Origin of the sequence: Embleya sp. AB8, from assembly GCF_049739465.1 — a bacterium.
GTDB lineage: Bacteria > Actinomycetota > Actinomycetes > Streptomycetales > Streptomycetaceae > Embleya.
Genome location: NZ_JBMHHY010000014.1, coordinates 1 through 54,839, shown reverse-complemented (window position 1 = coordinate 54,839; position 54,839 = coordinate 1). Strand labels below are relative to the sequence as shown.

Genomic DNA, 54,839 nt, shown 5'->3' with positions numbered 1-54,839 from the left:
CAAGCCCGAAACCGCGTCCGCCCGGGAAACCTGTCGCGAATCGTCGGGTATCCGGTTCAGGATCCTGCTCGCGAGCCCCAACGCGACACCGAACAGCACCCCGAGGAGCACCACCATGGCAAACATCGTTCTCGTCCCCGGCTACTGGCTCGGCGCCTGGGCCTGGGACCGGGTCGCCGAGCCGCTGCGCGCCGCCGGCCACGAGGTCCTCGCGATCACCCCGCTCGGCCTGGAGCCCGACCGCACCGACGTCACCGGGATCGATCTGGCCGCGCAGACCCGGGCGCTGATCGGCGAGATCACCACCCGCGAACTCACCGAGGTGGTCCTGGTCTGCCATTCGGGCGGCGCGTTCATCGCCTACGAGACGCTGGACCAAATCCCGGACCGGATCGCCCGGATCGTCTACGTGGACGCCGGCCCGTTGGCCGACGGGATCTCCCTCCTGGACGTCTCGGACCCGGCCGAGCGGGCCCGGATCGAGGCCGAGGTGGCCACGCGCGGCGACGGCCGGTACACCAGGGACTGGGACCCGGCCACCGACCCGAAGATGCTCGACGGGCTCTCCCCCGCCGACCTGGCCCTGCTGCGCGAGCGTGCGGTGCCCCAGCCCTACGCGGTCGCCGCGAGCCCCCAGCACGTCACCGACCCGGCCCGCCTCGGCGTACCCGCGCACATGATCACCTGCATGTTCCCGGCCGAGCAGATCGAGGCCATGCGCGCCGCCGGCCACCCGTTCCTGGCCGAGTTGGTGGCGGCCGAGCACAGCACGGTGCACGAATTGCCCACCGGCCACTGGCCGATGTTCTCCCGACCGGCGGAACTGGCCGTACTGCTTGCGACCATCGCCGGCTGACCCGGGTGCCGGGGTGGGCCTGGACCCACCCCGGCTCGGGGTGCCACCCCAGTGCCCTGCACACTCTTCGCCCGGGACACTGATGCCACCGGCATCGCACGCACATCCACGGGAGGACACCCATGAGCACGCTCACGCCGCACCGCGCCGATCCACCGGCGACCGGGTGGCGGCTCGGTCGGGCCCTGTTGTCCGCCTGGCGCGGCTTCGCTCTGGTGTTCCTGTCGGTGCCCACCCTCGCGTTGTTCATCTGCTGCGTCGTCTTTCTGTGCCTGGTGCCGCTGGGTGTCGGCCTGGCCTTCTTCTTCCCGCTGATGTTGCTGCTGCGCGCCACCGCCAACCTGACCCGGAACGCGATGCACTCGTGGGCCGGCGTGCCGATCGCCGTCCCGTACCTGCCCCTGCCGCGGGGCAAGGGCGTCACCGGACTGTGGCAGCGCACCGCGCGGATGGTCACCGAGGCGGCCAGTTGGCGGGACCTGCTGTGGGCGCTGCTCTATCTGCCGTCCAGCCTGCTGCTGGCCTGCTTCCCGATGTTGCTGATCGTCGACGGCCTGCACGGCGTGCTGATGCCCTTCCTGTGGGAGATCGCCTACCGCCACCTCTCCGACGGGCAGTGGTACACGTTCATCAAGGTGGACAGCTCGCAGCGGGCCAACCTCGCGGTGCCGTGGGGCCTGGTCCAGATCGTCGCGGGCGTCGCCGTGGCGCCGTGGTTCGAGCGGGTCAACGCGCTGTGGAACCGGTCCCTGCTCGCCCCCACCAAGCAGGCCGAGCTGGCCCTGCGGGTGCAGCACCTGACCGAGAGCCGGACCGACGCGGTGGACGCCTCCGCGGCCGAGCTGCGCCGGATCGAGCGCGACCTGCACGACGGCGCGCAGGCCCGCCTGGTCGCGATGGGGATGAACCTGGGCGCCGCGGAGGCACTGCTCAACACCGATCCGGAGGCGGCCCGCGTGCTGCTCGCCGAGACCCGGGCGGCCTCCGCGAAGGCCCTGCACGAACTGCGCGACCTGGTCCGCGGGATCCACCCGCCGGTGCTCTCCGACCGGGGCCTGGCCGACGCGGTGCGCGCGATCGCACTGGAGAGCCCGCTCGACGTCGCCGTCACCGTCGACCTGCCCGCGCGCCCCGAGCTGCCGCTGGAGTCGGCCGCCTACTTCGCGGTCACCGAGGTGCTCACCAACGCGGCCAAGCACTCGGGCGGACAGCACGTGGAGATCGATCTGACCTACGCCGACGGCAGGTTGCGGATCACCGTCACCGACGACGGCACGGGCGGTGCCGATCTGATGAACGGCACGGGCCTGCGCGGGATCCAGCGCCGACTCGATACATTCGACGGAACGCTCGCCCTGAACTCCCCCGTGGGCGGCCCGACGACTGTGATCATGGAGTTGCCGTGCGACTTGTCCTCGCGGAAGACCTCGCCCTCCTGAGGGACGGGCTCGTCCGCCTGCTCCAAGCCCACGGCTTCGACATCGTCGCGGCCGTCGACAACGGCCCCGAACTGCTCAGGGCCCTGGTCGAGCATCGCCCCGACGTCGCGGTCGTCGACGTGCGACTGCCGCCGACCTTCACCGACGAGGGCCTCCAGGCCGCCCTGGAGGCCCGTCGGCAGGTCCCGGGGCTGCCCATCCTGGTGCTGTCGCAATACGTCGAGCAGCTCTACGCCCGCGAGTTGCTCGCGGACGGCACCGGCGCGGTCGGCTATCTGCTCAAGGACCGGGTGTTCAACACGGACGAATTCGTGGACGCGGTCCGCCGGGTGGCGTCGGGGGGCACCGCGATGGACCCGGAGGTGATCTCCAAGCTGCTGGCCCGCAACGTGCGGGACAAGCCGCTGGCCCAGTTGACCGCGCGCGAGCGCGAGGTCCTGGAGCTGATGGCGGAGGGCTGCTCGAACGCGGCGATCGCGGGCCGGCTGTTCGTCTCCGAGGGCGCGGTGAGCAAACACACCACGAACATCTTCGCCAAGCTGTCGATCGACACGTCGGACGAGACGAATCGACGGGTGCTGGCGGTACTGGCCTATCTCAACGGCAACAGCTGAGCGGTACCACCGCAGCGCGACACCCCGGGGTTCACGAACCGGTGGTCAGCCGCAACAGCCGGTCCCGTTCCTCCTCCACGATGCGCTGGGCCCGAAGCACGACCGCTTCGGGCACCCCGTCCGGCAGTTCGCCAAAGTCGCGGAAGCGGCGGAGGTCGCGTGGACGAACACCCGTGATGTCGTAGGCCTTCAACGCGGCGAGCGACACGGCGTAGTCGTCGAGTGTGCGAGGCATGGTCTCCTTCTCGCGCGCTGAGAGGTCCGATCCGGGCACCTCGGGCGAGCCGGCATCGGCCGGATCAGGGCTGCTGTCGTACACGCTGCCCCCGTCTGATGTTGTCAACGTCATTGCGGCGGTGCGGGTTCCCGGTACCAATCTTCCGGACGGAAAGGCGCGGGTCGCTCCCCCGTACGGATGAACTTCGCGACACCTGTGGCAGGAGACGCCGTCGTTCGCTACTTCCCTCGCCGCAGTACGGGAGTCTCCGCACCCGACGAGCCTGATCACCTCACGGTGTTCGAGGACGCACAGATTGTCATGACGCGGGGTGGAAAGCCAAGCATCTTTGGATACCGGTTCGAATCCGACCCCCTTCGTCCGCTTCCGTGCCCGGGCCGGCGGGAACAACCGCGCGCGATGATACGTTCGTCCCGGTAAGTGTTTTGCCCCCGATTTACCTTGTGAGCAAGGAGCGTGCGTGTCCGCCCAAGAGACGGACCCCCCTAGTACCGGTCCCTCCCGAGACGGTGATCGAAGCCGCGACGTCCGGGAGGCGGTCTCATGACCGCGGCCCTGGGCATAGCCGCGATCGTCGTGCTGACCCTGGGAACCGGATTCTTCGTCGCCCAGGAGTTCGCCTACGTGGCGGCCGATCGCAGCCTGTTGCGCCGCCGTGCCGAATCCGGCGACAAGGCCGCGACCCGGGCACTGGTCGTCACCGGTCGATTGTCGTTCATGTTGTCCGGTGCCCAGCTGGGCATCACCGTCACCGCGCTGCTGGTCGGCTTCATCGCCGAACCCGCGCTCGCCGCGGTGATCTCCCCCCTCCTGCACCTGATCGCGGTTCCTTCCGGCGCGGTCCCGGTGATCTCGCTGATCCTCGGCTTCGCGGTGGCCACCGCGATCCAGATGGTGCTCGGCGAGCTGGTCCCCAAGAACTGGGGCATCGCCGAACCCGAGCGGGTGGCGATCCTGCTCGGCGGCCCGACGCTGGTCTACCTGAAGGTGGCCGGCCCGCTGATCCGCCTGTTCGACACCCTGGCCAACCGCATCGTGCGCGCGATCGGCATCGAACCGGTCGAGGAATTGCACGGCGGCGCCACCACCGAGGAACTCGCGCACATCGTCGACGAGGCCGGCCGGGACGGCGACCTCGATCCCGGCCTGTCCGGGATCCTGCGCCGCGCGATCGCGTTCGGCGACCTGACCGTGGACCAGGTGATGGTGCCGCGTCCGGACGTGGTCCGGGTGCGGGCCGAGACCACCGCCGCCGAACTGATCGAGCTGGTCGCCGAGTGCGGCCACTCGCACTACCCGGTGGTCGGCGAGCGGGTCGACGACGTACTGGGCGTGGTCGGCGTGGCCTGCCTCCTCGAGGTGGCGCCCGAGGACGCCGAGTCGGTTACCGCCGGCTCGATCGCGCGCCCCGCGCTGCTCATCCCGGACACCGCGGGCCTGGCCTCGCTGCTCGAGCAACTGCGGGCCGCACACGAGGAGTTCGCGGTCGTCCTGGACGAACACGGCGGCCTGGCCGGCATCGTCACCTACGAGGACGTGGCCGAGGAACTGGTCGGCGAGATCGCCGACGAGAGCGACGACGAGGAGCCCGTGGACACCGAGCCGGAGGATGGCTGGTGGCGGCTGGACGCCGGACTGCGGGTGGACGAGACCGAGCGGATCGTCGGCGCCGAACTGCCCGACGGCCCCTATGACACCCTCGGCGGCCTGGTCATCGCGCATCTGGGCCGACTGCCCGAGGTGGGCGACCGGATCCGGGTGCCCGACCCGGACGAGGTACACGCCGGCCGGGCCGTCGACGAGGACGACGAGCCGATCCGCTACACCGAGATCGAGGTGCTCGAGGTCGAGCGGCACGTACCGGCCCTGGTTCGGGTTCGGGTGCTGACCTCGATCCCGCCGTTCTCCCGCGACACCGCGGAATCTTCCGAATGGGGCGCCGACCGGCGCTCCCGGCGCCACACAGAGGTGACCGCATGACCCCGTCCCTGGCCGCCGGCGGCGGCCTGGGCTCGCTGGAGCTGGGCCTGTGGCCCGCGCTCGCCGTCACGATCGCGCTGCTCGTGGGCAACGCGTTCTTCGTGGCCGCCGAATTCGCGATGGTGGCCGCCCGCCGGCATCGTCTGGAGGCCCTGGTCGCCGAGCGCAAGCGCGGCGCGAAGTCGGCCCTGGCCGGCGTCCGCGAACTGTCCCTGATGCTGGCCGGCGCCCAACTGGGCATCACCATGTGCTCACTGGGCCTGGGCATCGTCTCCGAACCGGCCATCGCGACCATGCTCGATCCGCTGTTCGACGCGGTCGGCATGCCGGTCACCGCCGGACACGCGGTGGCCTTCGCGATCGCGCTGGTGGTCGTGGTGATCCTGCACATGGTGCTGGGCGAGATGGCGCCCAAGTCGTGGGCGATCGCCGGCCCCGAGAAGGTCGCGCTCGTCCTCGCCCCGTCGTTTCGCAGTTACACCCGGGTGGTCCGGCCGCTGCTGCGCGCGATGAACTCGATCAGCAACGCGATCCTGCGCCTGGCCCGGATCGACCCCAAGGACGAGTTGTCCCACCCCAAGGACGCCGAGGGGCTGCGCCGCCTGGTCGGCGAGTCGCGTCGGCTCGGCCTGATCGACAGTTCGTCGCACGACGTGCTCTCCGGCACGCTGCGCACGCACACCGAGCCGCTGGCCCGGTTGGTGGTGCCGGCCGCCGAGATCGACTCGGTGCCGGCCGGCGCGGGTCCGGACGAGATCGCCGCGGTCGCCCGCCGCAACGGCCGCAACCGGCTGCTGGTGCACAGCGAGGACGGCACCCTGTTCGGCGTCGTGCACATCCGCAAGGTGCTCACGTCCCGGACCCGGACCTCGGGCAACACCGCCGGCGAACTGGCCACCTCGGTGCTCACCCTCGGCGTGGACACCCCGATCCAGCGCGCGGTGGCCGCCCTGCAGGAGCGCCGCGCGTCCCTGGCCCTGGTACACGCGGCCGACGGCACGCTGGTCGGTCTGGTCGGCCTGGACGACCTGCTCGGCAGCGTCCTGGGCGCCCGGGCGGCCTGAGGCGTGCTGCGGGCCGCGTCGCGACGCGGCCCGCAGCACGCTCAGCGCACCAACCGGAAGAAGCGCCGAACCTCCGCCACGAAGGTCTCGGGCTGCTCGAAGGCGGCGAAGTGGCCGCCGCGGTCCGGCTCGTTCCAGTAGCGCAGATCGGTGAAGCGCTTCGCCGCCCAGCGCCGCGAACTACGGATGATCTCGTGCGGGAAGATCGAGCACCCGGTCGGCACCCCCACCTCGGACAGGTCCGGGCTGCGAAAGCTCTCCCAGTAGAGCCGGGCCGAGGACGCGGCGGTGTCGGTGAGCCAGTACAGCGTCACGTTGTCCAGTATGTGGTCGCGGGAGAGCGCGTTCTCCGGGTGCCCGTCGCAATCCGTCCACTGCTGGAACTTCTCCACGATCCAGGCGAGTTGCCCCACCGGCGAGTCGGCCAGGCCGTAGCCCAGGGTCTGCGGCCGGGTGGACTGGATCTTGCTGTACCCGGCGCCCCACTCGGAGTGGGTGCCCAGATCGGCGAGTGCCCGCTGCTCGGCCGGCGTCGGATCCCGCATCGCCTCGGCGTCCGGCATCGCCACCGGCATGTTCAGGTGGATCCCCACCACGTGTTCCGGGTCCTGCCGGCCGAGCGACGCGGTGACCATCGAGCCCCAGTCGCCGCCCTGCGCGCCGTAGCGCGCATAGCCCAGATCGGCCATCAGTCGGGCCCAGGCCCGGGCGATCCGGTCGACCCCCCACCCGGTCTCGGCCGGCCGGTCGCTGAAGCCGTAGCCGGGCAACGAGGGCAACACCACGTGGAACGCGTCGGCGGCATCCCCGCCGTGCGCGGTCGGATCGGTCAACGGCCCGATCACGTCCAGGAATTCGATGATCGAACCGGGCCAGCCGTGGGTCAGAATCAGCGGCAGCGCGTCCCGGTGCGGCGATCGCGCGTGCAGGAAGTGCAGGCCCAGGCCGTCCAGTTCGGCCCGGAAGTGCGCGTGTGCGTTGAGCCGGGCCTCGGTCTTGCGCCAGTCGTGGGTGGTCCGCCAATACTCGGCCAACTCCCGGGTGTACGCCAGCGGGATCCCCTGCGACCAGTCGGCCACCGGTTCGGCCTCCGGCCATCGGGTACGCGCCAGCCGCTCGCGCAGGTCGACCAGTTCGACCTCGGGTATCTCGATCCGGAACGGCGTGATGTGCGACGGGGTGGACATCGGTCGGCAACTCCATCCGCGGTGGGGAGCAGTGCGTCGGTGCGTACTCAACCCGAACCCGCGAGCGTTGACCAGAGCGGCCCGGGCCCGGCACGCACGAGTTCGACCCCGCTCCACCGAGTGAGTCCGCGGTCCTTCGTATGGGTGAAGTCCGGGTCCGACCCGCCCCGGCGGCCGGCGCCGGGGCGGCTCGGCCGCCAGGTTGGTGATTTCGTCCCGCCTCCGGAAGGCCCTGATGAAGCACGTCCACGTGCACCCGGACACCTTCCCCGCCGTGATGTTTCGGGACAACAGGGTCCGGATCAAGCCGCCGACCTCGGACGACTTCCCGATGTGCCTTCAGGGTCACGGGCGTTCACGACAGTATGGGGTGGGTGTGGGGCCGTCACGACGAGACAGGGGTTGCCGCCATGACCGATCTGGAAACCGCGGCCCCGGCCTTCATCGCGATGGCGCATTCGATCGTGTGGGCCTCGATCGCCACCGTGGACCGCGCGGGTCGACCCCGGACCCGGATCCTGCATCCCTACTGGGTGTGGGAGGACGGCCGGTTGACCGGTTGGGTGGCCACCGTGCCCACCGCCACGAAGCGCGCGCACATCGCCCGCAATCCGTTCGTGTCCTGCAACTACTGGTCGCCCTCGCACGACACGTGCGCCGCCGAGTGCCGGGCGGATCTGCTCTTCGACGCGGAGGTCCGCGAGCGGGTGTGGCATCTGTTCCGGGACACCCCGGAGCCGCTGGGCTACGACCCGGCCGGGATCGGGGTGGCCGGCTGGGACAAGCCCTCGTCGCCGGACTTCGCGGTGATGCGGCTGTCCCCGTGGCGGTTGCGGGTCTTCCCCGGCGCGGCACTCAAGGCGGGCCACGGCGACGCGGTACTCAACTGGCAGGAGCCCCGCCCCGAGCTGACACCGCAAAGTGCCGGCTGACCCCGCCCCCCACTGAGTCTTCCATGTAATTCCTGAGACAAGATTGTCTCATCTGGGCTAGAGTCGATCCATGCCCACCGACCACGAGCACGTGCTGCGCGCCGCCGTCACCCTGCTGCTGCGGCGCCCCGCCTCGTCCATGGACGAGATCGCCCGCGCGGCCGGGATCAGCCGGGCCACGCTGCACCGGATGTTCCCCGGCCGCCCGGCGCTGATCACCGCGCTCGGCGTGGAGGCCTCGGCCCGGATCGCCCGCGCCATCGACACGGCCGATCTGGACGCCGAGGACGTACCCGAGGCGCTGCGCGGCCTGGTCGGGCAGTTGATGCCCTGTGCCGAGTATCTGGCGTTCCTGTACGGCGAGAGCTCGCTGGTCGGCGATCCGGACCTGGAACAGGCCTGGAGCGCGATGGACGAGCAGGTGGCCGCGGTGATCCGGCGCGGCCAGGAGAACGGCTCGATGCGCGTCGACCTGACCGCGCAGTGGGTCTCCGAGGCACTGTTCGCGTTCGTCGCCGCCGCCGGCTGGGCGGTGCACGAGGGCCGACTGGCGGGGCGCGACGCGGCCCGCTCGGTGACGGAGCTCCTGCTCGGCGGCGCCAAGCGACACGGCTGATTTTCCCCACCTTGATCCAACTCTTTATTTGGACTTTCGATCATGGCCACTTCCACCTCTTCAACCCCCGTTCATACCGGCACCGGCGGCTCCGAAAAGGGCGCGCCGGGCCGTTGGATCGCCCTGGGTGTGCTCACCCTGTCGGTGCTGCTCGTGGCGATCGACGCCACCGTGCTCGGCCTGGCGATCCCGTTCCTCAGCGCGGACCTCGAACCGTCCGGCACCCAGTTGTTGTGGATCGGTGACGTCTACTCGTTCGTGATCGCCGGTCTGCTGGTCACCGCCGGCACCCTCGGCGACCGGATCGGCCGCAAGAAGTTGCTGCTGTACGGCTCGGCGGCGTTCGGCGCGCTGTCCGTGGTGGCCGCCTACGCGCCCAGCGCCGAGGCGCTGATCGCGGCCCGCGTGGCGATGGGCGTCGCGGGCGCGTCGCTGATGCCCTCCACGCTCGCCCTGGTCCGCAACATCTTCCCCGACGCCCGCGAGCGCAGCTTCGCGATCGGCATCTGGGGCGCGATGTCGATGGCCGGCGCCGCGTTCGGCCCGGTGATCGGCGGCTTCCTGCTCGAACACTTCTGGTGGGGCTCGGTCTTTTTGATCAACCTGCCGGTGATGGCCGTACTGATCGCGGTCGGCGTCAAGATGTTGCCGGAGTCGCGCAACCCGAATCCGGGTCCGTGGGACATGCGCAGCGCGGTGTTGTCCCTGGTCGGCATGATCGCGACGGTCTACGCGGTCAAGGAGGCCGCGGCGCACGGTGTGCTGCGCTGGGACGTGTGGGCGGCCCTGGTGGTCGGGGTGAGCGCGCTGGCCTGGTTCGGCCGCCGGCAGTTGTCGTTGCCGGTGCCGCTGTTGGACATGCGGCTGTTCCGCAATCGGGCGTTCTCCGGTTCGGTACTGGCCGACCTGCTCACCGTGCTCGGCATGTCCGGTTTCATCTTCTTCCTGTCCCAGTACCTGCAACTGGTCCAGGGCCGCAGCCCGTTGCAGGCGGGCCTGGCCGAACTGCCGGCCACGGTCGGCGCGATCGTGTCGGGCCTGCTCGCCGGCCTGGCCGCCCGCCGACTGACCCCCCGGGTCGTGGTCACCGGCGGGCTGACCGCGATCGGCCTGGCGTTGGGCGCGTTGACGGTGCTGTCCCCGGACACCCCGTACCTGTACCTGGGCGGCGTGTTGCTCCTGGTCGGCGTCGGCGCGGGCTTCTCCTTCACGGTCACCGCGGACCTGATCCTGGGCAGTGCGCCGAAGGAGAACGCGGGCGCGGCCTCGGCGGTCTCGGAGACCGCGTACGAACTGGGTGCGGCGCTGGGCATCGCGCTGCTCGGCTCGGTGGTCACCGGGGTCTACCGGAGCCGGGTCACGGTGCCCGAGGGGATCTCCTCGGCCGCCGCCTCGGACGCGCGCGAATCGCTCGCGGGAGCCGCCCAGGCGGCCGACACGGCGCCCGGGCAGTTCGCCGCCGACCTCACCCACTCGGCGAACGACGCGTTCCTGGAGGGCCTGCGGATCGCGGCCGGCGCGAGTGCGGCGGTGCTGCTCGCGGCGGCGGTCGCGGCGTGGTTCATGTTGCGCGGCGCCCGGACGGCCTGGTCGGACGTGGCGCACTGACGGGTGGGCCGGCGGCGAGGGTGACCTCGCCGCCGGCCTCGGCCTTACCCCTTCGCCTGGGCGCGGCTTCGGGTCAGAGCGCCTTCGCGAAGCACATGCTGCTCTCGTAGTCCTTGTAGTGGCCGAACCCGGGTATGGGTTCGTATCCGGACGACCGATACAGCGCGATCGCCTCGGGCTGCTTGTCGCCGGTCTCCAAGACCAGGCGCAGCCGACCCGCCGCGCGGGCGCTCTGCTCGAGGTGCGCGAGCATCATCCGGGAGAGGCCGCGCCCGCGCGCGTGCGGCACCACATACATGCGCTTGAGTTCGGCGTCACCCGCACGCAGGCTCGGGTCGTCGTCGACCGCGCCGCGAGCCCGCCAGCCGCCGCCGGCCACCGGAACGCCGTCCCGGTAGGCCACGCAGAACAGGCCCTCCGGCGGGCGGAAGTCGGCCGGGTCGACCGCCGACTCGTCGGGGTCGCCGTAGCGCACCACGTATTCCTGCTGCACGTCCGCGACCAGCTTGCGGACGTCGGGGTGGTCGTACCCCAGCGTCCTGATCTCCAGATTCTCGATTTCCACGCGAAAACGCTAACCCCCGCGGCCGGCGAGGGCCGAGCCCGGGTCGGGCTCGGCGTGCTCACACCCGTGGGCGATACGTACCGAAGCTCCACAGGTTCCCCTCCGGGTCCCGGACCGTGTAGCCGCGACCGCCGTAGTCCTCGTCCTTCGGGGCCAGCACCACGCTCGCGCCCGCCGCCACCGCGCGCTCGCAGTGCGCGTCCACGTCGCCGTCGAGCATGGCGTAGATCGAGGACCCGCCGACCGGCCAACGCAGTTGGTCGCCGCAGCCCTCCGGCAGGTTGGTGCCCAGCATGACCATGCTGTTGCCGAAGGTCAGTTCGGCGTGATGGACGATGTCCCCGTCACCGGGCACCACGAGGACCGCGGTCATCCCGAACGCGTCCTGCAGAAACTTGATCGCCGCCGGCGCGTCGTTGTAGCGCAGCGTCGGCACGAGGTCGGAAACCAGGGCTTGGTCACTCATCACGCACTCCTCGTTCTGCGGCCGGATGGGCTCCGGCCGATCGACTCCAGCTTCCGGCCGGTGACCCCACGCGGTATTGGATAAACGGGAACGATCGGCTGAGCCGGCGCCGGCTCAGGCGGTGAAACCGCCGCCGGCGGGCAGCCGGGTGCCCAGGTAGGCGCGGGGAGTGCAGCCCGCGAGCGCCTTGAAGTCGCGGTTGAAGTGCGCCTGGTCGTAGTAGCCCGCCTCGGCCGCGAGTTGCGCCCACGACCGCGGCGGGCCGTCGAGCAGCGTGATCGCGTGTTGGAAGCGCAACACCCGGGCCACCGTCTTGGGCGGCAGCCCGAGCGTCTCGCGAAAGCGCGCGCCGAGGTGGCGTCGGCTCCAGCCGGTCTCCCGGGCGAGCGCGGTGACCTCGATCCGGCCGGCGCTCGCCGCGATCAGATCCCAGCAGTGCACCACCTCGGGCAGCGGTTCGGGGCCCTGCTCGCGGCGGCGCAGCAGGACTTCGTCGAGGCAGGCGAAGCGCGCGGGCCAGTCGGGCGCGGATTCGAGCCGGTCGACGAGCGGGCCGGCCGCCCAGCCGGGCAGGTCGTCGAGGTGCACCACACGGTCGGCGATCTCGCTCAGCGGCAGGCCGAGCAGCGTGTACGCACCGAGCGGGGTCACATCGAGTTGGATGCCGGCCTGGAAGCCCTGATGCTCGACGATCGCCGGGCCGTCGTGCAGGCCGGCCACGAACGAACCGGCGGTCACCGGCGCGTATCGGGCGTCGTGTGGGGAGCACACCCGGATCGGGGTGAACCCGATGATGATGGTGATCGAGCCGGTCGCCACCTCACGCCGGCGCAGCGGCGCGAGGGTGTGTTCGGTGTAGCCGACATAGGTGTCGACCAGCGGCGCGAGGGCCGGATGCGGGGGTCCGGAGACCGTCTCCATCGACCCGAGCGCGGAGGTGTGTCGGGTCACGTGCAGAGTGTCCGTGGGGACCATGCTTTCCAGTCTCACACCCGGTACCGACAAAGCACCGACCAAGGAGTGTCCGATGCGCATCGCGATCTCGGCCGATTCGATCAAGGGCTGCGGCCTGTACCTCGCCGACGAACTGCGCAAGCGCGGTCATGAGGTATTTCCGTACGGCGCGTTCGACCCCGCGCACCAGCCGAAGTTCGCCGACGACTGGGCGCCGGTGAGCGCCGCCGCCGCCCGCGAGGTGGCGGCGGGGCGGGCCGATCAGGCGATCGTGTGCTGCTGGACGGGTACCGGCGCCGCGATCGCGGCGAACAAGGTGGACGGGGTCCGGGCCGCGCTGTGCTCGGACCCGGAGACGGCGGCGGGCGCCCGCCGCTGGAACCACGCGAATGTGCTCGCGTTGAGCCTGCGGCTGACCTCGGGGCCGGTGCTGATGGAGATCCTGGACGCGTGGTTCGCCACCGCGCCGAGCCGGGAGCCGGCGGACGTCCTCAACGTCGAGCACGTGGCCGCGATCCGAGGCTGATCTCCTGGGCGGCTTCGCCGCTCTCCGCGCTTCGCGCGTCGATCACTCGGGGTGACCCGGATCGTGGGCACCGACGCGCCGAGGGGGCGCGGTCGTGGGTGATCGGGGTCGTGGGTGTCTACGTGCCGGCGGTGTAGCGGCCGGGTCGATCCGGTCGAGGTAGTCGGGCAGATCCGCGAAGTGGGCGATCACCCCGATCGGGTCGGCCAGTCCGGCGGGCCGACCGGTCGGGGCGATCAGCACGGCCTGCATGCCGTAGAGGTGCGGCGCGGTGGCATCCTTGGCCGGGGTGTTCCCGACGAACATGATCCGCTCCCGGGGGACGCCGCCACAGGCCCGCTCGACGGCGGCGTAGAAGTCCGGATGCGGCTTGCGCAGTCCGATCTCGCAGGACAACACGACGGCGTCGAAACAGGCCTCGATCCCGGCCTCGGCCAGGGTCCGCCGACGCACGGACGCGGGCCGCCGGGTATCGCAGGCCAGCACGCACACGAGGTCGCGGCGGGCCCGAATCCGCAGCAACGCGTCGGCGGCCCGCCGCATCACCCGGGAGTCCTCGATCCGCCCGAACACCAATTCGGCGACCCCCTCCGGCTCCGGTACCCGAGCCCCGCAGAGCACCGCGGCATGCCGAATCTCGTCGGCGAAGGCGGTGTGCGTATCCCGCACCCGATCCCCGATCCGGGTGATCCGATGCACGTGCTCATAGGCCGCCGCGAACCCGTCCGGCACCTCGGCCCCCGGCATGCCCCGCAGCACGTCCGCCACGACCCGCCCCACCGGCCGCGCCCCACGCTCCGCGAGGGTCTCCCCGAAATCCACAGCCAACGCACGCACATCCATGCCGGGGCGGGTCCCCGAAAGACGGCGGGGTCAGTCCTGAACGCCGTCCACCGGCACTGCCCCACTCACCTCTCCGGCCCGCCGACACCGTCCTGCTCGCGACCCCTGACCACCGGCACGGCCGCGTCCCCGGCGCCGGCCTCCCCCGGTTCCGTCAGTCCCCTCCCCAGCAACCACGCCGCCGCGCACAAGGCGATCAGCGGTGTCAGGGCGATGCGTAGCGTGGTGGCTTCCGCCAAGGCGCCGATCGCCGGTGTGGCCACGCCGCCGATGCTGACCGCCAGGCCCAGGGTGACGCCGCTGGCCGTGCCCACTCGGTTGGGCAGGTAGTCCTGGCCCAGGGTGACATGCAGGGAGAACGGGATGTACAGGGCGATCGCCGTGGCCGCCGCGAAGACGTACAGCGACCAGCCCGGGGCGAAGACCAGGCCCGCGGTGGCGAGAATCGACGCGGCATAGGCGCGGCGCAGGGTTCGGGTACGGCCCCAGCGGGCGGCCAGTCGGCCGCCGAGGACCGTGCCGATCGCGCCGCCCGCGAAGAGGGTGAACAGCGCGATCGAGCCGGCCGTCGCGCCGCCGGTGAGGTGTCGTTCGGCGAACAGCGCGATGAATGTGCTCAGCCCGACGAAGACGATCGACCGGCAGACGATCACCGCCGACAACCGGGCGAACTGCGGCCAGTCGTCCGCGCGCAGCGAGTGTGCGACCCGGCTCGCCGCCGCGTGCCGGGCCAGCCGGCGGATCACCGACGCGGTCACCAGCACCCCGGCGACCGCCGGTACCAGCAGCCACGGCGTCGCGCCCAGGCCGCCGGCGGACAGGATCGGCGACGCGACGATCGGGGCGAGTGCAAAACCGATGTTGCCGCCGAGGGAGTACCAGCCCATCGCGACATGGCTGCCCCGACAGGCCACCCGGGCCAGCCGCGCGGACTCCGGGTGATAGGCCGCCACGCCCATCCCGGACAAAGCGATGGCCAGCCAGGTCAGCGGATACGAGTCGGCCGGCCCGGCCAAGGCGATGCCCAGACCCGCGCCGGTCGTACTGATCGGGATCAGCCACGGCATCGTCCAGCGATCCGTGAGCGCGCCGAACAGGGGTTGCACGATCGAGGACAGCAGCGTGGCGGCCAGCACGATGCCGGCCGCCGCGACATAGCCGTAGTGCCGTTCGGCCACCAGGAACGGCACCAGGCACGGCACGGCGCCCTGGTAGAAGTCCACCGTGGCATGGCCGATCGCCATCATCGGGATGGCCCGCCGATCGGCGGCCGACGCCTCGGGCGGCTCGGCGGACGGGGGCGGTACGGGAGCGGGACGTGCGGCAGGACTTCGGGTCACCTGTCGATGGTCGAATGCGACCCACCCGGCGGGCTTCCGATAATCTGCCAAGCGATGCAGAACATCCGCCAATCCCTCGTCGAGCCGCCCACCGGCCTGACCACCATCACCCGCCACCTGCCCGCCGGCGGCGGCGTGACCGCGCATCGGCACGACGTGCATCAGATCGTCTACGCCGGTCGGGGCGTGTTGTCCGTGACCACCGACGCGGGCAGTTGGGTGGCGCCGGCCACGCGCGCGTTGTGGATCCCGGCCGGGACGCTGCACCGGCATCGCGCGCACGGGCAAACCGTGTTGCACGCGGTGGGCGTCCCCGCCGACACCAATCCGCTCGGCCTGGACCGCCCCGCCGTACTGGCCGTCGGCCCGCTGCTGCGCGAGCTGATCATCGCCTACAGCCGACCCGAACTCGTGGACACCGACGAGGGTTCGCGGATCCTGGCGGTGCTGCTCGACCAGCTCCGACACAGCCCACAGCAGGCGTTGCACCTGCCCACCGGCCGGGATCCGCGCCTGGTCGCGGTATGCGAGCTGCTCGTGGCGGATCCCGCGGATCGACGCACGCTGGCCGCCCTGGGCGCCGGGGTCGGGGCGGGCGAGCGCACCCTGACCCGGCTGTTCGCGGCCGAGTTCGGCATGACCTTCCCGCAGTGGCGCACCCAGCTGCGCCTGCACCACGCGCTGCGCCTGCTCGCCGAGGACGTACCGGTGACCGTCGTCGCGCACCGGTGCGGCTGGTCCTCGGCGAGCGCGTTCATCGACGTCTTCCGCCGCGCGTTCGGCCACACCCCCGGCGCGCACCGCACACCCGACTGAGCACCGTCGCCACGGTCAGTTGCGCATCCCCGGCAACCCGGTGATGAACTCGGCGAACGCGGACGGATTGCGGGTCTGGATCAACACCCGCCCCGGTCCGGTGAAGTCGAAGACCAGGCCCTCGCCGGACTTCATCGACGCGAGCGTGCGCCCGCGCGCGGCCCGACGGGTGGTGAAGGTGATGGTCGGCGAGTACGCGACCACATGGCCGGTGTCGATCACCACCTGCTCCCCCGCCTCCAGGTCCAGTACGTCGAGGGCGCCGTAGCAGCCCATGATCACCTCGCCCTGACCGGACGCGTGCACCAGGAAGCCGCCCTCGCCGCCGACCAGGTTGCGCAGCCCGCCCCACTTGGTGTCGATCTGCACGCCGGCCGAGTTGGCCAGCCAACTGGTCCGGGTGAGCAGGAACTCCGGTACCTCGGGGGTGAGGGTGACATTGGCGATGTCGCCGGGCAGTGCGGTGGCCACGTCGACCCACCCGCCCTGCGCGGGCGCGGTGAACGTGGTCTGGAAGAACGATTCGCCGCCCAGCACGCTGCGTTTGAGCCCGCGGATCAGGCCGCCCTCGACCTTCGCGGTGATCTCCACACCCGCGCTGTGCGCCATCATCGCGCCGGATTCGGCCCGCATCGCCTCGCCCGGATCGAGCAGGCAGCGAGCGGCGGCGAACGCGGGACCGTGTCTGACTTCGACTCTCATTCCGCGAACGTACAACACGTGCGGGCCCGCCCCGCCGACCGCATCGACCCGACCGGGCGACGCGCATCACCCGATCGGGTCGGCGGAACAGAGCACCCGCACCGCTCACTTGACCGGCAAAATGCCCTTGATCATCGCGAAGCGCGCGCCGAACGGGTCTTCCAGCATCGCGATCCGGCCCACGTCCGGGATGTCGTACGGCGCCATCAACTCGGTCGCGCCCAGCTCGATCGCCCGCGCGAACGACGCGTCGCAGTCGGCCACACCGATGTAGATCTGCCACTGCGGCGCGGACTGCGCCGGGTCGACCTGCATCAGGCCGCCGTGCATCGCGTCCACATCCCGTCCCGGGTAGGCGAGGCTGTAGATGCCGCCGGGCGACTCGAAGTCCTGGTAGTTCCAGTCGAACACCGAGTGGTAGAAGGCCGTGGCCGCGACCCGGTCCGGGGTGTACAGCTCGGTCCAACACAGCGCGCCGACGTCCTGGACCAGTTCCAGGCCGTGGTTCGTGCCCTGCTGCCAGACCATGAAGCCGGCGCCGGTGGGGTCGGTGAACCCGGCCAACCGGCCCAGGTCCATGACGTCCATCGGCGCGAGCGCGACGCTGCCGCCGGCCTGTTCGACCGCCTTGGCGGTGGCGTCGGCGTCGGGAGCGTGGAAGTAGACGGACCACCTGGGGGTCGCGCTCGGGTCCACCGGCGGGGCGAGCGCGCCGACGCTCTTCCCGTCCTTGCGCAGGATCCCGTAGCCGCCGGTCTCGGGGCCGGTGATCTCCAGGTCCCACCCGAACAGGTCGCCGTAGAACGCGCCGGCCGCCGGGATGTCGGGCACCCCGAGGTCGATCCAGATCGGGGCGCCGAGGGCAAAATCGGTCGTGAGCATGACTGGTCACTCTCCAGGGAATCGACGGACGATCGCCGTGCGGATCGGGGGCTGCCCGTACCGGGGTAGACCGGTCCCGAGTCCGAAACTCATCGCTCCGCGACCACGGGACCGGACCGCTGCCGGCACACCCACACGGTCATCCCGATTGCCCTGTTCAGCCGGATTCACACCGTCGCCGAGCCCGGCCGCGGGCAGACCGGGCGAGCCGGCTGTCGAACCCGCCGGCAAACCGCTCACCGAACCCGTCGCCCGACGGCGGCCGACCCCGCGCCTACGTCGTCGGCGCCGCCGTCTCCGTCGCCGTCGCCGTCCCGGACGCGGCGGGCAGCAGCGCCTCGCACACCTTCAGCGCTTCGGCGACCTTGGGATCCGCCCGGTCGAGGGCGGACGCCCCACCCGCCGGCAGCTCGACCCGGTGATCCCGCAGGCAGCTCGCGAACGCCCGCCCGGCCGAGTCGTTCCCGCCGTGCTCGGGACCGGCCGTCCCGCCGGGCCCGCCGCCGGGACCGCGCGTGGGCCGCAACTTCGCGCACGCCTCCTCGGCCTTGACGAACGCCGGGTCGGTCGAGCGCGGATTGGCCCGCCCGCTCGGGAAGCCGGTGGGCCGTTCCCCCGGCGCCCGGGTGGGCCGGTTCGACGGGCGACCGGACGACCGGGCTCCCCCACCCGGACGTCCGGTCGGCATCGTGACCCCGTTGGCCCGCAGGCAGTCGACGTACGCCTTCGTCGTCGCGTCCGCACCGCCGCCCGCCGAGCCCGGGGCACTCGACGGGGCCGAGGCACTCGTACTCTTGCCGCTGCTTCCCCCACATCCGGCCAGCAACAACACGAGCGCCGCGACGGCGGCCGGCGCCACCTTCGTGGTCCACGCCGGTCGACCCGGGTACCTCGCCATGACGTCCTTCCCACAAAACACGGGGGTCGGCGCCGGACGGCGCACCGCCCATCCGCACCGGACTCAAGCAGATCCGGATGGCCGCCGGCCGCGCGCCGCCTGGGAGTTCGCTGAGAGCCCGACTCGAAATGGCCCTCGGCCCGCCGGTTCGGGCGCACCACTTGTCCGGTTCGGATCCGGTTCGGCCGGGCGCGAACCGGCCACCCGGGCCCGGGTGGAGCCCACGTTGCCGGCCAACTCCCAGGCGGCGGCCAGGCTTCCGGTACATGTCCCGGTCAGGCTGTGCCGCCATGAGGCGTGTACGACTACGACGAAAGTCGGTCCTGATCAACCTGGCCCTGGCCACCGCGATGCTCACCGGTGCCGGCTTCGCCTACGCGGCCGTGGACGACGGGGGCGGCTCGGCACGCGCCACCCGGGCCCGGACCGGCAAGGTGACCAAGGGGACGGTCATGGCCACGGTGTCCGCCTCCGGATCGTTGACCTCCCCGTCGGACGTGGGCGTCGGCTTCACCGCGGCGGGCAGGGTCACCGCGGTCGGGGTCAAGGTCGGCGACCACGTCACCGCCGGTCAGGTCCTCGCGCAGATCGACCCGACCCAGGCGCAGGAGACGCTGGACGCGGCGCAGGCGGCCGTCACGGTGGCCCAGGCGAACCTCACCAAGGCGCGGGCCGGCACCCCGGTCCCGCAGAACGGCGGCGGCGGCAACGGCGGTGGCGGGGGCAATCAGGGCACGGACATCCAGAACACCGCGCTGCGCGGCGGCACCGGCGGCACCGGCGGCCACCCAGGCACCGCCGGCCCCGACGATGTGCCAACCACCACGCCCACGACGGCGCCGCCCAGGTCCTCGTCGCCTCCCGTCACCCAGCCGCACCCGACCATCACCGTCACCATCACCAAGACGCCGGCGGCCACCCCGACGCCGAGCACGACGGTCGACGCGGCGGCGGTGAGCCAGGCCGAGTCGGCCCTGGTCGCGGCGAACAACAAGGTCGCCGACGCACAGCGGGCCCTGGACGGTTGTGTACTCACCGCGCCCTCCGCCGGCGTGGTCGCATCGGTGTCCGGCAAGGTCGGCGACACCGTCTCGGCGGCCGGCGGCGGCGGTTCCGGCTCGTCCGGCACCGGCGGCAACGGCCAGAGTCAGGGCCAGGGCGGTGGCGGCGGCGCCACCTCGTCGGGCAGCACCGTGACCGGTTTCGTGGTACTCGCCAACCCGACCGGCATGGAGACCAAGGTGTCCTTCCCCGAGGCCGACGCCGCCAAGGTCAAGGCCGGCCAACCCGCCACGGTGACGCTCAACGTGAACTCGGCGATCCGGCTGAACGCCAAGGTGGTCAGCGTCAATCCGCTGCCGGACAGCGGCGGTTCGGCGGGCTCGGTCAAGTACGGCGCGACCATCGCCCTGGACGGCGACGTATCCGCGCTGCGCACCGGGCAGACCGCGAACATCTCGGTGATCGTCGCCCAGGCGGACAACGCGTTGCAGGTGCCCTCCACGGCCCTCACCGGCGCGAGTACCGGGACCGGCAGCACCGCCTCGGTACGGGTCCTGGTCAACGGCGTCGAGCAGCGTCGCCCGGTGACCGTCGGCGTGGTGGGCGACCAGACCACGCAGATCCTCACCGGCCTGGCCGAGGGCGACGAGATCGTGCTCGGCACCGTCGCGACCACCGGTGGCACCGCCGGTTCGACCTCGGGCCGTGCCGGCCAGTCCACCCGAGGCGGCACCGGCGGCGGAGCCGGCTTCCCCGGCGCCGGCGCGCTCACCGGCGGCGGCATCACCGGTGGCGGCGGCGCGTCCGGCGGCGGCTTCCCGCGTGGCGGTTCCCGATGAGCGGGCCGGCCGCGGCGCGTCCCGCGCCGGTCATCGACGTCCGCGCGGTGACCAAGTCCTACGGCCACGGCGCCGCCTCCGTGCACGCCCTGCGCGGCGTCGACCTGACCATCGAACTCGGCGAATACGTGGCCATCATGGGCAGTTCGGGCTCGGGCAAGTCGACGCTGATGAACGTGCTCGGCTGCCTGGACGTACCCACCTCGGGCCGCTATCTGCTCGACGGCCTGGACGTCGGCCGACTGGACGAGCACCAACTCGCCCTGGTCCGCAATCGCCGGATCGGCTTCGTCTTCCAGTCGTTCAACCTGATCCCGCGCACCAGCGCGCTCGCCCAGGTCGAACTCCCGCTGTCCTACGCCGGGGTGCGCGCCAAGGAGCGCCGCCGCCGGTCACTGGCCGCACTCGACCTGGTCGGCCTGGCCGACCGCACCGATCACGCGCCCAACGAACTCTCCGGCGGCCAGCAGCAGCGGGTCGCGCTGGCCCGGGCCCTGGTCACCGCGCCCGCCCTGCTGCTCGCCGACGAGCCGACCGGCAACCTGGACAGCCACAGCACCGCCGAGGTGCTCGGCATCCTGGACCGACTGCACGCGGCCGGCCGCACCATCGTGATCATCACCCACGAGGACGAGGTGGCCGCCCGCGCCGAACGGGTCCTGCGCCTGGTCGACGGCCTGGTGGTGTCCGACGAACGACGAACCCCACCCCCCGCGTCCGGGCCGGTACCCGCCGGCTCGCTCGGGGAAGGTCCTCGCCGGTGAACCCCGTCGAAGTCCTCCGGTTCGCCGTCCTGGGTCTGGCCGCGAACAAGATCCGCACCGCGCTGACCATGCTCGGCGTACTGATCGGCGTCGCCGCGGTGATCCTGCTGGTGGCGGTCGGCAACGGCTCGTCCAAATCGGTCCAGGCCTCGATCCAGCGGCTCGGCACCAACCTGCTCACCATCTCGCACACCGCCGGCGGCGGCCGATTCGGCGCGGCCGGCCAGGGCGGCACACTCAAGGACCTCACCCCGGACGACGCCCAGGCACTCGTCGACAAGACTCTGGCCCCACACGTGAAGTCGGCCGCGCCGGTGCAGATCACGTCGCAGAGCATCACCTACGCCGGCCAGTCGGTCACCGTGTCCCAGATCGTCGGCACCACGCCGGACTGGTTCGACACCACCAACCACGACCTGGGCCAGGGCACCCTGTTCGGCGCCGAGGACGTGAGCGCGCGCCGCAAGGTGGCGATCCTGGGCAGCACCACGGTGGAGAACGTGTTCGGTACGGAGAACCCGATCGACAAGGAGATCCTGGTCGGCGGCGTACCGTTCCGGGTCGCCGGCGTGCTCAAGACCAAGGGCGGCAACGGCGCGGCGGACGCCGACGACACGATCGTGCTGCCGGTGACCACGATGCGGGACAGCCTGACCGGCTACGGCTCGCTCGGCGCGATCGCGGTCCAGGCGACCTCGTCGGCGGACACCACCCTCGCCCAGGACGAGGTCACCTCGATCCTGAACAACCGGCACAAGATCACCAATTCCGCCCAGAGCGACTTCCGGATCACCAACCAGCAGTCCCTGCTGAGCGCCAACGACGAGACCAACAAGACCTTCACCGTGCTGCTCGCGGCGGTCGCGGCGATCTCGCTCCTGGTCGGCGGGATCGGGATCACCAACATCATGCTCGTCACGGTCGCCGAGCGGACCCGCGAGATCGGGATCCGTAAGGCGATCGGCGCGCCGCGCGGGGCGATCCTGGGCCAGTTCCTGGCCGAGTCCACGCTGTTGTCGGTGCTCGGCGGCGGTCTGGGGGTGGCCGCCGGGCTGTTCGCGGCGCGCTTCGAGGTGGTCGGGATCGCGCCGGTCGTGGTGCCGAGTTCGGTGGTCGGCTCGTTCGCCGTATCGGTCGCGATCGGCCTGTTCTTCGGCGGCTACCCGGCCGCGCGCGCCGCGTCGTTGCGACCGATCGAGGCGCTGCGACACGAATAGCCCGACCGCCCCGCCCGTTCGCGCGCGCCCCGCCGTGCGACCGCCCCTGCCGTTCCAGGAGGAGAACCGAGACCATGACGCCGAAGCACAGCCTCGACCCACGCGACACCCGGCCGTCGGCCGCCCTCCCCGGCCCGGCCCGACCCGAACCTCCCGCACCCGACCCCACCGCGTCCGACCCCGCAGCCCTCGGCCCCCGTTCCCGCCTCCCCGAACCCGGCGACCCCGGGTCGGCGGCGAACGAGGCGGCCGAGCCCGGGTTCGTCGGCGGCTTCCGGACCGAGCCGGAAGCCGCCGACGGGCCCCACCCGAACCGGCCGGATCCGGCCTGGGACGAATCCCCGGAGGACATCCTCGGCCGCCCACCGGCGGCCCGCGATGTGGCCGCCGAACTCGCCGCCCCGCCGCGCCGCCGGCTGCCCACCCTCACCCTGGCCCTGGGCGCGGGCGTGCTCCTGTCGGTGAGCTTTTTGGCCGGGGTCGAGGTACAGAAGGACCACGGCGGCGGCAGTGGCCAAAGCGCCGGACAGCCGGGCGCCAATCCGTACGCCCGCGCGGCCGGCGGCGGTTCGGCGCCCGGCGGCGCCCAGCCGGGCGGCGGCCGAACCGGCGGCGGCCCGCTCGGCGCCGGCGCCGCGGCGGACCTGACCACCGGGACGGTGAAGGTCGTCGACGACTCTTTCATCTACGTCTCAGATTCGACCGGCAACATCGTCAAGGTGAAGACCGACGCGGGCACGAGGATCCAGGTCACCAGGGACGGCAAAACCGTCGATCTCAAACCCGGCGACACCGTCGTGGTGCGCGGCGCCACCGGCGCCGACGGCTCGGTGACCGCGACCGCGGTCACCCAGGGCACCGGCACGGGCAGTCGCGGCGGTGCCGCCGGCGGCGCGGGCGGGGCGGGCTGAGATGGCCACGCCCACCGAGACGGGCGCCCGGCCACGCCTCCTGGTCGTCGACGACGAGCCCAACATCCGCGAACTGCTCTCCGCGAGCCTGCGGTTCGCCGGCTTCGAGGTGGATTCGGCGGCGGACGGCGCCGACGCGCTGGCGGCGGTCGCCCGCTGTCGGCCGAGCCTGGTCGTGCTGGACGTGATGTTGCCCGACCTGGACGGCTTCGAGGTGGTCCGCCGACTGCGCGCGGACGGCACCCGGCTGCCGGTGTTGTTCCTGACCGCGAAGGACACCACCAAGGACAAGATCACCGGACTGACCCTGGGCGGCGACGACTACGTCACCAAGCCGTTCAGCCTGGAGGAGCTGATCGCGCGCATCCACGCGGTGCTGCGCCGAGTGGACGGCGACGCGGGCCTCCCGATCGCCTCCAACCGGCTCGTGGTCGCCGACCTCGAACTCGACCCGGAGGGCCACGAGGTGCTGCGCGCCGGCCGACCGGTGCAGTTGTCCCCCACCGAGTTCAAGCTGCTGCGCTATCTGATGCTCAACACCGGCCGGGTGGTCTCCAAGACCCAGATCCTCGATCACGTCTGGCAGTACGACTTCGGCGGCGATCTGAGCATCGTCGAGTCCTACATCAGTTACCTGCGCCGCAAGGTCGAACTCGACGTGGGCGGTGTCAAGTTGATCCACACGGTGCGCGGCGTCGGCTATGTGCTGCGCCGCCCGCAGCCGACGGCCTGACCGCGCCTTGCCGAGGTTTCCGCATCCGGGCCGGCTGTCGCTGCGCGTCCGGGTGCTGATCATCGCGATGGCCCTGGTCACCGTCGCCCTGCTGGTCAGCCAGACGGTCGTGGTGGGGTCGCTGCGCGGCTATCTGACCGATCAGGTGGACCGGCAACTGGGCCAGGCCGCCCGGGGGATGGCGTTTCGCGCGCCCGCCGACGGCGGCACCGAGTCGCACCCCGGTGAGCCGCGCGCCGGCGGGTCGGGGCACGGGCGCGCGCTCGGCCAGTTGCCGAGTCGGTTCGTGGCCGAATACCTGTACCCGGACGGCAACACCCGACAGCGGCTGCGCGCGCCCGGCGCCGAGGAGGAACTCGGGCCCCGGCTACCGAAGTTGGACACCGCCGCCGTGCTGGCGCTGCGCCGGCGTGCGTTCGAGACCGACTCGCTGACGGGCGACGCGCGCTGGCGGGTGCTGGTGGTGCCGATGGCCTCCGGCGAGGGCAGCGTGGTGCTGGCCGAACCGCTGAACGACGTGCGCGCGACGGTCGACCGGATGCGTACGGTGTGCCTGGTGATCGGGCTGTCCTGCCTGACCGTGCTGGCCGCGGCCGGCTGGTTCGCGCTGCGCGGGGGCTTGCGTCCGCTGCGCCGGATCGAGGAGACGGCGGCGGCGATCGCGGCCGGCGACCTGTCGCACCGGGTGCCGGTGCCCGCGCCGGGGACCGAGATCGGCCGGTTGTCCACCTCGATCAACGGAATGCTCGCGCAGATCGAGACCGCGTTCGCGGCCCGGGCCGAATCGGAGACCCGGATGCGCCGGTTCGTCGCCGACGCGGGCCACGAGCTGCGCACCCCGCTGGCCAGCGTGCGCGGCTTCGCCGAGTTGTACCGGATGGGCGCGCTCACCGATCCGGCCGAGGTGGCCCGCACCATGCGCCGGATCGAGGACGAGGCGATCCGGATGGGCGGCCTGGTCGAGGACCTGCTGCAACTGGCCCGCCTGGACGAGCAGCGTCCGCTCGGCAACGAACCGGTGGACCTGCGCATCCTGGCCGCCGACGCGGTGCACGACATCAAGACCCTGGCCCCGGACCGCTCGGTCACCCTCACCGGCCTGGACGGCGGCCCGGCGCAGCCGGTGACCGTGGCCGGCGACGAGTCCCGGCTGCGCCAGGTGGTGGCCAATCTGGTCTCCAACGCGCTCACCCACACGCCGGCCGGTACCACGATCCGGATCGCGGTGGGCCGCACCGCGCCCCCGCAACGATCCGCGGCGTTGGAGGTCACCGACGCCGGCCCCGGCCTGACCGCGGCCGACGCGCAGCGCGTCTTCGAACGTTTCTACCGCGTCGACACCTCCCGCAGCCGAGCCGCCGGCGGCGGTTCGGGCCTGGGGTTGGCCATCGTGGCCGCACTGGTCAACGCCCACGGCGGCCGAGTGGAGGTGCGCACCGCCCCCGGCCACGGCGCCGCCTTCCGCGTACTGCTGCCCTGACCGGACCCGCACACAGCACCCGTCCCGCGCACTGCCCTGCCCCGGACCCGGCAACGCGGGCCGCCGAGACCCTCGACGACCCGCGTGTGGCCCGGGCGTACCGCTCAGCCCGCCGGTTCGTTCCCCGGCCCGGACCTGCCCGCCGGCCTGGTGTCGCCGTGGCCGGGCCACCATGCGGTGTGGCCGATCAGCGCGGTCAGGCTCGGGGTGAAGATCAGCGCCATGATGAAGGCCGCGATCGCGATGCCGCTGGAGAGCGCGAAACCCATCTGGGACAACGTCGAGTTGCCCGCCAGCATCAGCGTGGCGAAGGTACCGGCCAGGATCACCCCCGCCGCCGCGATGGTCGGGCCGGAGTGCTTGACCGCGACCGCCGCCGCGTCGTGCGGGTTGTGCCCCTCGCGGGCCTCCTCGCGCAGGCGCGAGACCATCAGGATGTTGTAGTCGGTGCCCAGCGCGACCACGAACAGGTACATGATCACCGGGAGCATGAACATCAGCCCCGGCTGATCGCCGATCTTCTGGAACAGCACCGAGGTGGCGCCGAGGGTGGCGCCGAAGCCCAGCGCCACCGAGGCCATCAGGTACCACGGCGCGACCAGGCTGCGCAGCAGCAGACCCAGGATGATCATGATGCACACCGCCGCGACCGGGAAGACCACCGAGTAGTCCCGGTCCACCGCGCGGTTGATGTCCACGTAGACCGCGGTGATCCCGCCCACCAGTGCTTCCGTACCGGCCGGTGCCGCGTTGTGCAGGGTCGGCCGCAGCCGGTTCTTGATCGTGGACAGCGCCGAGTCGGTGGCCGGCGAATCGGTGAGCACCACCGAGTAGAACGCGGTCCGCCCGTCCCCGGCGAGCAGCGGATCGGCCACCGAGCCCACCCCCTTGACCTGCTTCAGGGCGGCTTCGAACGGGGCCCGCTCGGCCGGGGTGAGCGGCTGCCCGGTGGTGGACTTCAGATAGACCTCGGTCGGGTCGGTGGTGCCGGGCGGGAAGCCCTTCTCCAGGTTCTTCATCGCCACCACGGATTCCTTGTCCGAGGGCAGCGAGGAGCCGGCCAGGTCGAAGTTGGCCTTGTAGCCCAGCGCGCCGATCGCGAGCACCCCCATCACCAGCGCCGAGATCACCGCGAAGACGACCGGGCGATGTCCGATGCCGCGACCCAACCGGGCGAAGCCGGTGCCCTGCGGCGCCACCCGCCACGACTTGGACGGCCAGAACACGCGCGTGCCGAGCAAAGAGACCACGGCCGGCACCAGCGTCAGCCCGGCGAGCAGTGTGACGAACACCGCGATCGCCAGCGCCGGGCCCATCGAGCGCAACATCCCGAGCGTGGACAGGGTCAGCGCGGCGAACGCCACGATCACCGCCGCGGCGGCCGAGGCGATCGCCTCGCCGACCCGGGACAACGCGTGCACCATGCCGTTCTTGGCGTCGTCCCCCTCGCGCAGTGCCTCGCGATAGCGGAAGAGCAGGAACAGCACGTAGTCGGTGCCCACCCCGAACAGCACCACGGTGAGCAGCTGTTCGATCGAGGTGTCGGCCTTCAGGTCGAAGATCTTGTTGGCCGACCCGATCAGGCCGGTGGCCATCGGCGAGATCAGCCCGATCACGATCACCGGCAGCAGCGCGATGATCGGGCTGCGGAAGATGATCAGCAACAACAGGATGATGATCACGATCGTGCCGACCGCGACCAGCGTGCCGGCGGTCTTGGACGAGTCGCGTTGGTCGAGGGCCGTGGCCGCCGAGCCGGTGATGCCCACCGTCAGATCGGTGCCGGCCACCTGCGCCTTGACGTCCTTGCGCATCGTCTCGACGGCGTCCTGCGGGGTCTCGTCGTTGGGGTCCTTGAGCTCCGGCATGGCCACCGTGGCGGTCTGCACAAGCCCGTTCGGGGAGACCTGACCCGGCGTCACCGCGAGCACGTCCTTGATCCTGCGCGCCGACTCCGCGGCGGAAATCCTGGCCACCAAGGCGCTGTCCGCCGGGGTCAGCGGCTTGCCGTCGGCGCGCTGGAAGACGATCATCGCGCCCACGTTCTCCTGCTGCGGGAACGACTGGTTGCGCAGGTCGGAGGCCCGGACCGACTCGTAGGACTTGGGCAGGAAGCTCTTCTCGTCGGTCGAGGAGGTCAACTTCGGCGCGAGGCCGATCACCAGGCCGGCGGCGATCACCCACGCCAGGATCACCCACCAGGGCCTGCGTACGACGAACCTGCCCAGGGCCGCAAACATGGGCGCCTCGTTTCCTGGTCGACCGGACCCAATACCTCCCGCAACCGTCGGGCCGGTCACCGGACCGCGCCAGCGGGGTGATCCGTGCGGGTGACGGGTGCGCCCGGACCACCCCGGGGCAACGATCGGATGTCCGGTCGGTACGGTTTGCCCTGCCGTCGAGGCGGACGCCGGCCCCGGGGGCGGGCCGGGGTGATCGACGGGCTCGAACGGGTCGTCGCGGACGGCATCGGGATCCGGGAACGACCAGGGAACGGCACGGGGGACAGGGATGGCGCCGAGTGGTCGCCGCGACGCGATACGGGCCGCCGTGGGTGCCCGGTTCGGCGGCGGCGGGACCGGTCCGAGGTCGGCGTCCGGTCCCCCCTCCGGGCCCCGGGAGGATGCCGCGCCGGCGCTGCTGTTGGCGCGCGTGGTGATCGTGGTGGTCACCTGCGGGTTCTTCTTCGGCGGGTTCGTCGGGCTGGTCGAGTCGACCCGGTTGTCCACCGCCGCCAAGGCGACCGCGCTGGTACTGCTGCTCGCGCTGGTCGCACTGCACCTGCGCAACTGCGTACGTCCGGCGGACGGCTCGCGGCCGGTGGGGTGGATGTGGACGCTCGGCGCGCAGGCCGTGCTCACCTATCTGCCGATGACGTGGTTCCACGAGACCTGGTACGGCAATCCGGGCTTCCTGGCGGGCGCGGCGCTGCTCCTGCTGCGGCCCGCGTGGGCGGGCTGGGCCGGCTTCGCGGCGGTGCTCGTGGCACAGGTCCCGGTCGCCCTGGCGGTGCGGCCGACGGTGGTCGAGGCGCTGTACCTGGTGGTGGGCCAGGCCGCGCTGGTCGGCCTGGCGGTCTACGCGCCGGCCGGTCTGGCCGATCTGGTCGCCGCGCTGACCGCGACCCGGACCGCGCTCGCCGAGGCCGAGGTGGCCCGCGAACGGCTGGGCTTCGCCCGGCAGCTCACCGACGGCGTCGGGGCGAGTCTGACCCGGATCGTCGAGCGCGGGGACGCGCTGCTCGCCGGGCTGCGCGAACGCCCCGAGCAGGCCCGGCCGGCGCTGACCGAGGCGTTGGCCGAGGCGCGCGACGCGATGACCCGGGCGCGGGCCTTCGCACACGCCCACCGCCAGGACGAGAACGCGCCGCCGGCCCCGATCGCCGCCGAGCCCACGCCGCGCGCGGTGTCGGTGCTGCGAGTGGTGATCCTGATCCTGCTGATCGTGCCGCTGCCGCTGCGGGTCCTGGCGGCGGGGCACCACTCGCCGGGCCGGTGGGCGCTGTTCGTGGGGTTGCTGACCGCGTTCGTCGCGCTGTATATCCGCAACTGCACGCCGGCCCCGGGTGGGCGGCCCCGGGGGTGGCGGTGGACGTTCGCGGCACAGGTCGTGCTCGCCTACGCGCCGCTCGCGGTGTTCGACGCCAAGACCTGGTCGGTCGGGCTGTTCCTGGCCGGGATCGCGCTGGTGTTGCTGCGCGGGCCGTGGCGGGTGCTCGCGGTGGCCGCCTTCGCGTGCCACGACGTGTACTTCGGTACCTGGAGTCCGACCGCGCTCGATCACGTCTATCACGTGGTGTGGATCCTGGAGCGGGCCGCGCTGGTCTACGGGCTGGTCCGGATGGCCGACCTGGCTCGGGCGCTGGGCGCGGCGCGCGCTGACCTGGCGGCGGCCCGGGTGGCGCGCGAGCGCTTGCGGCTCGGCCACGACCTGCACGATCTGCTCGGCTTCAGCCTGTCCGCGCTGGTGTTGGAGAGCCAACTGGCGCTGCGCTTCGCCGACCGCGATCCGGAGCAGGCCGCCGCTCGCCTGGCCGCCGGGTTGGCCATGGCCCGGCAGGCGCTGACCGACGTGGACACCGTCGCGGGCGGGTATCGCGGGATGTCCCTTGCGGTCGAGGCGTGCGCCGCCCGAGGGGTCCTGGCCGCGGCCGGAATGGTGGTCGAGGTCGCCGTCGACGTGGGCGAGTTGCCCACCGGGACGGACACGGTGCTGGCCACCGTGCTGCGCGAGGGTGCGACCAACATCCTGCGGCACAGCACCGCGAGCCGGTGCGCGATCACCGCGTCGGTCGATCCGGACGGCGCGGTCGTCCTGGTGCTGACCAACGACGGGGTCCGCGCCGCGCCCGGGCCGGTGCCGACCACGGCCGGTATGGGCCTCGGCTCGCTGGTCGGGCGATTGGCCGCGCTCGGCGGGACGCTGAGCACGGGCGTCGACGACGAGGTGTTCCGATTGTCCGCCCGCGTCCCCGGCCAGCGGCGCGCGGAGTCCTCGGCCGGGTGAATCCCCCAGCCACGGCGGCGGGTTCGCGGCGCGCGGGTCGACCCGATCGGGTGGCGACGCGGCCGAAACGAGAGCGGCGCACCGAGAGTTCGGCCGCCCGTTGTCGTCCGCCCGTGGTGGGATGGGGTATCACTGCTGTGGCGATCGAACATCGCGCGGCAGGCGCGCGTCGCGCCGGCGCACGCCGGGCTTCTACATTCCTGTAGATTTACCCATCGGGCGGCCGTCGCGTGATCACCCGACCCGCCTGTACCCCGATATGCACGAGGGAAGGAAGCACTGCCATGGGAGTCAGTCTCGCCAAGGGCGGCAACGTATCCCTGTCCAAGGCCGCACCCGGTCTCACCGCCGTCGCGGTGTGTCTCGGATGGGATGCGCGCAGCACGACCGGTGCGGACTTCGACCTCGACGCGAGCGCACTGCTGCTCGGCAACGACGGTCGGGTGTTGTCCGATCTGCACTTCGTCTTCTACAACAACCTGACCAGCCCCGACGGCTCGGTCCAGCACACCGGTGACAACCTCACCGGCGAGGGCGAAGGCGACGACGAGACCGTCAACGTCGACCTCTCCTCGGTGCCGGGCGACGTCCAGCGGATCGTCTTCCCGGTCTCCATCCACGACGCGGTGGCCCGGGACCAGTCGTTCGGCCAGGTGCGCAACGCGTACATCCGGGTCGTCAACCGCGCGGACAACAACGAGCTCGCGCGCTACGACCTCACCGAGGACGCGTCCACGGAGACCGCGATGGTCTTCGGCGAGCTCTACCGCAACGCCAACGAATGGAAGTTCCGCGCGGTCGGCCAGGGCTACGCCTCGGGTCTGGCGGGCATCGCGAAGGACTTCGGCGTCAACGTCTGAGTCGGCTCCCCTCCGGGGGTTCCCGCTCGGGCGCAGCACGCGTACGAGCCGCGCTTCAGGGCCGCACCGCTTTCGGTGCGGCCCTGACGTCGGATCAGGGGACGAATGAGGGGACGGATCGAGGGAACGATTCGACCCGGTTCGCGGTTGATCCTGCACCAGCACAACACCGAAGCAGCGCGGCGGGGCGCGATCGGCGCGCCCGCGTCCGCACGAAACAAGGAGTGGGCGTCATGTCCGGTCTCGACAAACTGATCAAGAAGGCGACCGACTACGCCAAGCAGAACCCGGACAAGGTCAAGTCGATCGTCGAGAAGGTGAAGAAGCAGGCGGAGAAGCGTAAGGGCAGCTGACCCGGCACCCATCGGGCGCGCGGCCGTCTCCCCCGCCTGCCGCTACGGGAGCGGCCCGCCGCCCTCGGGTCCGCCGCCCTCGGGTCCGTCGTCTTCGGGCCTGTTGTCTTCGGGCCTGTCGTCTTCGGCCCCACCATCCGCGGGTCGACAGCCTGCGGGTTCGCCGTATTCGGCCGCGCCGCCGCCGGGTTCGACCGGCGGCTTCGCGCACTTCGGTACCGCGCCTCCCGGGGTCCGCCGGTGCCGACCCCGCCGCGGCTGCGGGTCTCCCACCCTCGTATCCCGGCTACGTGGTCCCGCCTACGTGTCTCCCGGCTGCCGCAGTCGGTCGGCGAGCGCGTCGAATCCGGCCGTGAACGCGCTCGTACTCGGTGCCGGCCCCGGACCGCGCAGTCGCCCGGCGAGCGCCGAGCCCAGGCCGGCCATCCGGGTCACCTCGTCGGCCATGGTCTCCACGTCGTCCGGCCACGGATAATCCGGCTGCGCGAGGTAGAGCGCGACCAGGCCGTGCAGGGCCGCGAGCATCTGCAGGGTCAACCGGGTCGGTTCGCCGACCAGGACCCCCGCCTCCAGACACGGTCGGATCGCCTCGCCGACATAGGTGAAACACGCGTCCGCCGCGGTCCACCCGGTCGCCGTACCGGCGCGGGGGCGCATCATCAACAGGCGGTACTGCACCGGGTGCGCCAACCCGAAGCGGACGAACGCGGCGCCGCGCCGGCGCATCGACTGGTAGGGATCCTCGATGCCGGCCCCCGCCTCGCGCATCCGCCGCCCCAGGTCCTCCCACACCGCCAGGCAGACCGCTTCGACCAGCTCCTGCTTGTTTGCGAAGTGCAGGTAGACCGACGGCGTGGTCACCCCCACCCGGGCGGCGACCGCGCGCAGCGTCAGCGCGGACTCGTCGCCGGCCTCGTCGAGCAGCGCGGTGGCGGCCCGCAGGATCTCGTCCCGGAGCAGCGCCCCGTCGCCGGGGCGGGCCCGGGTGCGGGTGCGAGAGCGGCTGGTGGCAGGCACCGTGCCAGTTGACAGCCGCCGAGTTGACGTTGTCAACTTGACGGCGTCAACTCGGGTGAGTGAGGGGTTCGGACATGAGCACTGCGTCGTCGACCGCGGGACCGACCGGCCTGGAGCAGCTCCAGGCACTGCGAGACCACGGCATGCCCACCGGGATCGGCCCGTTCATCGGCATGGAGCCGGAGGAGGTCGAGGACGGCCGGATCGTGTTCAGCGCGTCTGCCCGCCCCGAGTTCGCCAACCCGATCGGCAGCATGCACGGCGGCATCGCGGCGACACTGCTCGACTCGGCGATGGGCTGTGCGGTGCACACCACACTGCCGCCGGCGACCGGATACACGTCGCTGGACATCTCGGTGCGCTACCTGCGTCCGGGCCCGCTGGACGGCAGCAAGCTGCGGGCCGAGGGCCGGGTGATCCACCGCGGTCGGACCATCCGCACCGCCGAGGCCGAACTCACGGACCACCAGGGCCGGTTGCTCGCGACGGCGACCACCACGTGCCTGATCGTGCCGCTGGGCTGAGCCGCCCGGCGGGTAGGTCCGGTCCGGTGGATCCCGGCGGCGCGACGGGGATCATCCGCCGGCGCCGCCGATGCGTTCGACGCCGACCGGCAGCCGCTCGGGAGTGAGGAACACCCGCAGTTCGTCCCGGAACGCCCGGGCCGCGTGGGTGAGCGCGGCATCGCTGCGGTGGGCCAGGGCGATGGTGCGGGACAGCCCGGGCGCGGCGAGCGGCGTCGCGGTCAGCCCGGGCCGCCCGGCGAGCACCATGCTCGGCACGATGGCCGGTCCCAGGCCCACCTCCACGAACCGCAGGACCGCGTCCATCTCGCCCCCCTCGATCGCGAACTCCGGCTCGAAGCCCGCCTCGTGACAGGCCCTCAGGGTCGCCTCGCGCAGGTCGTAGCCGTCCCGGAACATCACCAGACGCACCCCGCGCAGCGCCGCGATCGGCACCGTCGGACCGGCCACCGGCGGCGTGCCGGCGAGCACCAGGTCCTCGCGCAGCAGCGGCTCGGTGGACAGCGCCGCACCGACCCCCTGCGGCGGCACCACGATCAGCGCCAGGTCCAGATCACCGCCCAGCAGCGAGCGGACCAGGTCGCGTGAGCCGTTCTCGTCGACCAGCAGCCGGATGCCGGTGTAGCGGGCCTGGAAGCTGCGCAGCACCTCGGCCAGCAGGCTCGCCGACAACGACGGCGTGGCCCCGATCCGCACCCGGCCCGAGCGCAGCCCGACCAGTTCGGCCACCTCCAGATGGGCCACCTCCACGTCCGCCAGGATCCGCCGGGCGATCGGCAACAACCGCTCCCCCGCCGGGGTGAGCGCGATGTTGCCGCGTACCCGGGTGAACAGTTCGGCCCCCAACTCGTGCTCCAGGGCCCGGATCTGCTTGGACAACGACGGTTGCGCGACATGGGTGCGGGCCGCCGCGCGGGTGAAGTGTCGGGTCTCGGCGACCGCGACGAAGTAGACCAGCTGCTGGAACTGCATACCCCAAGCCTGGCATAGCCTCGGGCTATCGATACAAGGCATTTCCGATCTTGGACGGCATGACCTTGGTCCCCCTACCGTCAAACGTATGGCGACCCTGACCCGCGCTCCCGCATCCGCCGGGCGGCGCAGGCAGGGAGCGTCGCATCGCTCGACCGTCCTGATGAAAATCGCGATGGCGCTCAGCGGTGCCGTGCTCCTTGCCTATCTGACCGCCCACATGCTGGGCAATCTGAAGATCTTCTTCGGCGAGTCGAGCTTCGACCACTACGCGCACTGGCTCCGCACCATCGGCGAGCCGCTGGTCCCGCACGAGGGCACCCTGTGGATCGTCCGGGTGGGGCTGACGGTGAGCGTGGTCGTGCACATGGCGATGGCGATCCTGCTCACCCGGCGCGCCCGTCGGGCCCGCCCGGTCAAGTACGTGCACCGTCCGCCCGTCCAGGGCTCGTACGCCGCGCGCACGATGCGCTGGGGCGGGGTGATCATCGCGCTGTTCGTGGTCTACCACCTGCTCGACCTGACCGTGGGGGTGGCCAACCCGACCGGCGCCTCGGGCAAGCCGTACACGAACGTCACCACCGACTTCGAACACTGGTACATCTCCGCGATCTACACGGTCGCGGTGCTCGCGGTCGGTTTCCATCTGCGCCACGGCGTGTGGAGCATGACCCGCACGCTCGGCCGGCAACGGCCGGGCACCGAGCGGCTGATGGGTCGGATCGCGACCGGCTACGCCGTGTTGATGACGGTCGGATTCCTGTCCGTGCCGTTCGCCGTGACCGTCGGAATCGTGGGGTGAACGTGATGGGCATCGACTCCATCGGCGCGGTCGGCACTGTCGGCGCCGGCGAGGACACCGAGTACGCGAACTACACCGTCGGCTCGGAGATCGCCGACCACGCCGCGCCGGACGGTGAGTTGGCCGAGCGGTGGGAGCAGCGCCGGCTGGCCGCGAGGCTGGTCAACCCGGCGAATCGGCGCCGGCTGCCGGTGATCGTGGTGGGCACCGGATTGGCGGGGGCCTCCGCCGCCGCGACGCTGGCCGAACTCGGCCATCCCGTCACCTCGTTCTGCTACCAGGACTCGCCGCGCCGCGCGCACAGCATCGCCGCGCAGGGTGGGATCAACGCGGCCAAGAACTACCGGGGCGACGGGGACAGTGTGGCCCGGCTGTTCAAGGACACCATCAAGGGCGGCGACTTCCGCGCCCGCGAGTCCAATGTGCATCGGCTGGCCGAGGTGAGCACGCAGATCATCGACCAGTGTGTGGCCCAGGGGGTGCCGTTCGCGCGCGACTACGGCGGCCTGCTCGACACCCGTTCGTTCGGCGGCGCGCAGGTCTCCCGGACCTTCTACGCACGTGGGCAGACCGGGCAGCAGTTGTTGCTCGGCGCCTACCAGGCGATGTCCCGGCAGGTCGCGGCGGGCAACGTGACGGTATACGCGCGCACCGAGATGCTCGACCTGGTGGTGGTGGACGGGCGGGCGCGCGGGGTGGTGGTGCGCGATCTGGTCACCGGCGAGGTGTCCACCCACCTGGCCGAGGCGGTCGTACTGGCCACCGGCGGCTACGGCAACGCCTACTTCCTGTCCACCAACGCGATGGGCTGCAACGCGAGTGCGATCTGGCGCGCGCATCGGCGCGGCGCGCTGTTCGCCAATCCGTGCTTCACCCAGATCCACCCGACCTGTATCCCGGTCTCGGGGGAACACCAGTCCAAGCTCACCCTGATGAGCGAGTCGCTGCGCAACGACGGCCGGGTGTGGGTGCCTACCACCGGGGGTGACACCCGTGCGCCCGGGAGCATCCCGGCGGCGGAGCGGGACTACTTCCTGGAGCGCATGTATCCGGCGTTCGGCAACCTGGTCCCGCGCGACATCGCCTCGCGCGCGGCCAAGCGGGTCTGCGACGAGGGGCGCGGGGTGGGTCCGGGCGGGCTGGGCGTCTACCTCGACTTCGCCGACGCCATCGAGCGGTTGGGCGCGGCGGCGGTCGAGGAGAAGTACGGGAACCTGTTCGCGATGTACGAGCGGATCACCGGCGAGGACCCGTACACCGTGCCGATGCGGATCTATCCGGCGGTGCACTACACGATGGGCGGGTTGTGGGTCGACTACGACCTCCAGTCCACCATCCCGGGGTTGTTCGTGATCGGCGAGGCCAACTTCTCCGACCACGGCGCGAACCGGCTGGGCGCGTCGGCGTTGATGCAGGGGTTGGCCGACGGCTACTTCGTGCTGCCGACCACGCTCACCCACTATCTGGCGGCGGGGCCGTTCGGGGCGGTGGACGCGGACGATCCGGAACTGGTGGCCACCCAGGCGGGGGTCCAGGACCGGGTCAAGCGGCTGCTGGCGATCGACGGCGACCTGTCCGCGGACCACTTCCATCGCGAACTGGGCCTGCTGATGTGGGAGAAGTGCGGCATGGAGCGCGACGCGGCCGGGCTGCGCGAGGCACTGGCCCGAATCCCGAAGCTGCGCGAGGAGTTCTGGACGCGCCTGCGGGTCCCGGGCACCGGCGCGGGGTTGAACCAGTCCCTGGAAAAGGCCGGTCGGGTCGCCGACTTCCTCGAACTCGCCGAGCTGATGTGCCTGGACGCGCTGCACCGCGAGGAGTCCTGCGGCGGCCACTTCCGCACCGAACACCAAAGCCCCGGCGGCGAGGCGGCCCGCGACGACGAGTCCTTCGCCTACGTTGCCGCCTGGGAGTACACGGCCGGCCCGCCCGTACTCCACCGCGAGCAGCTCACCTTCGACAACGTCACCCTGGCCACGAGGAACTACGCATGAAGCTCACCCTGCGCATCTGGCGGCAGAAGGGTCCGGCGGACCGGGGCGGCATGGTCGCCTACGACGTGCCGGACGCGTCGGCGGACATGTCGTTCCTGGAGCTGCTGGACGTGCTCAACGAGCGGCTCACCGAGACCGGTGAGGAGCCGGTGGCGTTCGACCACGACTGCCGCGAGGGGATCTGCGGCGCGTGCAGTCTGGTCATCGACGGCGTGCCGCACGGGCCGCAGAAGGCCACCACGACCTGCCAGTTGCATCTGCGGCACTTCCGGGACGGGCAGACGATCGACGTCGAGCCGTGGCGGGCGGCGGCCTTCCCGGTGGTCAAGGACCTGGTGGTGGACCGGTCGGGCCTGGACCGGATCATCGAGGCGGGCGGGTATGTGACCGCGCCCACCGGCTCGGCGCCCGAGGCACACGCGACGCCGATCCCCAAGGCCGACGCGGACGCCGCGTTCGAGGCCGCGACGTGTATCGGCTGCGGCGCGTGTGTGGCGGCGTGCCCGAACGGTTCGGCGATGTTGTTCACGGCCGCGAAGGCCACCCACCTCGGCCTGTTGCCGCAGGGGAAGGTGGAGCAGGACACCCGGGTCGAGGCGATGATCCACGCCCACGACGACGCGGACTTCGGCGGCTGCACCAACACGGGCGAATGCACGGCGGTATGCCCGAAGGGCATCCCGTTGGGCGTGATCGGCCGCTTCAACGGGGACGTCCTGGGCGCGACATGGCGCCTTCGCTGAGCGAGCCCGGCCTCCGACTCGGGCCGCCTCGAACGCCGGCCGGGCTGGGATTCCTGCAATCCCGCTCGCAACCTGCGACCGGGCCACCGAGCCGACCTCCGACCGGTTGGCCTCAACCCGGCCGGGCCGAACCCGAGGCGGCCCCACGCACAGGCTGTCGCCCGACCGACGCCCCCGGAGCCGGCCTCCGGCCAAGTGGCCTCAAACGCCGGCCAGGCTGAATTTGGTGCGGCTCCACCCATGAGCTGCGGCCGGCCCACACCCTCGAACCGCCCTCCGGCCGGACAGACTGAGATTGCCGCGATCCCACGCGCAAACCGCCACCCGGCCAACACCCCCGGAGCCAGCCTCCAGCCGAGTGGTCTCAAACGCCGGCCAGGCTGAGTTTGGTGCGGTTTCGATTGCTGGCTGCGGGCTGCTCCTCGGGCTGGGATCACCCGGCCGCAGCCGCGAAGTCCGGCCGAACAACCCCAGCCCGTCCGGCGTTTGAGGACAACGCGACATGGCCGACCTCGCCCGACCGGCCCCGCGCAGCTCGACAGCCCGGCCGGCGTTTGAGGCCACATAGCCCGGCCGGCGCTTGAGGCCAAGGAGCTCGACCGGGCCACCGCCGGGGACCACCGCCGGGGACCACCGCCGGAGGCCCCCCGCTATGGGGACGTGATCGGCGCCGTGCCTCGAGCCCGGAGGGGGTAGTCCTGGGCGGCCTCCAGGTGTCGTACCGACTCGCGGTAGACCTCGGTTTCGTCGCCGGCCTCGATCAGCGCGATCAGGTGCTCGTGATCACGCAATCCCGCGCGTCGAACCCGCTCCCCCGTGTCGGACAGCGCGTCCTGCGCCCATTCGCGCTCCTGTTGCGCCCACAACGCCTCGACCGCGCCCAGCAGGATCTTCATCGTCTCGTTCCCGCACAGCAGCACGAGCGCCTCGTGGAAGTCGCGCCCGGCCCGCAGGTATGCCGGCCCGTCCTCGACCGCCCGCTCCATCCGCGCGTGCACCTCGCGCAACCACGGCACCACCTCCGTGGCCCGATCCGCCCGCGCCGCGCACAACGCGGCGCAGACCGGCTCCAGTCGGCGCAGCGCCTGCGCAAGGTCGTCGAGGCGGACCTGGCGCGCGTGCATGACCATGCCGAACATATGCGCCGCGTCCCCCGGTTGCGGGACGTGTACGACCGCCCCACCGGTGTTGCCGCGCTTGACCGTGATCAGGCCCTCGGTCTCCAGGATCCGGAACGCCTGGCGCAGCGTGGTGCGCCCCACCCCGAACTCGGCGATCAGGTCGTCCTGTTTGGGCAACATGTCGCCGTCGCGAAGTGGCCCGTCCAGGATCCGGCGGCGCAGCCGGCGGGCGAGTTCGTCCGCGATGCCGGCGTTGCGCAGGGATCGTTCGGTGCCGGCTCGGACCGGTTGCGCCGCCGGGTTCACGCCGGTACCGCCGCCGCGTTCGCCGCGACCCGCTCCGGGCCGATCGCGGCGGCCCTCGATCCCGAGTCGCCCACCGTGGCGTTGCGCACGCTCAGCTCCCGTCGTCTTGTCCGGCCATCATAGCCATGATAGCCATGACACATCGTCAGCTGACACATCGTCAGCTGACACATCGTCAGCCCTGCGGCGATCCCGCGACATCACCACGAGGGTAGGCACTCATGCGCAAGATCCCGTACGCCGGCAGCGTGCACGACCAGGCCGAGATCGACGCGATGTTGGCGGTATTGAACGGGCCGCCCGCGGCGATGGGCATCGGCCGCAACGTCGCGGCCCTGGAGACCCGCGTCGCGGAGCTGTTCGGCAAGCGCAACGGCCTGATGTGCAACTCGGGTTCCTCCGCCCTCTACCTGGCCGTCGAACTGCTGCGGCTGTCCCCCGGCGACGAGATCGTCACCTCCACGCTGACCTTCTCCACGGACATCGCGCCGATGGTCAAGTCCGGCCTGGTCCCGGTGCTCGCCGACGTCGAGCCGGACACCTACCAGATCGACCCGGCCCGGATCGAGGCGCTGATCGGCCCGCGTACCCGGGCCATCCTGACCCCCAACCTGGCGGGCAACGCCCCCGACTGGGACACGATCCGAGCCCTCGCGGACCGGCACGACCTACGGGTGATCGAGGATTCCTGCGATGCCCTCGGCGCCACCTTGCGCGGCACCCCGACCGGCACCCGCGCGGACATCTCGGTGACCAGCTTCGCGATGTCGCACATCATCACCTGCGCGGGCAACGGCGGCATGGTGCTCACCGACGACGAGGACCTGCGCGATCGCGGTCTGCTGCTGCGGCGTTGGGGGCGGCGCAGCGAGGTACAGCTGTTCGGCTCCAAGCGCGGCAACCGCGACTTCTTCGAGGAGATCGACGGCGTGCTCTACGACAACCTGTTCATCTTCGACGAGATCGGCTGGAACTTCGAGCCCTCCGAGCTGGGGGCCGCCTTCGGTCTGGCCCAACTCGACAAGCTGCCCCGCTTTCTGGCCACCCGTCAGGCGCACTTCGCCGCGCATCACGCCTACTTCGACGCGCGCCCCGAGTTCGTCGCGCCGCGGCAGACCGAGGGCCTGACCACGGGCTGGCTCAACTTCCCCGTCCTGCTGGCCGACGAAGTGCCGTTCAGCCGCGGTGAGCTGCAGGCGTGGCTGGAGGCGCGCGGGGTGTCCACCAGGACCGTGTGGTCGGGCAACATCCTGCGCCAGCCCGGCTTCAAGGACATCGCGCATCGCGCCGACCCGGCCGGCTATCCCAACGCGGACCGGGTGATGGAGCGCGGCCTGATCGTGCCGATGAACCACCGCATGGACGCCGACGACGTGGCCTATATCCACGAGCAGGTCGACGCGTTCCTGGCGAGTCGGTAACCGGGCACGAACCCGAACAGGACACCCGAACAAAGACACCCGAACAGGGGGCCGGACGCGGCACGCCCGGTCCCCCACCCCCGAGCGCGGCTCAGCCCTCCTGCCGGATGGCCTCGCCCTCGATCTCGATCTTCACCTTCTTCGACACCAGCACGCCGCCGCTCTCCAACGCCTGGTTCCAGGTCATCCCGAAGTCCTCGCGATTGATCTCGGTGGTCGCGGTGAACGCGAGCACCTCCTGCCCCCACGGGCTGGTCGCCAACCCCTCGTGCTCGACCGCGAGTTCCACCTCCCGGGCGACCCCCCGGATGGTCAACTCGCCGAGCAGGGTGAACTCGTTGCCGCTGTGTCCGGTCAGGCGCAGCGTGCGGAAGGTCAGCTGCGGGAACTTCTCCACCTCCAGGAAGTCCGCGCTCGCCAGGTGCGCGTCACGGTCCTTTTGGCCGGTGGTCAGGCTCGCCGCGGCGATGTTCGCCTCGACCTTCGAGTCCATCGGGTCCTCGGCGATGATGATCTCGCCGGAGAACTCGGTGAACTGCCCGCGCACCTTGCTCACCATCAAGTGCCTCGCGGTGAACCCGACGCGGGTGTGGTTCACGTCGAGCGCATACGTCCCGGCGGTCGGGATCGTGAGCCCTTCCCAACTGCGGCGGGGGGTGGTGGCGGTCATGTCGCACTCCTCGTGGAAGATGTCGTTGTCGTGCGGATATCGTCCCAAGCAATATCTTGTGAACGATTATTCCGCATGTCAACTACTTGCTATGATAGAGGCATGCACACTCCCCCGAGAGCCGCATCCTCCGCCCCTTCGACTACCACTCCCTTCGACGATCCACGCATCACCGCGATGGGTCTGCTCGTCGAGGTCTACACCGGCCTGATGGACCGACTCACCCCGCAGCTGGGCGAGCACGGCCTGTCCACGGTGGACTTCAACGTGCTGGTCCGACTGGCCCGCTCGACCGAGCAGCGCCTGCGGATGAGCGATCTCGCGGCCCAGACGTCGCTGTCCACCTCCGGGGTGACCCGCGTGGTGGACCGCCTGGAAAAGGAAGGACTGGTCGCCCGGGAAAACTGTCCCACCGACCGCCGCGCGTTGTTCGCGGTGCTCACCCGCGACGGCGCGGACCGCATAGGCGGCGTACTGCCGGGCCACGTCGACCTGTTGCAGGCATGGCTGATCGACCCGCTGACCGACGGTCAGCTCGCCGGTCTGCTGGACGGACTGCGGGTGGTGCGCGACTCGGCCAATCCGGGTGCCCGCGCGGGCACCTCCTCGTGATCCCGCGGCCCTAGCAACTCGATACGCCCAAACCCGTGGCCGCGGGGGTCACGGGAAACGCGCACGAGATCCCGATATCCCGACTCGACCGATGGAGCAGGCAAGCAGGCAGGCAGCCAGGAAACACCGGGGAGAAAAAAGGTCCGGCCCCAGCCGCAATGCGGCTGGGGCCGGACCCCGTTTCCGGGTTTTCGGGTTCCGGGCGTCGACAACCGAACCCGTTCAGCCCTCTCCGCGCAGCTCCCGGGCCGCCTCGGACAGGTCCTTCGCGGTGTCGATCGCCCGCCAGTACGCGCCCTGCGGAATCGGGAACCCGGCCAACCGCTGGGCCCGGGCCAGCCCGGGGAAGGTGGTGCGCTCGTGGTCGCCGACGTCCGGCAACATCGCGGTGAACTCGGGCGAGAACACGTACACGCCCGCGTTGATCAGATACGGCGAGGGCGGCGCCTCGATGAAGTCGAGGACGTGGCCGTACTTGTCGGTCTCCACCACACCCCACGGGATCCGCGGCCGGGCCAGCGCGAGCGTCGCGACGGCCGTGCGCTCGTGGTGGAAGGCGGCCATCTCGGTGAGCGAGAACCGGGTCCAGATGTCGCCGTTGGTGGCGTACCACGGCTCGTCGGGACGCGGCAGCGCGGCGGCGGCGAACTTCAACCCGCCGCCCCGGCCCAGCGGTTCGGTCTCCACCACGGTCTCCACACGCACCGGCAGGTCCGCGCTCTCGAGCCAGTCCTGGAGCACCTCGGCGAGGTGTCCGCAGGAGACCACCACGTCGCGGACACCCTCGGCGGCCAGCCAGCGCAGCTGGTGGCCGATGATCGGGGTGCCCGTCCCGGGGATCTCCACCATCGGCTTGGGCCGATCGTCGGTGTAGGGGCGCAGCCGTGAACCCTGCCCGCCGGCCAGGATCACGGCCTGCGTCACCGCGCGGGCCCCGGAGTGGGTGGTCGAGTGTGGTGCGGAAGTCATGCGCGCATTATCGCGCCCTCGCGTCCCCCTCGACTTGCGAGGGAGGTACCACTCGTTCGAGAACGCGCCGGGGCCTAGGTTCGTCTCATGGACGACAGCACTTCGAACACCGGGGGGAACACCACAGTGCGCACCAGGACCGTCCGCGCCGGCTTCGCGGACCGGGACGTCCCACCCGATGTTCCCGCCTCCGTCGCCCGGACGACGATCGGCCGCTCGTGACCGCGCGCGTCGGGCCCGCCGCGACCCTGGTGGGGGTGGTGGGTCTGGCCTGCCTGCTCGGCGCCTGCGATGATCACGGCGAATCGGCCCGGCACGCCATCTCCGCGACCCCCACGCCCGGCGACCCGGCGGGCGCGCCGCCTCGGCCCACCCGCTCGGCCCCCGGCAACGCCGCGCAGCCCGCCAACAGTTGCGACCTGCTCTCGCTCACCCGGGTCGAGGAGGTGCTCGCGATCGGCCCCGTGCACACCCGGGCGGCCAACTCCGGGCGCAGTTGCGAATACCTGGACCTCGGCGACCGGCGGGTATTGACCGTCACCGTCGGGCAGTTGCCCCAGGCGATGGTCGGCGGACCGCCGGACGTCGCGCGCTCGACCGCCACCGGCACCGGCCCGCGCGAGCCACTGCCCGGGATCTCCGAGGCGGCGGTGGTCTATCGCGACCCCGCGCGCGGCGAGGGCGTGGCCTTCGCCCGGGCCCGGGGCGACCTGGTCACCTCGGTCGACGTCATCCTCCCGGTAGTCGACCGCGAGCGGCTGATCGCGCTGGCCCGCACCGCGGCGGCGGCCCTGGACGCCTCCGCCTGAGCGTCCCGGTCGGCAGCGGGCGCCGGGCCTAGTGGCAAAGACGTCGTCCCCGGCGCGTAGGGTCCGGGGTCAGGGCGGCGCCTGCCGCGGCCAGGAGGAGGGCTCACCCATGCCGGATCGGGACCCGCACGCCGTCGTGCTGCTCACGAACCGCACCAGCTCGAGGATCAGCACGAGCGGCGGACCCGCCCTGCCCCTGCGCGACGCGCTGCGCGTGTACACCGAGCACGTCGACATCGGCGTGGCGGCCCGCTACGCGACCGTGGTGAGCGACCTCGCCGATGCCGACGTGGCCCTGCTGCGGCTGGCCGAGCAGCACGGCGGCGCGGAACTGGACCGGGTCGTGGACATAGCCGCGTCGGTGCCCACGGTCGCCGTCATCGATCTTCATCGGCCGGCCGCGGTGGCCGATCTGGTCGGCTACTGCGCCGCGTTGCTGGGCACCCGGGGTGCCGACGACGAGGGTGTGCTCGACGTGGTGTTCGGCCGCTACGCGCCGGCCGGCCGACTGGTCGACGACCTGCCGGCGGACGCGGAGCCACTCTTCGTCACCGGACACGGACTGTCCTACTGACCCCCGAATATCGATAAATTGACGGTTCGTCAGTGGGTTTTTCGGGTGATATTCAACACGTCCACGGCGCCCTTCGCGTCGCCGATGCCGGCGAAGTCGACCGCGACGAAATTCACCGGCGCGCCGCGTTCGCGCTCGCAGCGGCGGGCCCGATCGAGCAGGAACGGCCGCGAGTTGACCCGGCCGGCGTCGATCCGGCTGCCGCCGGTCGCGGTGACGAAGTTGTTCAACAGGAACAGCCGTTTGTCGCTGCCGCCCCGGTTGGGCGCGCAGTTCATCTCGGCCGGGCTCGCGTACGCGTAGGGCGTCTCCATCCCGTACCGGTAGAAGTTGCGGTACCAGGGGGCGGGTCCGTCGGCGCGCTCGGCGAAGACCACCAGGCGACGGTTGTGCTCGATCATCGTGCCGAGCGTGGGCCAGGGTTCGCCCGGATCGGCGGCCGGGGTGTACAGCAGCCGGTCCAGGCCCGCCTCGTGGAAGGCCCACTCGGTCTGCTGTGCGGTGATCGCGTCCTGCACGATGAAGGTGACCACCTCCCGCGGATTACGATCCAGCCACCGGCCCACCGCGCGCAGCGTGTCCACCATCGGCAACGCGCCGCCCCGGCACACCGAATGGCACAACCACAGGCCGGGTTTGGCCGGCGCCACGTCGTTGACCACGCCGGCGATGATCCGGCGCGACTCGGGGTCCAGGTCGGATTCGGCGAGTCGGCCGGCCACCTCCTCGGGGGCCTCCCACGTGTAGGAGTCCACGAGCAGCCCGCGCACCCCCGCGTCCAACTGGGCGACGATGTCCGCGTCCTGGAGCGGGCTGAGGAAGCGGGCCGCGGTCGAGGACATCGAGTTGTGCGTGGCCAGGAAGGCGACCTGGTCGTAGCGCCGACCGCACAGTTCGGTCATCCCGTTGCAACGCTTGGCCCGGGCCCCGGAGCCGGCGGTGGGCACCGGGACGAACACCGTCAGTGCGAGCGCGCCGGCCGCGACCAGCGCGGCGCCGCAGGTGAGCAGCCGTCGGGTGGTGTGCCGCACCGGCGCGGCCCGCCGGTGCTGGTGCCGATCCCACAACGCGAGTGCGACGAACGTGACCCCGCCGCACACCAGCGGCACCGCGGCGGCGGCCAGCCAGACCCCGACGATGTCGCGCGCCGCCGCCTCCTGGAGGTCGCCGGTCAGCCGGACCACCGACGGTGCCCAGCCCTCCCGATGCTCCGCGACCACGTGCGGCAACAACCCCCACGCGACCAGGCAGCCCACTCCAGCGAGCAGCCCGCCGCCCGCGAGCGCGAGGGCCGGTTGCCGCAGTCGGGCCGCTCCGCGTGCGGGCCCGGTCCGCCACAACAACACCAGGCCGAGCAGCGCGGTCACGCTCGCACCGGCGAGCAGCCGGCCGAGGCCGAACACGGTCATCGCGCGCAGTTGTTCGAGCTGTCCCAGCCTCATTTTGGTGGTGTGGTTCGCCTGGCTCGCGCGCAGGTCCAGGGTCAGGTCCCAGGTGCCGCCGTGCGAGAGCCCGGTCAGTCTCTGCTGTGCCTGGCGGACCTTCTCGCCGAAGATCACCGGGACCACCGCGACCAGCACGCCGCCCAGGTCGTCGGCGCGCAGCGAGGCGACCACCTGTCCCCGGATCGGCTCGCGCGCCTCCGCGGGCAGTCGGGCCAGGATCAGGTCGGCCACCTCGGGGGCCGCCGCCGGGTCCAACTTCAGCGCCGGCAGCGACTCGGGCGGGCGGCCCTGGGCGAGCGCGTCCAGGGCCTTGGCAACGCCGTCCACCAGCGCGGGCGCGTTGTCCTCGGTGACCCGGGGCACCTCGCCGGTGAGGTCGCCGACGTAGCCGTCCGCGACCTTGCCGAGGTTGTTGATCACCGGCTTGAGGTCCACACCCAGCCGCAACTCGCGCTCGTCGCCGCGCAGATAGCCGACGGTGTGCCCGACCTGGACGCGGACCATGCCGCGCAGCGTGGACGGCGGTAGCACCAAGCGCAGATTGGCGGTGACCTGATTGGGCGGTATCGGCAACCGGCCGAGCAGGTCGTTGGTGACGCCGGCGAGCCGGGGGTCGACGAGCACCTCGTCGTAGAGCCGGTCGTAGGCGTGCTCACGCTCGAACACGCCGTCGTACCAGTCGCCGGAGAGCACGGTGGCCCGCGCCACCCCGAGCCCGGTCAGCACGGTGACGGCCACCATCACCAGCACGGTGAGCAGGGCCCGCCACACCCGGCGCCACCGCCGCCAGGCGTCGCCGACCCGCACCCGGCGGGACACCTTGCCCACCACGATCGGCCGGGTCGGCACGGCGCCGGTCACCGCCCGAGCGCTACGAGCCGCACGAACGGTACGAACGGCACGAGCCGCCTGAACGGCGTGCCCACCGTGACCGACACAAGCAGCGTGAACAGCGCGAACGCCGCGAAAGGAAACCATCACCAACCCGAAGCAAGCACACGATCGGGACCTTCCCGACCGGATCCGGAGCCCTGCCTGCCCGAGTGTCCGCCTCTTACGCCCGGTGGGGGCGCAGCGTCCAGGTGACGGTCATCTCCGCGGTCGTGGTGCCCGCCTCGTCCACGATCGTGATCGCGACCACGAACTCCGGGCGGGTGCCCGCGTCGAGTTCGGCGACCACCTCGGCGGCGGGGCGGGTCAGTCGGGCCTCGGCCAGGACCGGGCCGCGGGCGATCTTGAGGTAGCGGATCGAGGCGTCCACCGCGAGCGGCGTGGCGCGCGCGAGCTGATCGCCGAACGCCGCGAGCACGATCGCCCCGGAGGCGGACTCGGCCAGGGTGAACATCGCGCCCGCGTGCGGCCCGCCGATGTGGTTGTGGTGCGCGGCCTCGTCCGGCAGTCGCAATACCGCGCGGTCGGCGGCCAGTTCCACGAACTCCAGGCCGAGCGTGCGCACGAAGGGCACCGAGGCGCGCAGGCCCTCGGCGACGGCGGCGAAGTCGGTCGTCGATTCAGTCATGGACGCGATGCTACCGGCAGGTAACTTCACCGGGCCCGGCACCTCGCGGGCATTTCCTGCACCTCGCGAATCTGCTTGACCGAGTCAGATGAAATACGTGCGCGTCGAACGTCCCGAACCCCGCGTCGCGATCGTCGAACCGGAGAGCCGCACCCAGGTGCTCGGCACCTTCGCCGGCAATCCGACCGAGGCCGCCACCGCGTTCCGCGAGCGACGCGCCCCGAGGTGGCAGGACATGTGAGCGCCTACCCTCCGCCGGGTCCGGGCCAGCGGAACAGCCGCCCGGCCGCCGCGGCGTGCTCACCCGGATTGGCGGCCAGCCGCACCTCCTCGATCGTGTTGCCCTGCGCGTCGTGGCCCGGCGCCCGGGTCAGGTAGCCCGCCGCCGCCAACTCGTCCAGATAACCCGCGATCGACTCCCGGCTCTCCCCCGGACGTGTGCCCAGCAGCTCCGGGTCGGGCCGGGCGCCGTCGGGCAACAGCAGCAGATACACCGCGAGTCCCCGCGCCGGCACGCTGAGCCGCGTGTCCTTGAGGAGCGCGTCGTGGGAGCCCAGTCCCGACCCGCCGCTCTCGCCCCAGATCCGCCTCATGCCCCCAGTCTCGAACACCTGCCGGCCCGGCAGGGCAAACCGCACAACCCCTACACAAACGAGTGACCAATCGTTTGCCCGGCCGCCCACAGTGCGGACGCCGGCCCGACCCGCCGGGACGAACCCGCTAGTTTGTCCCCCGGGGCGTCTCGAACAGACGCGCCCATGGCTCCGGAGTTCCCAGAACTGTGAGGTTCCGATGCGTAGCACCCCCACGCGGCTCCTCGACCAGGCCTGGCGCGCCCTCGGCGGCGACCCCGCCGACCGCGCGCCCATCGGCTTCACCGGCCCCGCGCACACCATGTCCTCCGCGCTCCCGGTGACCGCGCTCGGCCAGGCCTCGATCGGCGCCGCCGCCCTCGCCGCGCGCGAACTGGGCGCCGCCCGTGGAGAATCCGACCCGGCGCCGGTGGTGCTGGACAGCCGCGCCGTGGCCGTGGCGATGTCCAGCGACCGCCATCTGCGCTTGGCCGGCGAGCCGCTGGTGTCGATGCATCCGCTCTCCCGGTTCCACCGCAGCGCCGACGGCTGGGTGCGCCTGCACGGCAACTATCCGCACCACCGCGCGGCGGCGTTCGCCGCGCTCGGCGTCGACTCGGTGGCCGGCGCGATCGACGCGCTGGCCAAGCTGACCGGCGTCGAGATCGAGGAACTGCTCGCGGCGCACGGCGCGTTGGGCTTCGCGGTACGGGAGTCCGCCGAGTGGGCCGTACACCCGCAGGGCGCCGCCGTGGCCGGGATCCCACTACTCGACCTCACCCGTACCGATGCCGGCGACCCGTGGTGCCCTGGCCCCTCGCCGGCGCCCGCCGCCGGGGTGCGTGTCCTCGACCTGACCCGCGTCCTCGCCGGCCCCACCGGCACCCGCACGCTGGCCCATCTGGGCGCCGACGTACTGCGGGTGGACTCGCCGCACCTGGCGGAGATCCCGGGCGAATACTGGGACAACGCGTTCGGCAAACGCTCGACGCTGCTCGACCTGCGCGACCGCGCCGACCGCGCCCGCTTCGACGAACTCCTGGCCGGGGCCGATGTGTTGATCACCGGCTACCGTACCGACGCGATGGCCGCGCTCGGCCTGGACCACAACACCCTCGCCGACCGTCACCCCGGGCTGATCACCGCCGCATTCAACGCGTGGGGTCCCGGTCCGTGGGTGAACCGGCGCGGCTTCGACAGCCTGGTGCAGACCGCCTGCGGGATCGCCCGGATCGAGGCGGGCGAGGATCCGCACCCGGCCGCCCTGCCCACCCAGGCACTGGACCGAGCCACCGGCTACCTGCTCGCGGCGGCCGTGCTGCGCGCGCTGACCCTGCGCCGGGCCGACCGGCGCGGCAGCCGGATCGATCTCGCGCTGGCCCGCACGGCCCGCTGGCTGACCGACGCGTACACGCCCGGCGAGGCCGAGGTCGCCGAGCCGTTCGACCCGGCCCCCTACCTCACCGAGACCGAGACCGAGGCGGGCCGACTCGCCCACGCGCGGCCTCCGTTCGAACTGCCCGGGCTGCCCGCCGCGTGGGCGCACCCGCCCGTCCCCTGGGGATCCGCCGAGCCGGTCTGGCGACACGGCTGACCCACCGTCAACACCCGCCCCACCGGCCGGACTTGGTCACGAACGCGCAGGTCGCGAGGGCCGTCGATGTCGGTGCCGGGTGGGATGCTTGACGCATGGGTTGAGCGCCACCGCGGCCGACCCGCCGCGGCTCGACGCAGAGGAGGATCCCTCGATGACCACCATCAACACCATGATCCGGCTGACCCCCGTGAAACCCGCGACCGTACGCCGGGCCCTGACCCGGATCGACACCAAGACCGTGCGCACGCACCCCGACGGCACCCGCCCCGGCGCGCCCGGCATCTCGCTGCGCACCCTGGCCACCCTCCAGCGCCACCGACTGGTCCGACTCGGCGCCGAAGTGCCGCTGCGCGGACGCAACCTGGGCATCACCCGCGCCGGCCGGCAGGCCCTGATCGCCCGCGGCCGGCCCGCCAGGGGCGCCTGGGCGCCGCTCCTGGCCCAGGAGTCGACCTGGACCACGGCGGGCGGCGACGTGCTGGCCATCGCCGACATGCATCCCTACCACTGCGCCAACGCCGCCGCGTGGCTCCAGCGCAACGCCGCGGCGATCCGGGCCGACGCCGAGCCACGCCGGCGCGGCGACCCGGTCGCCTGGATCGACGACACCCCGCTGATGCGCGCGCTGGTCGCCGCGGTCGAGGGCGCCCTGCCTTAGGGCATGTCCGGCGGATCCCGGCGGATCCGCGCCGCCTGGTGCCGCGCCCGGCGACAGCACCGAACGGCGCCCGCCCACCGAGTCGGTGGGCGGGCGCCGGGGCAACTCTCGCAAACCACTCAGGCCTTGCGGCCGACCGCGGTATAGATCCAGGACTGCACCAGCCGCTCCGGCGACAGGTCGGCGCCCTCCTCCGGACGCCACAGCGGCGCCTGGACCAGGCCCGGTTCGACCAGGTCGACGCCGGTCAGGAACGCCTCGATCTCGGCGTGCGGGCGCGGCAGCATGAACTCCGCGTCGTCGTTGATCTCCAACACCCGGTCCGCCGAGATCGGCGGCAGGAAGTCCGACGTGGTGTGCGAGGCGATCAGCAGGCTGCCCGCCGGCACCGCGGCCAGCAGCCGATCCACGACCCCCTTCGGGTCCTCGGCGTCCGCCACGTAGTGCAGGATCGCCACCAGGAGCACCGCCACCGGGCGCTCGAAGTCGATCACGTCGCGCACCTCGGGGGCGGCCAGGATCTTCTCCGGCTCGCGCACGTCACCCATGGTGAAGCCGGTCCGCCCACGATCGGTGGCGGGCATCAGTGCGCGGGCGTGCGCGAGCACGATCGGGTCGTTGTCCACGTAGGCCACCCGGGCCGACGGGATGACCTCCTGCGCCACCTCGTGCGTGTTGCCGGGCGCCGGGATGCCGGTGCCGATGTCGAGGTACTGGTCGATGCCCTGCTCCGCCGCGTACCGCACGGCGCGGGCCAGGAAGGCGCGGTTGTCCAACGCGGTGACCGAGGTCTGCGGCGCGACGGCGATGAACCGTTCCGCCAACTCGCGGTCGACCGGGTAGTTGGTCTTGCCGCCGATGTGGTAGTCGTACACCCGCGCCGGGTGGGGACGACTGATGTCGATCCCGGTGGGTGCCCAATCCTGCTCGGACAACGTGTCATCCCCTCGAAGTCGGTACGGCGTCAGCCTACGACACCCAACCAGCCCGTTCCACAAGGGACTTGACCCACTTTCCACCGGTCGCCCGAGCTCCTCGACGGGCCCCTGGACGACGCCGCTGATGAGTTTCGCCCACCGGAGCGGTCATAACCGGATACAGCGTCGTCACAGGAGGTCCTCGATGGTCGATCCGTCCGAACCAGCCGACCCGCCAACGGCCGTCCTGGCCGTGTACGCACCCCTCGCGCGCACGGACGTCGCGGGCTTGTGCGGGCGCCTGCTCGGGCTGCTGCGGGAGCACTCCGTCGACCCGTTCCCGTGCGACGTCAGCGCGCTGACCCCGCCGGATCTGGCCGTGATCGAGGCCCTGGCCCGCCTCCAGCTGAGCGCGCGGGGGGTGGGCCGGCGAATCCGGCTGCGCGGTGCGGGTGCCGAATTGCGCGACCTGCTGACCCTGACCGGCCTGGACGGGATCCTCCCGGCCGGTCCGGGCCGGGCAACGCCGGGAGACGCCCTACACGTCGAGTGTCGGCGGGAGGTCGAACAGCGGGAAGAGGTGCAGGACGTCCAGGAACGAGTTGATGCCGATGATCCGCCCCTGTGACATCTCGATCACCTGGAGTGCCCACGGTTCGTGTCGGCCTCCCGGACCGCTGGGCCGGTACTGCCCGAAGCCCGGCGTACCGTTCGCGGTGATCGGCACCAGGCGCGAGCCCCGACAACCGTGGCCGACGCCCAGGAACCACGCGCGGATGTCCGCGTGTCCGCGCAGCCACAGCTCGTAGGGCGGCATGGACAAGGTCGCGTCCTCACGGAGCAACGCGGTGAGCGAGTCGAGGTCGTAGCGCTCGAACGCGTCCACGTAGCGGGTGAGCAGCGCCTGTTGCTCCCGGTCCAGCGGGCGCGCCGGGTCGGTCGCGATGACCTCGTGCTCGGCCAGCGCGGCCCGGGCCCGCTGAAGCGCGCTGTTGACCGAGGCGACCGAGCTGCCGAGCAGTTCGGCCACCTCGCTCGCCTTCCAGGCCAGCACCTCGCGCAGGATCAACACCGCGCGCTGGCGCGGTGGCAGGTACTGCAGCGCGGCGACGAAGGCCAGCCGTACGCTCTCGCGCGCGACGGCCAACTCGGCCGGGTCGGCCACGCTCGGCACGACCCGGCCGTCCGGGATCGGCTCGATCCAGGTGGCCTCGGGCCGCGCCGGGGTGAGCGCGGAGGAGGCGGGCACCGGCGAGGACAGATCCATCGGCCGGGCCCGGCGCTCGCGCCCGTTGAGGCTGTCCAGACACACGTTGGTGGCGATCCGATACAGCCACGAGCGCACCGACGAGCGGCCCTCGAACCGGTCGAAGCTCTTCCAGGCGCGCACCATGGTGTCCTGTACGGCGTCCTCGGCCTCGAAGGCGGAGCCCAGCATCCGATAGCAGTAGCCGGTGAGCTCGACCCGGAACGGCTCGAAGTGCACCTCCACGACGTCGGCGCCGTCCGTCGCCACGGGATCACTCATCGAAAGCTCCCACCGATTCGGGCTGTATCGACCACGCGCAGAAGTCTAGGCAGCCGCACCGACACGACGCCTGCGCCGGCGACCCGGGTCAGTCGACGGGCACCGCGAGGAGTTCGTCCGCGTAGCACCACGCCCAGTCCTCACCGGGCTCGAACGAGCGCACCAGCGGATGCTCGGCGGCGTGCCAGTGCGCGGTCGCGTGCCGGTTCGGCGAGCTGTCGCAACAGCCGATGTGACCACACGTCAGGCATTCCCGCAGGTGCACCCATCGGGTGCCGTCGCGCAGGCAGTCCTCACAACCCTTCGTCGACCCCGGCTCCACCGTCTCGGGCAGCGTGTCCAGGTGCGCACAGGGTGCGTTCGTGGGTCGCCCGGTACCGTCCTGGACCACCTGGTAGTGCATCCCGGTCATCGTCGTACTCCTCGTCGGCACTGTGGGCGGCCTCGATCCGGGCGCCCGATCGATCTCCCCTTCCCTACCACGTGGGTGCGTACGCGTGGCCGAATCGGGACGGCCCGGTCGCTCAGGCCAGTTATCGGATTATCCCACTGCCGGGAATCTGATGAGATGCACGTGAAGTCTTGGACAGGTACGGGCGGTTCGACCAGGAGGTGCGTGTGATCCGGGAATTCACAGGTCGGGTATGCGTCGTCACCGGCGCGGGATCGGGTATCGGGCGGGCGCTCGCGGATCAACTGGCCGCGCACGGCGCCCGACTCGCGCTCGCCGACGTCGACCCCGACGGGCTGCGGGAGACCGCGCTGCGGGTCGCCCGGTCGGGCGCGAAGGACGTACACACAGAGGTGCTCGACGTGGCGGACCGCGCCGCGGTGCTCGGGTGGGCGGACGCGACCGCGGAGCGGTTCGGCGGGGTGGACCTGGTGGTCAACAACGCCGGCGTCGCGCTGACCGCGGGCGTCGAGGAGATGTCCTGGGACGACTTCGAGTGGCTGATGGGGATCAACTTCTGGGGCGTCGCGTATGGCACCAAGGCGTTCCTGCCGCATCTGCGCCGCTCGGGCGAGGGGCATCTGGTCAACATCTCCTCGGTGTTCGGGTTGTTCGGCGTCCCGTCGCAGAGCGCCTATTGCGCGGCGAAGTACGCGGTGCGCGGCTTCACCGAGTCGGTGCGCCAGGAGATGCGGCTCTCCGGATCCGGGGTCGGGGTGACCACGGTGCATCCGGGCGGGATCCGGACGAACATCGTGCGCAACTCGCGCGCGGCGGCCGGGCACGACCGGGACGAGGTGGTGGCGCTGCACGATTCGGTGTCGCGTACGTCGGCGGAGCACGCGGCGCGGGTCATCCTTCGGGGGGTGCGGCGGGGGCGGACCCGGGTGTTCGTCGGCGCGGATGCGACCGCGATAGACGTCGGCTCCCGGCTGCTCGGGTCCGTCTTCGAACCCCTGGTGCGGGTGGTGTCCAAGCGGTCGGGATCGAACCGATTGACGCCGACGGCGTCGCCCGAGGGGTATTCGACCCCCGTTACCGGTGGGTAGATAACAACGGGGGCGGCGCGAGCGGAGGCGGACATGACGGCGGAGACCACGGGCGTCGGGACGGCGAGTCGAGCGGACCGGGCGGTTCGTACGGTCCATACGGTCCGTACCGGCGACGGCGCGGAGTTGCGGGTGAGCGTGGCCGGGCCTGCCGGGCCTGCGGGGGCGGCGGGCGTCACGGTGGTCTTCGCGCACGGCTGGACGCTGCACGGCGACGTATGGCGGCCCCAGGTCGAGGCGCTGGTGGCGGCCGGGGTGCGTACGGTCACCTACGACCAGCGCGGGCACGGCGGGTCGAATGCGGGTCGGGCCACGCCCTGGACGATCGACCTGCTCGGCGCCGACCTCGCGGACGTGCTCGACGCGGTGGCGCCCGCCGGTCCCGTGGTGTTGTGCGGGCACTCGATGGGCGGCATGACGATCATGGCCCTCGCGGCGGCCCGGCCGGAGCTGTTCGGGTCGCGAATAGCCGGCGTGGTCCTGGTCGGCACCTCGGCGGGCGGCCTGGTGCCCAGTGGCCGCGGGCTGCCCGCGTCGGTGCGGCTGAAGTCGGCGGCGCAGACCGGCTTCTTCGCGTTCGGCCGGCGGCATCCACGGCTGCTGGCGCGGGGGCGGACGCTGCTCCCGGGGCCGAACCGGCCGGGCCACCTCCGGGTGGTCCGTCGGGGCCTGTTCGGCCCGGGCGCGGACCCGACCGTGGTCCGGGAGTGCGCGGCGATGCTCTTCGCCACGCCGATGGCCACGGTGTGCGGCTTCTTCCCGGCACTGGCCGGCCACGACAAGACCGGCTCGCTCACCGCGCTCGGCAGCGTCCCGGTGCACATCGTGGTGGGCGCGCACGACCGGCTGACGCCGTTGGCCCACAGCAACGCGCTGGTCGCCGAACTCCCGGGGGCGGTCCTGCACGTCGAACCGACCTGCGGCCACATGGTCCTGACGGAACGCCCGGAGAGCGTCGGGGGCCCACTCCACGACCTGTGCGCACGGTTCCTGCCGTGACTCCGGCCCTGCGGGCGGCCTTTGTCCTCAATCGCCGGACGGGCTGGTCGGGTGTGCCCCCGTCGCATCGCACCCGACCTGCAGCCCGCTTTGTCCTCAAGCGCCGGACAGGCTGAAGGGGGTGTGACCCCGTCGCCTCGCACCCGGCCTGCGGCCCCTTGTCCTCAAACGCCGGACGGGCTGAAGGGACACAACCCAGGTCGCAGGGCACCCGGCCTGCGGCCCGCCTGTCCTCAAACGCCGGACAGGCTGAAGGGGGTGTGCCCCCGTCGCATCGCACCCGACCTGCGGCCCCTTGTCCTCAAACGCCGGACGGGCTGAAGGGACACAACCCAGGTCGCAGGGCACCCGGCCTGCGGCCCGCCTGTCCTCAAACGCC

55 protein-coding genes are annotated in these 54,839 nt (G+C 71.8%); 33 read left to right on the top strand and 22 right to left on the bottom strand.

Annotation, left to right across the window (positions count from 1 at the left end; all coding sequences use genetic code 11):
* Positions 1-115 precede the first annotated feature (115 nt).
* The 3 genes from ABIA38_RS21650 to ABIA38_RS21640 all read left to right on the top strand — a co-directional run bounded on the left by ABIA38_RS21650 (position 116) and on the right by ABIA38_RS21640 (position 2,909).
* Positions 116-856 (top strand): alpha/beta fold hydrolase, encoded by a 741-nt coding sequence (locus ABIA38_RS21650; RefSeq protein WP_424640394.1) that lies wholly within the window; start codon positions 116-118, stop codon positions 854-856.
* Between the two features lie 122 nt (positions 857-978).
* On the top strand, positions 979-2,295 hold the full coding sequence (locus tag ABIA38_RS21645; protein ID WP_424640393.1) for a sensor domain-containing protein: 1,317 nt from the start codon (positions 979-981) through the stop codon (positions 2,293-2,295).
* Positions 2,259-2,909, top strand: coding sequence for a LuxR C-terminal-related transcriptional regulator (locus tag ABIA38_RS21640; protein ID WP_424640392.1), 651 nt, complete (start codon positions 2,259-2,261; stop codon positions 2,907-2,909). The genes ABIA38_RS21645 and ABIA38_RS21640 overlap by 37 nt, the downstream gene beginning before the upstream one ends.
* Before the next feature lie 31 nt (positions 2,910-2,940).
* On the opposite strand, the gene ABIA38_RS21635 is transcribed toward ABIA38_RS21640, so the two are convergent.
* Positions 2,941-3,228: a hypothetical protein gene (locus ABIA38_RS21635; protein WP_424640391.1), complete on the bottom strand. Its 288-nt coding sequence runs from the start codon at positions 3,226-3,228 to the stop codon at positions 2,941-2,943.
* A 462-nt stretch (positions 3,229-3,690) separates the two neighbouring features.
* Between ABIA38_RS21635 and ABIA38_RS21630 the strand changes: the two genes are divergently transcribed.
* Together ABIA38_RS21630 and ABIA38_RS21625 are read left to right on the top strand one after the other, a co-directional pair.
* The gene (locus tag ABIA38_RS21630) at positions 3,691-5,127 is read left to right on the top strand and encodes a hemolysin family protein (RefSeq protein ID WP_424640390.1); all 1,437 of its coding nucleotides are present in this window, start codon (positions 3,691-3,693) and stop codon (positions 5,125-5,127) included.
* Positions 5,124-6,191 carry a hemolysin family protein gene (locus ABIA38_RS21625; RefSeq protein WP_424640389.1) on the top strand — a complete coding sequence of 356 codons (1,068 nt, stop codon included), beginning with the start codon at positions 5,124-5,126 and terminating at the stop codon, positions 6,189-6,191. Before ABIA38_RS21630 ends, ABIA38_RS21625 begins: the two co-directional genes overlap by 4 nt.
* Positions 6,192-6,232: 41 nt before the next feature.
* Here ABIA38_RS21625 and ABIA38_RS21620 read toward each other — a convergent pair whose 3' ends face one another.
* On the bottom strand, positions 6,233-7,378 hold the full coding sequence (locus ABIA38_RS21620) for an epoxide hydrolase family protein (protein ID WP_424640388.1): 1,146 nt from the start codon (positions 7,376-7,378) through the stop codon (positions 6,233-6,235).
* Between the two features lie 410 nt (positions 7,379-7,788).
* Here ABIA38_RS21620 and ABIA38_RS21615 point away from each other — a divergent pair, with 410 nt between their 5' ends.
* The 3 genes from ABIA38_RS21615 to ABIA38_RS21605 all read left to right on the top strand — a co-directional run bounded on the left by ABIA38_RS21615 (position 7,789) and on the right by ABIA38_RS21605 (position 10,534).
* On the top strand, positions 7,789-8,310 hold the full coding sequence (locus ABIA38_RS21615) for a pyridoxamine 5'-phosphate oxidase family protein (RefSeq protein ID WP_424640387.1): 522 nt from the start codon (positions 7,789-7,791) through the stop codon (positions 8,308-8,310).
* A 70-nt stretch (positions 8,311-8,380) separates the two neighbouring features.
* A complete protein-coding gene (locus ABIA38_RS21610) occupies positions 8,381-8,926 on the top strand; it encodes a TetR/AcrR family transcriptional regulator (protein ID WP_424640386.1) in 546 nt (181 codons plus the stop codon).
* A 42-nt stretch (positions 8,927-8,968) separates the two neighbouring features.
* On the top strand, positions 8,969-10,534 hold the full coding sequence (locus ABIA38_RS21605) for an MFS transporter (RefSeq protein WP_424640385.1): 1,566 nt from the start codon (positions 8,969-8,971) through the stop codon (positions 10,532-10,534).
* A 73-nt stretch (positions 10,535-10,607) separates the two neighbouring features.
* Here the strand turns inward: ABIA38_RS21605 and ABIA38_RS21600 are convergent, their stop codons facing one another.
* The 3 genes from ABIA38_RS21600 to ABIA38_RS21590 form a co-directional block, all read right to left on the bottom strand.
* Positions 10,608-11,084: a GNAT family N-acetyltransferase gene (locus tag ABIA38_RS21600; protein WP_424640571.1), complete on the bottom strand. Its 477-nt coding sequence runs from the start codon at positions 11,082-11,084 to the stop codon at positions 10,608-10,610.
* 73 nt (positions 11,085-11,157) lie between these two features.
* A complete protein-coding gene (locus tag ABIA38_RS21595; protein WP_424640384.1) occupies positions 11,158-11,565 on the bottom strand; it encodes a VOC family protein in 408 nt (135 codons plus the stop codon).
* A gap of 114 nt (positions 11,566-11,679) precedes the next feature.
* Positions 11,680-12,540 (bottom strand): helix-turn-helix domain-containing protein, encoded by an 861-nt coding sequence (locus ABIA38_RS21590; RefSeq protein ID WP_424640383.1) that lies wholly within the window; start codon positions 12,538-12,540, stop codon positions 11,680-11,682.
* A gap of 52 nt (positions 12,541-12,592) precedes the next feature.
* Between ABIA38_RS21590 and ABIA38_RS21585 the strand changes: the two genes are divergently transcribed.
* Positions 12,593-13,045: an RpiB/LacA/LacB family sugar-phosphate isomerase gene (locus tag ABIA38_RS21585; RefSeq protein WP_424640382.1), complete on the top strand. Its 453-nt coding sequence runs from the start codon at positions 12,593-12,595 to the stop codon at positions 13,043-13,045.
* A gap of 42 nt (positions 13,046-13,087) precedes the next feature.
* Here ABIA38_RS21585 and ABIA38_RS21580 read toward each other — a convergent pair whose 3' ends face one another.
* Together ABIA38_RS21580 and ABIA38_RS21575 are read right to left on the bottom strand one after the other, a co-directional pair.
* Positions 13,088-13,867 (bottom strand): HAD family hydrolase, encoded by a 780-nt coding sequence (locus ABIA38_RS21580; RefSeq protein WP_424640570.1) that lies wholly within the window; start codon positions 13,865-13,867, stop codon positions 13,088-13,090.
* Positions 13,868-13,953: 86 nt separating this feature from the next.
* Positions 13,954-15,135 carry an MFS transporter gene (locus ABIA38_RS21575; protein WP_424640569.1) on the bottom strand — a complete coding sequence of 394 codons (1,182 nt, stop codon included), beginning with the start codon at positions 15,133-15,135 and terminating at the stop codon, positions 13,954-13,956.
* Between the two features lie 147 nt (positions 15,136-15,282).
* Here ABIA38_RS21575 and ABIA38_RS21570 point away from each other — a divergent pair, with 147 nt between their 5' ends.
* A complete protein-coding gene (locus ABIA38_RS21570; RefSeq protein WP_424640381.1) occupies positions 15,283-16,044 on the top strand; it encodes an AraC family transcriptional regulator in 762 nt (253 codons plus the stop codon).
* 15 nt (positions 16,045-16,059) lie between these two features.
* Here the strand turns inward: ABIA38_RS21570 and ABIA38_RS21565 are convergent, their stop codons facing one another.
* The 3 genes from ABIA38_RS21565 to ABIA38_RS21555 form a co-directional block, all read right to left on the bottom strand.
* Entirely contained in the window at positions 16,060-16,746 is a 687-nt protein-coding gene (locus tag ABIA38_RS21565) for a TIGR00266 family protein (RefSeq protein WP_424640380.1), read from the bottom strand.
* Positions 16,747-16,851: 105 nt separating this feature from the next.
* The gene (locus ABIA38_RS21560; RefSeq protein ID WP_424640379.1) at positions 16,852-17,628 is read right to left on the bottom strand and encodes a VOC family protein; all 777 of its coding nucleotides are present in this window, start codon (positions 17,626-17,628) and stop codon (positions 16,852-16,854) included.
* Between the two features lie 274 nt (positions 17,629-17,902).
* The gene (locus tag ABIA38_RS21555; RefSeq protein WP_424640378.1) at positions 17,903-18,526 is read right to left on the bottom strand and encodes a hypothetical protein; all 624 of its coding nucleotides are present in this window, start codon (positions 18,524-18,526) and stop codon (positions 17,903-17,905) included.
* Positions 18,527-18,816: 290 nt separating this feature from the next.
* Here ABIA38_RS21555 and ABIA38_RS21550 point away from each other — a divergent pair, with 290 nt between their 5' ends.
* The 6 genes from ABIA38_RS21550 (at position 18,817) to ABIA38_RS21525 (ending at position 25,472) form a co-directional block, all read left to right on the top strand.
* Entirely contained in the window at positions 18,817-20,367 is a 1,551-nt protein-coding gene (locus ABIA38_RS21550; RefSeq protein WP_424640377.1) for an efflux RND transporter periplasmic adaptor subunit, read from the top strand.
* The gene (locus tag ABIA38_RS21545; RefSeq protein WP_424640376.1) at positions 20,364-21,131 is read left to right on the top strand and encodes an ABC transporter ATP-binding protein; all 768 of its coding nucleotides are present in this window, start codon (positions 20,364-20,366) and stop codon (positions 21,129-21,131) included. Before ABIA38_RS21550 ends, ABIA38_RS21545 begins: the two co-directional genes overlap by 4 nt.
* Positions 21,128-22,348, top strand: coding sequence for an ABC transporter permease (locus ABIA38_RS21540; RefSeq protein WP_424640375.1), 1,221 nt, complete (start codon positions 21,128-21,130; stop codon positions 22,346-22,348). The genes ABIA38_RS21545 and ABIA38_RS21540 overlap by 4 nt, the downstream gene beginning before the upstream one ends.
* 74 nt (positions 22,349-22,422) lie before the next feature.
* Positions 22,423-23,259, top strand: a complete 837-nt coding sequence (locus ABIA38_RS21535; protein WP_424640374.1) for a hypothetical protein — start codon at positions 22,423-22,425, stop codon at positions 23,257-23,259.
* Between the two features lies 1 nt (position 23,260).
* On the top strand, positions 23,261-23,992 hold the full coding sequence (locus tag ABIA38_RS21530; RefSeq protein WP_424640373.1) for a response regulator transcription factor: 732 nt from the start codon (positions 23,261-23,263) through the stop codon (positions 23,990-23,992).
* Between the two features lie 7 nt (positions 23,993-23,999).
* On the top strand, positions 24,000-25,472 hold the full coding sequence (locus tag ABIA38_RS21525) for a sensor histidine kinase (RefSeq protein ID WP_424640372.1): 1,473 nt from the start codon (positions 24,000-24,002) through the stop codon (positions 25,470-25,472).
* A 104-nt stretch (positions 25,473-25,576) separates the two neighbouring features.
* Here ABIA38_RS21525 and ABIA38_RS21520 read toward each other — a convergent pair whose 3' ends face one another.
* Entirely contained in the window at positions 25,577-27,712 is a 2,136-nt protein-coding gene (locus ABIA38_RS21520; RefSeq protein ID WP_424640371.1) for an MMPL family transporter, read from the bottom strand.
* Positions 27,713-27,983: 271 nt separating this feature from the next.
* On the opposite strand from ABIA38_RS21520, the gene ABIA38_RS21515 reads away from it, so the two are divergent.
* Complete coding sequence (locus ABIA38_RS21515) at positions 27,984-29,978, top strand: histidine kinase (protein WP_424640370.1); 1,995 nt, start codon at positions 27,984-27,986, stop codon at positions 29,976-29,978.
* A gap of 284 nt (positions 29,979-30,262) precedes the next feature.
* Complete coding sequence (locus ABIA38_RS21510; RefSeq protein WP_424640369.1) at positions 30,263-30,838, top strand: TerD family protein; 576 nt, start codon at positions 30,263-30,265, stop codon at positions 30,836-30,838.
* Positions 30,839-31,491: 653 nt separating this feature from the next.
* Here the strand turns inward: ABIA38_RS21510 and ABIA38_RS21505 are convergent.
* Complete coding sequence (locus ABIA38_RS21505; protein ID WP_424640368.1) at positions 31,492-32,208, bottom strand: TetR/AcrR family transcriptional regulator; 717 nt, start codon at positions 32,206-32,208, stop codon at positions 31,492-31,494.
* A gap of 74 nt (positions 32,209-32,282) precedes the next feature.
* Here ABIA38_RS21505 and ABIA38_RS21500 point away from each other — a divergent pair, with 74 nt between their 5' ends.
* On the top strand, positions 32,283-32,732 hold the full coding sequence (locus ABIA38_RS21500) for a PaaI family thioesterase (RefSeq protein ID WP_424640367.1): 450 nt from the start codon (positions 32,283-32,285) through the stop codon (positions 32,730-32,732).
* A gap of 51 nt (positions 32,733-32,783) precedes the next feature.
* On the opposite strand, the gene ABIA38_RS21495 is transcribed toward ABIA38_RS21500, so the two are convergent.
* Entirely contained in the window at positions 32,784-33,704 is a 921-nt protein-coding gene (locus ABIA38_RS21495) for a LysR family transcriptional regulator (protein ID WP_424640366.1), read from the bottom strand.
* A gap of 88 nt (positions 33,705-33,792) precedes the next feature.
* On the opposite strand from ABIA38_RS21495, the gene ABIA38_RS21490 reads away from it, so the two are divergent.
* Genes ABIA38_RS21490 through ABIA38_RS21480 form a run of 3 tightly spaced genes read left to right on the top strand, consistent with a single transcriptional unit; the run spans position 33,793 to position 37,243 of the window.
* The gene (locus ABIA38_RS21490; protein WP_424640365.1) at positions 33,793-34,506 is read left to right on the top strand and encodes a succinate dehydrogenase cytochrome b subunit; all 714 of its coding nucleotides are present in this window, start codon (positions 33,793-33,795) and stop codon (positions 34,504-34,506) included.
* A gap of 5 nt (positions 34,507-34,511) precedes the next feature.
* Positions 34,512-36,500 (top strand): fumarate reductase/succinate dehydrogenase flavoprotein subunit, encoded by a 1,989-nt coding sequence (locus ABIA38_RS21485; RefSeq protein ID WP_424640364.1) that lies wholly within the window; start codon positions 34,512-34,514, stop codon positions 36,498-36,500.
* Positions 36,497-37,243, top strand: a complete 747-nt coding sequence (locus ABIA38_RS21480; protein ID WP_424640363.1) for a succinate dehydrogenase/fumarate reductase iron-sulfur subunit — start codon at positions 36,497-36,499, stop codon at positions 37,241-37,243. The genes ABIA38_RS21485 and ABIA38_RS21480 overlap by 4 nt, the downstream gene beginning before the upstream one ends.
* A gap of 650 nt (positions 37,244-37,893) precedes the next feature.
* On the opposite strand, the gene ABIA38_RS21475 is transcribed toward ABIA38_RS21480, so the two are convergent.
* Entirely contained in the window at positions 37,894-38,670 is a 777-nt protein-coding gene (locus tag ABIA38_RS21475) for a FadR/GntR family transcriptional regulator (RefSeq protein ID WP_424640362.1), read from the bottom strand.
* Positions 38,671-38,891: 221 nt separating this feature from the next.
* On the opposite strand from ABIA38_RS21475, the gene ABIA38_RS21470 reads away from it, so the two are divergent.
* Complete coding sequence (locus ABIA38_RS21470) at positions 38,892-40,091, top strand: DegT/DnrJ/EryC1/StrS family aminotransferase (protein WP_424640361.1); 1,200 nt, start codon at positions 38,892-38,894, stop codon at positions 40,089-40,091.
* A gap of 91 nt (positions 40,092-40,182) precedes the next feature.
* On the opposite strand, the gene ABIA38_RS21465 is transcribed toward ABIA38_RS21470, so the two are convergent.
* On the bottom strand, positions 40,183-40,761 hold the full coding sequence (locus tag ABIA38_RS21465; protein ID WP_424640360.1) for a YceI family protein: 579 nt from the start codon (positions 40,759-40,761) through the stop codon (positions 40,183-40,185).
* A 102-nt stretch (positions 40,762-40,863) separates the two neighbouring features.
* On the opposite strand from ABIA38_RS21465, the gene ABIA38_RS21460 reads away from it, so the two are divergent.
* Entirely contained in the window at positions 40,864-41,373 is a 510-nt protein-coding gene (locus ABIA38_RS21460) for a MarR family winged helix-turn-helix transcriptional regulator (RefSeq protein ID WP_424640359.1), read from the top strand.
* A gap of 222 nt (positions 41,374-41,595) precedes the next feature.
* Here the strand turns inward: ABIA38_RS21460 and ABIA38_RS21455 are convergent, their stop codons facing one another.
* The gene (locus tag ABIA38_RS21455; protein ID WP_424640358.1) at positions 41,596-42,342 is read right to left on the bottom strand and encodes a nucleotidyltransferase family protein; all 747 of its coding nucleotides are present in this window, start codon (positions 42,340-42,342) and stop codon (positions 41,596-41,598) included.
* Positions 42,343-42,429: 87 nt separating this feature from the next.
* Here ABIA38_RS21455 and ABIA38_RS21450 point away from each other — a divergent pair, with 87 nt between their 5' ends.
* The 3 genes from ABIA38_RS21450 to ABIA38_RS21440 all read left to right on the top strand — a co-directional run bounded on the left by ABIA38_RS21450 (position 42,430) and on the right by ABIA38_RS21440 (position 43,725).
* Positions 42,430-42,564, top strand: coding sequence for a hypothetical protein (locus ABIA38_RS21450; RefSeq protein ID WP_424640357.1), 135 nt, complete (start codon positions 42,430-42,432; stop codon positions 42,562-42,564).
* A complete protein-coding gene (locus ABIA38_RS21445; protein WP_424640356.1) occupies positions 42,561-43,151 on the top strand; it encodes a hypothetical protein in 591 nt (196 codons plus the stop codon). Before ABIA38_RS21450 ends, ABIA38_RS21445 begins: the two co-directional genes overlap by 4 nt.
* Before the next feature lie 109 nt (positions 43,152-43,260).
* Complete coding sequence (locus tag ABIA38_RS21440; protein WP_424640355.1) at positions 43,261-43,725, top strand: hypothetical protein; 465 nt, start codon at positions 43,261-43,263, stop codon at positions 43,723-43,725.
* 29 nt (positions 43,726-43,754) lie between these two features.
* On the opposite strand, the gene ABIA38_RS21435 is transcribed toward ABIA38_RS21440, so the two are convergent.
* Together ABIA38_RS21435 and ABIA38_RS21430 are read right to left on the bottom strand one after the other, a co-directional pair.
* Positions 43,755-46,031, bottom strand: a complete 2,277-nt coding sequence (locus tag ABIA38_RS21435; RefSeq protein WP_424640354.1) for a PI-PLC domain-containing protein — start codon at positions 46,029-46,031, stop codon at positions 43,755-43,757.
* Positions 46,032-46,224: 193 nt separating this feature from the next.
* On the bottom strand, positions 46,225-46,689 hold the full coding sequence (locus ABIA38_RS21430) for a DUF4442 domain-containing protein (RefSeq protein ID WP_424640353.1): 465 nt from the start codon (positions 46,687-46,689) through the stop codon (positions 46,225-46,227).
* Between the two features lie 97 nt (positions 46,690-46,786).
* Here ABIA38_RS21430 and ABIA38_RS21425 point away from each other — a divergent pair, with 97 nt between their 5' ends.
* A complete protein-coding gene (locus tag ABIA38_RS21425) occupies positions 46,787-46,930 on the top strand; it encodes a hypothetical protein (protein ID WP_424640352.1) in 144 nt (47 codons plus the stop codon).
* 4 nt (positions 46,931-46,934) lie between these two features.
* On the opposite strand, the gene ABIA38_RS21420 is transcribed toward ABIA38_RS21425, so the two are convergent.
* Complete coding sequence (locus tag ABIA38_RS21420; protein WP_424640351.1) at positions 46,935-47,282, bottom strand: hypothetical protein; 348 nt, start codon at positions 47,280-47,282, stop codon at positions 46,935-46,937.
* 199 nt (positions 47,283-47,481) lie between these two features.
* Here ABIA38_RS21420 and ABIA38_RS21415 point away from each other — a divergent pair, with 199 nt between their 5' ends.
* Positions 47,482-48,855 carry a CoA transferase gene (locus ABIA38_RS21415; RefSeq protein ID WP_424640350.1) on the top strand — a complete coding sequence of 458 codons (1,374 nt, stop codon included), beginning with the start codon at positions 47,482-47,484 and terminating at the stop codon, positions 48,853-48,855.
* Positions 48,856-49,009: 154 nt separating this feature from the next.
* Entirely contained in the window at positions 49,010-49,516 is a 507-nt protein-coding gene (locus ABIA38_RS21410; RefSeq protein WP_424640349.1) for a hypothetical protein, read from the top strand.
* A 119-nt stretch (positions 49,517-49,635) separates the two neighbouring features.
* Here ABIA38_RS21410 and ABIA38_RS21405 read toward each other — a convergent pair whose 3' ends face one another.
* Entirely contained in the window at positions 49,636-50,451 is an 816-nt protein-coding gene (locus tag ABIA38_RS21405; protein ID WP_424640348.1) for an SAM-dependent methyltransferase, read from the bottom strand.
* Between the two features lie 187 nt (positions 50,452-50,638).
* On the opposite strand from ABIA38_RS21405, the gene ABIA38_RS21400 reads away from it, so the two are divergent.
* Positions 50,639-51,061: an STAS domain-containing protein gene (locus ABIA38_RS21400; protein ID WP_424640347.1), complete on the top strand. Its 423-nt coding sequence runs from the start codon at positions 50,639-50,641 to the stop codon at positions 51,059-51,061.
* Here ABIA38_RS21400 and ABIA38_RS21395 read toward each other — a convergent pair.
* Positions 50,972-51,961 (bottom strand): sigma-70 family RNA polymerase sigma factor, encoded by a 990-nt coding sequence (locus tag ABIA38_RS21395; protein ID WP_424640346.1) that lies wholly within the window; start codon positions 51,959-51,961, stop codon positions 50,972-50,974. The two genes, ABIA38_RS21400 and ABIA38_RS21395, sit on opposite strands and share 90 nt — an antisense overlap.
* An 88-nt stretch (positions 51,962-52,049) precedes the next feature.
* A complete protein-coding gene (locus ABIA38_RS21390; RefSeq protein WP_424640345.1) occupies positions 52,050-52,373 on the bottom strand; it encodes a ubiquitin carboxyl-terminal hydrolase 14 in 324 nt (107 codons plus the stop codon).
* Positions 52,374-52,579: 206 nt separating this feature from the next.
* Here ABIA38_RS21390 and ABIA38_RS21385 point away from each other — a divergent pair, with 206 nt between their 5' ends.
* Both ABIA38_RS21385 and ABIA38_RS21380 read left to right on the top strand, forming a co-directional pair.
* Positions 52,580-53,461, top strand: a complete 882-nt coding sequence (locus ABIA38_RS21385; protein ID WP_424640344.1) for an SDR family NAD(P)-dependent oxidoreductase — start codon at positions 52,580-52,582, stop codon at positions 53,459-53,461.
* Between the two features lie 33 nt (positions 53,462-53,494).
* The gene (locus ABIA38_RS21380; RefSeq protein ID WP_424640343.1) at positions 53,495-54,460 is read left to right on the top strand and encodes an alpha/beta fold hydrolase; all 966 of its coding nucleotides are present in this window, start codon (positions 53,495-53,497) and stop codon (positions 54,458-54,460) included.
* The last annotated feature ends 379 nt before the right edge of the window (positions 54,461-54,839 follow it).

What these genes read in the sequence shown, in the direction of transcription:
- ABIA38_RS21515 (WP_424640370.1), top strand. Translation starts at nt 27,984, where the DNA reads ATGGCGCCGAGTGGTCGCCGCGACGCGATACGGGCCGCCGTGGGTGCC.
- ABIA38_RS21400 (WP_424640347.1), top strand. Translation starts at nt 50,639, where the DNA reads ATGGTCGATCCGTCCGAACCAGCCGACCCGCCAACGGCCGTCCTGGCC.
- ABIA38_RS21390 (WP_424640345.1), bottom strand. Translation starts at nt 52,373, where the DNA reads ATGACCGGGATGCACTACCAGGTGGTCCAGGACGGTACCGGGCGACCC.
- ABIA38_RS21490 (WP_424640365.1), top strand. Translation starts at nt 33,793, where the DNA reads ATGGCGACCCTGACCCGCGCTCCCGCATCCGCCGGGCGGCGCAGGCAG.
- ABIA38_RS21430 (WP_424640353.1), bottom strand. Translation starts at nt 46,689, where the DNA reads ATGACTGAATCGACGACCGACTTCGCCGCCGTCGCCGAGGGCCTGCGC.
- ABIA38_RS21500 (WP_424640367.1), top strand. Translation starts at nt 32,283, where the DNA reads ATGAGCACTGCGTCGTCGACCGCGGGACCGACCGGCCTGGAGCAGCTC.
- ABIA38_RS21575 (WP_424640569.1), bottom strand. Translation starts at nt 15,135, where the DNA reads ATGATGGCGATCGGCCATGCCACGGTGGACTTCTACCAGGGCGCCGTG.
- ABIA38_RS21470 (WP_424640361.1), top strand. Translation starts at nt 38,892, where the DNA reads ATGCGCAAGATCCCGTACGCCGGCAGCGTGCACGACCAGGCCGAGATC.
- ABIA38_RS21565 (WP_424640380.1), bottom strand. Translation starts at nt 16,746, where the DNA reads ATGAGAGTCGAAGTCAGACACGGTCCCGCGTTCGCCGCCGCTCGCTGC.
- ABIA38_RS21420 (WP_424640351.1), bottom strand. Translation starts at nt 47,282, where the DNA reads ATGAGGCGGATCTGGGGCGAGAGCGGCGGGTCGGGACTGGGCTCCCAC.
- ABIA38_RS21625 (WP_424640389.1), top strand. Translation starts at nt 5,124, where the DNA reads ATGACCCCGTCCCTGGCCGCCGGCGGCGGCCTGGGCTCGCTGGAGCTG.
- ABIA38_RS21440 (WP_424640355.1), top strand. Translation starts at nt 43,261, where the DNA reads ATGCCGGATCGGGACCCGCACGCCGTCGTGCTGCTCACGAACCGCACC.
- ABIA38_RS21520 (WP_424640371.1), bottom strand. Translation starts at nt 27,712, where the DNA reads ATGTTTGCGGCCCTGGGCAGGTTCGTCGTACGCAGGCCCTGGTGGGTG.
- ABIA38_RS21620 (WP_424640388.1), bottom strand. Translation starts at nt 7,378, where the DNA reads ATGTCCACCCCGTCGCACATCACGCCGTTCCGGATCGAGATACCCGAG.
- ABIA38_RS21610 (WP_424640386.1), top strand. Translation starts at nt 8,381, where the DNA reads ATGCCCACCGACCACGAGCACGTGCTGCGCGCCGCCGTCACCCTGCTG.
- ABIA38_RS21590 (WP_424640383.1), bottom strand. Translation starts at nt 12,540, where the DNA reads ATGGTCCCCACGGACACTCTGCACGTGACCCGACACACCTCCGCGCTC.
- ABIA38_RS21535 (WP_424640374.1), top strand. Translation starts at nt 22,423, where the DNA reads ATGACGCCGAAGCACAGCCTCGACCCACGCGACACCCGGCCGTCGGCC.
- ABIA38_RS21550 (WP_424640377.1), top strand. Translation starts at nt 18,817, where the DNA reads ATGAGGCGTGTACGACTACGACGAAAGTCGGTCCTGATCAACCTGGCC.
- ABIA38_RS21560 (WP_424640379.1), bottom strand. Translation starts at nt 17,628, where the DNA reads ATGCTCACGACCGATTTTGCCCTCGGCGCCCCGATCTGGATCGACCTC.
- ABIA38_RS21650 (WP_424640394.1), top strand. Translation starts at nt 116, where the DNA reads ATGGCAAACATCGTTCTCGTCCCCGGCTACTGGCTCGGCGCCTGGGCC.
- ABIA38_RS21615 (WP_424640387.1), top strand. Translation starts at nt 7,789, where the DNA reads ATGACCGATCTGGAAACCGCGGCCCCGGCCTTCATCGCGATGGCGCAT.
- ABIA38_RS21410 (WP_424640349.1), top strand. Translation starts at nt 49,010, where the DNA reads ATGACCACCATCAACACCATGATCCGGCTGACCCCCGTGAAACCCGCG.
- ABIA38_RS21450 (WP_424640357.1), top strand. Translation starts at nt 42,430, where the DNA reads ATGGACGACAGCACTTCGAACACCGGGGGGAACACCACAGTGCGCACC.
- ABIA38_RS21545 (WP_424640376.1), top strand. Translation starts at nt 20,364, where the DNA reads ATGAGCGGGCCGGCCGCGGCGCGTCCCGCGCCGGTCATCGACGTCCGC.
- ABIA38_RS21380 (WP_424640343.1), top strand. Translation starts at nt 53,495, where the DNA reads ATGACGGCGGAGACCACGGGCGTCGGGACGGCGAGTCGAGCGGACCGG.
- ABIA38_RS21415 (WP_424640350.1), top strand. Translation starts at nt 47,482, where the DNA reads ATGCGTAGCACCCCCACGCGGCTCCTCGACCAGGCCTGGCGCGCCCTC.
- ABIA38_RS21480 (WP_424640363.1), top strand. Translation starts at nt 36,497, where the DNA reads ATGAAGCTCACCCTGCGCATCTGGCGGCAGAAGGGTCCGGCGGACCGG.
- ABIA38_RS21495 (WP_424640366.1), bottom strand. Translation starts at nt 33,704, where the DNA reads ATGCAGTTCCAGCAGCTGGTCTACTTCGTCGCGGTCGCCGAGACCCGA.
- ABIA38_RS21530 (WP_424640373.1), top strand. Translation starts at nt 23,261, where the DNA reads ATGGCCACGCCCACCGAGACGGGCGCCCGGCCACGCCTCCTGGTCGTC.
- ABIA38_RS21630 (WP_424640390.1), top strand. Translation starts at nt 3,691, where the DNA reads ATGACCGCGGCCCTGGGCATAGCCGCGATCGTCGTGCTGACCCTGGGA.
- ABIA38_RS21595 (WP_424640384.1), bottom strand. Translation starts at nt 11,565, where the DNA reads ATGAGTGACCAAGCCCTGGTTTCCGACCTCGTGCCGACGCTGCGCTAC.
- ABIA38_RS21460 (WP_424640359.1), top strand. Translation starts at nt 40,864, where the DNA reads ATGCACACTCCCCCGAGAGCCGCATCCTCCGCCCCTTCGACTACCACT.
- ABIA38_RS21455 (WP_424640358.1), bottom strand. Translation starts at nt 42,342, where the DNA reads ATGACTTCCGCACCACACTCGACCACCCACTCCGGGGCCCGCGCGGTG.
- ABIA38_RS21485 (WP_424640364.1), top strand. Translation starts at nt 34,512, where the DNA reads ATGGGCATCGACTCCATCGGCGCGGTCGGCACTGTCGGCGCCGGCGAG.
- ABIA38_RS21585 (WP_424640382.1), top strand. Translation starts at nt 12,593, where the DNA reads ATGCGCATCGCGATCTCGGCCGATTCGATCAAGGGCTGCGGCCTGTAC.
- ABIA38_RS21395 (WP_424640346.1), bottom strand. Translation starts at nt 51,961, where the DNA reads ATGAGTGATCCCGTGGCGACGGACGGCGCCGACGTCGTGGAGGTGCAC.
- ABIA38_RS21605 (WP_424640385.1), top strand. Translation starts at nt 8,969, where the DNA reads ATGGCCACTTCCACCTCTTCAACCCCCGTTCATACCGGCACCGGCGGC.
- ABIA38_RS21465 (WP_424640360.1), bottom strand. Translation starts at nt 40,761, where the DNA reads ATGACCGCCACCACCCCCCGCCGCAGTTGGGAAGGGCTCACGATCCCG.
- ABIA38_RS21510 (WP_424640369.1), top strand. Translation starts at nt 30,263, where the DNA reads ATGGGAGTCAGTCTCGCCAAGGGCGGCAACGTATCCCTGTCCAAGGCC.
- ABIA38_RS21645 (WP_424640393.1), top strand. Translation starts at nt 979, where the DNA reads ATGAGCACGCTCACGCCGCACCGCGCCGATCCACCGGCGACCGGGTGG.
- ABIA38_RS21555 (WP_424640378.1), bottom strand. Translation starts at nt 18,526, where the DNA reads ATGGCGAGGTACCCGGGTCGACCGGCGTGGACCACGAAGGTGGCGCCG.
- ABIA38_RS21570 (WP_424640381.1), top strand. Translation starts at nt 15,283, where the DNA reads ATGCAGAACATCCGCCAATCCCTCGTCGAGCCGCCCACCGGCCTGACC.